This window comes from Shinella sp. 1A1, from assembly GCF_055379515.1.
In genome coordinates this window covers 220165-277835 of the sequence record NZ_AP039671.1, presented here as the reverse complement: position 1 = coordinate 277835, position 57671 = coordinate 220165, and the positions used below count along the sequence as shown (strand labels likewise).

Here is a 57671-nt window from a genome sequence, read left to right as displayed (position 1 = left end):
TATCCGCCGTCATCTCGGTATTGTTCCAGTCGGAGGACGCGAGGGTGCGCGAGGCGACGAGCTTCGGCAGGGCGTTCATGAAGGTCTTCACCTCGCCCTCGTCCTCCGTCGTCGTCCAATAGGCCTTCATGCCCTCATAGGTGACGCGGCCGAAGACGAGGAGGCCCGCAGATGCGCCGAATTCCATGCTGAGCGCTTCCAGTTCCGGCCCCCAGGCCTTGCCGTGGAAACCGAGGTCCCATTTCGTCTCGCCCTCGAAGAAGCCGTCGAGCGTCACGAGATTCCAGATGATCAGCCTTGCCATGGTCCTGTCCTCCGTTGCGGCCGTGCCGCTGCGCTAAACCGATTGCGAATTGCAACTGGTTGATGGATAGAGAAACCGATTTTACTATGCAAGCAGTTTTTGGAGAGACTGCATGAAGGATACCCGCCGCTCCGGCTGCCCGATCAATCTTACACTGGAAATCCTCGGGGATCGCTGGAGCCTGATCGTGCTGCGGGACATGATGTTCGGCAACCGCCGGCATTTCCGCGAGCTTCTGACGAAATCGGAGGAAGGCATCGCCTCGAACATCCTGGCGGACCGCCTTCGCCGGCTGGTCGAGGAGGGGCTGATCAGCAAGGCGGACGATCCGAGCCACAAGCAGAAGGCGCTCTACAGCCTCACCGAGATGGGCATCGCGCTCGTGCCGGTCTTCGCCATGATGGGCGCCTGGGGCCGGCGCTTCCTGCCGGTGACGGAGGAACTCTCCATCCGCGCCGAGCTTCTGGAAGAGGGCGGGCCGGCGATGTGGGACGCCTTCATGGAAGAGCTCCGTGCCATCCATCTCGGCAGCCCGCCGCCTGCCCGCTCGGTCTTCAACGAATTGCGCGCGGCCTATGAGGCGACCGTGGCGAGGCGGGCCACAACCGGCACTTGACGAAAGCCGCACGGTTGATTTCCATCAAGGCACGGCCCGAAGCCGGGCCTACTCTGGGTAAAAAAGGAGGCTGCGACCATGTACAGGCATATCCTCGTTCCCACCGACGGCTCGGATCTTTCCGCCGCCGCTATCGACCAGACGCTGCAACTGGCAAAGGCGCTGGGGGCGAAGGTGACGGCGCTCACCGTCGCCGAGCCGCTGCACTTCCTGCCCGTGACGCCCGGCGCCACCGTCAACCTGCGCGCGGAATACGAGGCGCACCTGAAGGCGGACGGCGCCCGCGTCCTCGGCGCGGTCGAGGCGAAGGCGGCGGCGGCCGGCATTCCGGTCGAGACGCTGCAGATCGCGGCGGGCGATGCCTGGCAGGCGATCATCGACACGGCGGAAAAGCGCGGCTGCGACCTCATCGCCATGGCCTCGCACGGCCGGCGCGGCGTCAGCGCCTTCCTGATGGGCAGCGTCACGACGAAGGTGCTGAGCCACGCGAAGGTGCCGGTGCTGGTCTACCGGTCCTGACCGCTCAGTCCTTGCGGAAGACGACGCTGGCGAGCCAGCCCGTCAGGAGGGCGAGCAGCACCGAGAAGAGGCCGTAGGCGAGCGAATTGTTGTAGGCGGCATTGGAGATCATCTGCTCGATGCCGGTCTTCATGACGCGCAGCGGCAGCGCCTTCTCCGCGATGAACACGCCATCGCGGAAGAGGTGGGCGCGCACGACATGAGTGCCGTTCGGCACGTTGGCCGGCAGCTTGACCGTCGCCTTGAAGAGGCTGGCGCTGATGAACTGCACGCCGCCCGGATCGCGCTGGTAGAAGCCGCCGCTTTCCTTGAGGCGGCGGAAGGCGTCGCGGAACTCGGTGAGCTTCGAGCCGTCGCCGACATAGCCGATGGGCGAGAGGCGGATATGCTGGATGCCGACGCCGACGCCGTTGAGCATGGCGGGCTCGGCGATGGTCTCGACGTCCCGCGTGCTCGACAGCGAATAGGATTCCGGCACCAGCTCGAAGGTCATGGAGCGGCGGTTGACCCAGATGCCGAAGACGCGCTCCTTGATGCGCACCGTATTGTTGTCCTTCGGCCCTTCCAGCGCCACGACGATGTCGTACTTGCTCTGGGCGAGCAACGCGGGATCGTAGCCCTCGATGGCGCCGAAGATCGTCAGGTCCGCGCCGCGGAAGTCCGAGGAGATGGCGATCTCGTCCGTCGAGATGCCGATCTCCAGCTTCTCGGGAAATTCCACCGGCCTGTCCTCCAGCACCTGCGCGCCGGCGGGAAGGGCAAGGCCAAGGACGAAGAGGAGCGTCGCGAGGGCTCTCATCGATAGACCCCTTCGCTGACGATGGAATAGATGTCGGCCGGCGTGACGACGAGGTCGACCGCAAGGCGGGCGCCGACGGCAAGGACGAGCAGCGCGAGCAGTGCGCGCAGCTGTTCGCCGCGCAGCTTCTGGCCGACGCGCACGCCATATTGCGCGCCGATGACGCCGGCCACCATCAGGATGAAGGCGAGCACGATGTCGACGGAATAGTTGGTCGTCGCCTGCACGACGGTCGTATAGGCCGTGACGAAGATGATCTGGAACAGCGAGGTCCCGACGACGACATTGGTCGGGATGCGCAGGAGATAGATCATCGCCGGAACCATGATGAAGCCGCCGCCGACGCCCATGACCGAGGTGAGGATGCCGATGCAGAAGCCGAGCCCGATCACCGGGATGACGGACAGATAGATCTTCGACTTCTTGAAGCGCATCTTCAGCGGCAGGCGGTGCACCCAGCTATGCTGGCCGGGCCGGCGCAGCGAGACGGGCTGGTTGTTGGCCGAACGGCGCATGGCGCGGATGCTCTCGAGCAGCATCAGCGTGCCGACCGTGCCGAGCAGCACGACATAGAGCAGCGAGATGACGAGGTCGAGCTGGCCGACGCTGCGCAGCAGCGCGAAGATCCAGATGCCGACCGTCGCCCCCGTGAGGCCGCCGACGAGAAGGACCGCGCCGAGCTTGACGTCCAGCGTGCCGCGCCGGAAATGCGACAATGCGCCGGAGATCGACGAGGCGACGACCTGGTTGGCGCCCGTCGCCACCGCGACGACCGGGGGGATGTTGTAGAAGATGAGGAGCGGCGTGATGAGGAAGCCGCCGCCGACGCCGAACATGCCGGAAAGGAAGCCGACGGCCGCGCCCATGCCGAGAATGATGAAGATATTCACCGAAAGCTCTGCGATGGGCAGATAGACAGTCACAACAATACCCCGATCGGCAATTCCCGCTTGCGCGGAAGCCCAGGCAATTCCGGCGGACGCGCGAAGCGGCTCGCCTCCGGACTTGCGTCAAACGATACTCGGCAGCCGCCTTCACCCCTTCCCGCCCCTGCCGCGGCTCCTCTTCGGCAGGCAGCGAATACGACGACGCGCCCCGCCGCAAAGGGAGTGCCCCTCGGCGGCCGGCCGCGCCTTGCATCCGGCAAGGACCGGTTCTGGAACGCAGCCATGGCGGCGCGTGCCTCAGCCCTTTCGGATGATGACGTTTCTTCCTGGCGTTATCATCTTGGAGCGACATGAATTTTCTATTGCATAATCCGCAAATCGGGGCCGATTTAAGGATGAAAATATGCAGCGGATCAAATTGCTCCGGCGCCCGTCGCACATCGTGAGCGACGTGCGGGCGCCATGGGCGGGCGTCATGCCCTTTGGATCGAGAGAGACGTGACCGGAGGCGCCGCCTGGCGGGCCTCCGGCGATGCGCCGGTCAGCCCGGCTGCTTGTTGCGCTTCAAGAGCTCGGTGACGAGCGCGTCGTCGATCTCGCCGGTTTCCTTCTGGCCGACGGACTTCTGGAAGGCCTTGATGGCGGAGACGGTCTTCTTGCCCATCTCGCCGTCCGGCGTGCCGGCGTTGAAGCCGTTGTTGTTGAGGATGGCCTGGATGTTGCGGATGGCCTTCTTCATGTCGACGCTGGCGGTCTTCACCGGCTTGCCGACCCATTCGTCCGGCAGGTCGGCCGAATTGGCCTTATCGTCGAGCGCCTGCGGCTTCCAGAGGTCGACCTTGGCCTTGGCGCTGGAGAGCTGATCCGGCTTCATGGCATTGGCCACCTCGTCGCGCTTTTCGGCGGCGTCGTGGTCACCGTCGCGGGCGGCGATGGCGAACCACTTGTAGGATTCTTCCAGGTCCTGCTTCACGCCGTTGCCGCGCGCATAGAGGATGGCGAGGTTGAACTGGCTGTCGCGCACGCCGAGCTCGGATGCCTTCTGGAACCATTTGGCGGCGCCGTTGAAGTCCGGCGCGGCATCGCCCGAGCCCGTCGCCAGCAGAACGGCGAGATTGTGCATGGCGCTCGCATTGCCCTTGCCGGCCGCGTCCTCGTAAAGCTTGCGTGCCCGGGCAAGGTCGAGTTCGACGCCCTGGCCCTTCTCGTAGAGGTTGGCGAGGCGGTATTCGGCCGGCGCGAAGCCGCGTTCGGCCGCAAGCGCGTACCAGCGGGCAGCCTCCTTGAGATCGGTGGCGACGCCGCGGCCTTCCGTGTAGCGCGCGCCGATCTCGAACAGCGCCAGCGGATCGCCTTCCGTCGCGGCCTTGGAGAGCGAGGCGGGCGTGATCGCTTCCGGCACGGCAATGGCCGCCGTCTGCGCGGTACCGAGCGGCGCGGCCTCTTCCACACCGGCCTTGGCATCCTTGCCGGCAAGCGGCACGGTTTCCGGCGTCGTCAGCGGCTCGAAGCCGGCGGTGGCATCGTCATCCGTCGCGACGGGTGCCGCGAGGGCATCGGTGCCCTTCGTCTGGAGCGGCGTCACCTGAAGGGATGCCCCGTCATCCGTCGCCTTTTCGGGCGCGGCGAGGCTGCGCTCGCCCTCCGTGCCGGCCGGCGCGGGATCGGTCATGGCCTTTTCCCCGGCGACGGGCGCTGCGGCAGCGTTCGCGGTCACGGCCTTGTCGGCACCGTCCGTCGTCCCGGCGGGCTTTACCTCTTCCTTGACGGCGGCCTGCTCCACGACGGCCGGAGCCTCGTCGCCGCGGACCAGCGTGTTGACCAGCGGATAGGACATGATGGCGAGCAGCACGGCGCCGACGGCAAGCAGGATCGGGCGGCGATGGCGCGCGAAGGCGGAGGTGGCGGCCGGCGTGTCGCCCTTGGCCGCCTTTTCCGGCTTTTTGGCCGGTGCGACGCGGGAGATCGTGTCGGTTTCCTCGGCGGCGAGTTTGGCGGCGCGGCGGGCGGCGGCGATGAAGTCCGCCTTCTCGCCTTCGCTGCCGGCAGCGGCACGGCTGCCCGCGGCCTGACCGGCGCGGACGCGCTCGAGGATGCGGCGCACGTCCGGCACGCCGGAGCCCGGCTCCAGAAGCTGGTTCGCCTCTTCCGGCGCCAGCTCGTCGACGGGATCGATGGAGGGCGCCGGGTCGATCTGCTGGCGCTCGGCCTGCGGGGCCACATCCTTACGGCCGGGTGCAAAGCGGCGCTTCAGGCCGGCAAGCAGGCCCGCCCTGGGCTGGGCTTCGGCGATATCGCCGGCAAGCGCCATGGCCTCCTCGGCAACGGCGTCCCCTGCCTCGGCACGCACGGGCGCGGGAATATGCTCGACCTCGATCTCGGCGAAGCGGCTTTCCTCCTCGGGCGCGACGATCTCCGCCTTCAGCTCGGCGGCGCCGAAGGCGTCGTCGTCAAAAGGGTAGTCGTTACGGTGAAGGCCGGCATCGGCGCCGAAGCCCATGGCCGGCATCTCGGCGCGGGGCATTTCGGCGCGCGGCTGGGCGGCCTCGCGGCGGCCGAAGGTTTCGCGCGGGGCGTCGAGCTGTTCGAGGCGGCCGGCGATCTGCACCAGCGTATCGTGCAGGGCGTCGAAGGTGCGGGCGGTGCGTTCCTCGCCGGCGCGGGTCAGTTCCTCCAGCGCGCGAAGGTCGTTCGCAAGGCCGGCGATCGCCTCCATGTCGGTATTGGCGGCGGAGGCGGGGCCGGCATGGCGATAGGCCTCCATGACGGCTTCCGCCGCCTGGCGGGCGGCCTCGACGATATATTCGTCATTGGTCGCCATATAGTCTTCGATGGTGGCGATCCGGTTCTCGAATTCCGCGGGCATGGCGGCGACGGCAGCGGCGGAGGGCGTGCTGATCAGCGTGGAGAGATGCGCGATCTGCGCTTCCAGGCTGCGCAGCGCCTCGTGGTCGCCGGCAGGCGCCGCGCGGGTCGCGTCGAGCCGGTCGGCGATATCCGAGAGGCGGCCTTCGAGGCGCGAGAAACGGTCTTCCTGGAAGGGGCTGCCGACGGGCGTATCCAGCGTGTCGATGCGGCGGGCGAGCGCATCCAGACGGCCGGCAAGCTCGTTGTTGACGCTGCCTTGGTCGAGCGCGTCGATCTTGCGGGAAATGTCGGAGAGGTAATAGGCAAGCTCGTCGCCGCCGACGAGGGCGGGCGCGGCCTGCTGGCCCTGCTCCAGCATCTGCGACAGGTGCTCGATGCGCTCTTCGAGGCGCAGCGCCGTGCGCTCGTTCGACAGGTCCTCGATGCGCCCTGCCAGCGCCTCGATGCGGGCGGAGAGGTTCTGGTCGGCGGGCACGGGGCGGTGGGCGATGAGGTCGATCTGGCCGGCGAGATCGGCGATGCGGCCTTCGAGGCGCTGCATCATGCCCTGGTCGGCGAGGGACGACTGCTGCATGCGGCCGGCGGCGGCGATGGCGCGGCTGATCTCGTCGAGGCGGGCATCCAGCCCCTCGAACTGCGAGGCGACGGCGGAAACGAAACGGCCGTCGTCCGGCGCGCCCTGGCGGGCGATCATGTCGACGGCATGCACCATCGATTCGATCTTGTCTTCCAGCGCGCGGATGGCGGGCGTCGCGCTCATGCCGTTGATCTGGTTCTTCAATTCGTCGAGCCGGTAGGCGAGCGCCACCAGCTCGTCGTCGCGGCTCTGGTCGAAGACGGAAAGCTTCTCTTCGACACCGTTCCAGCGGTCTTCCATGCGGCGCACGGAATCCTCGCGGGCAAGCCCGTCGAGCACGGAGCGCAGCGCATCGAACTCGACGCGCAGGCCTTCCGTATGCCCCGACTGGCGGCCGAGCTGGCTGATGCCGGCGGAAAGGCGGTGCAGCTCCTCGCGCAGGTCGTCGCCATTGCCGCGGCCTTCGGCCATCTGGCGGATGCCGCGGATTTCCGAGCGCAGCGACTGCATCTCGCGTTCGAGGCCCTCGGCGATATCCTTCTTGAGATCCTGGCGGAGCGAGACGAGCGAGCGGGCGATATCCTGCACGGAACTGTCGGCGCGGGCGGGCGCTGCGGCCGGCTGGCCGCCGAAGGCGGTGTAGGCGTGCTGGGCGGCGGCGTGGTGATCGGCCGAGAGCGGGCGGCGCTCGATGCGCTGGGCGACGCGCTCGCGGCTGCCCTCGATGGCGCGCTGGCGCTGCACGATTTCGGAAACGGGGTCTTCGCGCAGCGGCATGGCGCGCGCCGGCTCGTAGCGCGACGGCTCGGGGCGGGTCTGTTCGGAGCGAGCCTGCTCGGCGCGGGGCGCGAAACGCTCCTCGCCGCGCCCGCGCGCATCCCGGCTGTTCGCCATCAACCCCTCGATGCGGGCTTCCAGCCCCTCGATGGTGCGATTGAGCGCGTCGAGCGAAGAGCGTTCGCCTTGACGTTGCGGGTTTCGCGATCCGTTCATCTTTCGCCTCGCTTTGACGGCCGTCGGCCCGTCGGGAGATACCCTTGAAAGCGCTGCCCGCCCGGCTGCGCTCTTCCTGCGTTGTGGCGGAAAACCGTATCGTCCCTGTTGTCGCCCGGACCGTCCGCCCGGGGCTCACAGAGGGGAGCCGAAATGATTCCCGATCCCACGCCCTCAAGCGCCACAATTCATGAAACGTGGTAAACAAGGGGTTAACTCGACCGGAAATTTTTTAACGATTTGCTCATAGACTGGTCCCGGAGAGGGGAAGATGAGCGGTTGCGGGACGTGGGGAGGTTGCAGCCGTCACGATTTGCTTAGGGACGAAGGCGCGCACCCCCCTCTTCTCCCCGCCTGCGGGGAGAAGGTCGCGGCAGCGGGATGAGGGGCAGGCGGCACATTCTCCCGTGGAGGGCGTGGAAAGCAGGGGCGGCCCCTCATCCGCCTGCCGGCACCTTCTCCCCGCAGGCGGGGAGAAGGAGGGTGTGGCCTACGTGACGCCATGCGTTACGGGTCTCCTTGGGGAAACGTCGGCCGGCAGGGAGCCTCGCTTCATCGCCCCGCCCGCGCCCTGCGACGAAAAATTCAACGCGCCGCCATCTTTTGACGTTTACGCAAACGTCAAAGTTTTATACACTCCTTCCCCAAGGACCGGACGCCTGTCCGTGGCATAGGTGAGGAACGCGAGAAATGCCGATCTACAAGGCCCCCGTGAATGACACGCTTTTCATCCTGAACGACGTCCTGTCGCTGGAGCGCTACAACAACCTGCCCGGTTTTGCCGATGCGACCGGCGACATGCTGGAGGCGATTGCCGGCGAAGCCGCCCGGCTTGCCGAGGAGGTGCTGTTCCCGGTCAACCTTTCCGGCGACCAGGAGGGCTGCAGGCGCAACGACGATGCCACGGTGGTGACACCGAAGGGCTTCAGGGAGGCCTATGACCTCTATCGCCAGGGCGGCTGGATCGGCCTTGCCGTGCCGGAGGAATTCGGCGGCCAGGGCCTCCCCTATGTGCTGCACACCGCCGTCGGCGAATACATGTCCTCGGCCAACATGGCGCTGACCATGTATCCGGGCCTGACGCAGGGCGCGATCGCCGCGATCCTCGTGCATGGTTCCGACGAGCAGAAGGCCGCCTACCTGCCGAAGATGGTCGAGGGAAGCTGGACCGGCACGATGAACCTGACGGAGCCGCATTGCGGCACCGATCTCGGGCTCCTGCGCACCAAAGCCGTGCCGCAGGCGGACGGCTCCTACAAGATCTCCGGCCAGAAGATCTTCATCTCCGCCGGCGAGCACGACATGTCAGAGAACATCGTGCACCTCGTCCTCGCCCGCATCGAGGGCGCGCCGGAGGGCACCAAGGGCATCTCGCTCTTCATCGTGCCGAAATACGTCCTCAAGGACGACGGCACGCCGGGCGAGCGTAACACGGTCTCCTGCGGCGCCATCGAGCACAAGATGGGCATCCACGGCAACTCGACCTGCGTCATGAACTATGACGAGGCGAAGGGCTTCCTCATCGGCACGGAGAACAAGGGCCTCAACGCCATGTTCGTGATGATGAACGAAGCGCGCCTCGGCGTCGGCCTGCAGGGCCTGTCGATCGCCGAAGTCGCCTACCAGAACGCCGCCAACTATGCCCGCGAGCGCCTGCAGGGCCGCTCGCTGTCAGGCGTCAAGAATCCCGACGGCAAGGCCGATCCGCTGATCGTGCACCCCGACATCCGCCGCGCTCTGATGACCATCAAGGCCTGGACGGAGGGCGGCCGCGCCTTCACGCTCTGGACGGCGCTGAAATCCGACATCGCCCACCGCTCCGCCGACGAAAAGGAACGCCAGTCCGCCGACGACATTCTCGGCCTGATGACGCCGATCCTCAAGGGCGTGCTGACCGACAAGGGCTTCGACCATGCGGTCATGGCCCAGCAGGTCTTCGGCGGCCACGGCTATATCGAAGAGCACGGCATGAGCCAGTATGTGCGCGACGCGCGCATCGCCATGATCTACGAGGGCGCCAACGGCATCCAGGCGCTCGACCTCGTCGGCCGCAAGCTCGGCATGAACGGCGGGCGCGCCGTCATGGCGCTCTTCAAGGAGATCGGCGATTTCTGCGAGGAGAACCGCGGTGACGAGAAGCTCGCCCCCTTCACCAAGGCCCTCAAGAAGGGCTTGAACGACCTGCAGGCCGGAACCATGTGGTTCATGCAGAACGCCATGGCCAAGCCCGACAATGCCGGCGCCGGCTCGACCGACTACATGCACCTCTTCGGCCTCGTCGTCATCGGCTACATGTGGGCGAAGATCGCCAAGGCCGCGGAAGAGGGCCTTGCGAACGGCGCTGGCGAGCGCGAAGACTTCCTGAAGAACAAGCTGATCACGGCAAAGTTCTTCATGGAACGCCTGATGCCGGAAACGGGCCTGCGCAAGACCCGCATCGAGGCCGGCGCGGACACGACGATGGAACTTGCCGCCGAGGCGTTCTGACGCTTTCCACCCCTCTCCCCGAATGCGGGGCGAGGGGCTACAGTCGCAAGCCAGGCCCATGAATTCTAAGGCGCGACGCGCCGCCAGGGAGAAGAGACCAATGACCGACGTCTTCATCTACGATCACGTGCGCACCCCGCGCGGGCGCGGCAAGAAGGACGGTTCGCTGCACGAAGTGCCGTCCGTCCGCCTCGCCGCCAAGGTGCTGGAAGCGGTGCGCGACCGCAACGGGCTGGACACCGACAAGGTCGACGACATCGTCATGGGCTGCGTCGATCCCGTCATGGATGCCGGCGCCGTCATCCCCAAGGCCGCCGCCTTCGAGGCCGGCTATTCGAACCGCGCGCCGGGCATGCAGATCTCGCGCTTCTGCGCCTCCGGCCTCGATGCCGTGAACTTCGGCGCGGCCAAGATCGCGCAGGGCGCTGACGACATCGTCATCGCCGGCGGTGTGGAGAGCATGTCCCGCGTCGGCCTCGGCATGTCGGGCGGCGCCTGGTTCATGGACCCTTCGGTCAACTTCCCGGCCTATTTCATGCCGCAGGGCGTTTCGGCCGACCTGATCGCCACCAAATACGGTTTCTCCCGCGACGACGTCGACGCCTATGCCGTCGAGAGCCAGAAGCGTGCCGCCCATGCCTGGCAGAACGGCTACTTCAAGAACTCCGTCGTGCCGGTGAAGGACATCAACGGCCTGACCATCCTCGCCCATGACGAGCACATGCGCCCAGGTACCGACATGCAAGCGCTCGCCCAGCTGCAGCCCTCCTTCCAGATGCCCGGCGAGATGGGCGGCTTCGAAGCCGTCGCCATCCAGGCCCATCCGGAAATCGAAGGCATCAACTACGTGCACCATGCCGGCAATTCCTCGGGCATCGTCGACGGCGCGGCCGCCGTGCTGCTCGGCTCGAAGGAAGGCGGCAACATCCTCGGCAAGAAGCCGCGCGGCCGCATCAAGGCCTTCGCCAATATCGGCTCGGACCCGGCGCTGATGCTGACCGGCCCGGTCGACGTCACGGAAAAGCTGCTCGCCCGCACCGGCATGAAGCTCTCCGACATCGACCTCTTCGAGCTGAACGAAGCCTTCGCCGCCGTGGTCCTGCGCTACTGCCAAGCCTTCGACATCCCGCACGACAAGATGAACGTCAACGGCGGCGCCATCGCCATGGGCCACCCGCTCGGCGCGACCGGCGCGATGATCCTCGGCACCGTGCTCGACGAACTGGAACGCCGCGATCTCAACGTCGCCCTCGTCACGCTCTGCATCGGCGCGGGCATGGGCACGGCGACGATCGTCGAACGGGTCTGAGATGGGGGATGGCCGGCCGGACCGGGACTTGTATGAACGGGTGCGAAACGAGGTGCAGCAGGAATTCGCCCACCTCCATCGCGAGAAGGATATGAAAGACGACTACGCGGCCTTCACCAAGGTCAAGACCAAGGAGGAGGCCCGCACAGTGCGCGCCGGTCTCCGCGGCGAGTTGCTCTTCTGCTTCCTGTTCATCGGTCTCGCCGGCCTCGCCATCGCTTACCTCTGGTAAGAAATTTCTGGAAAGAGGAATCCATCGTGACAGACAATTTCATCACCGAAAGGATCCGCCCATGACGAGCCCGACGCGGCGCAGCTTTCTGACCCTCATCGGGGCCGGTCTCATCGCCTCCTCGGCCGAAGCGAGCGACAGCTTCGTGCTGTCGGGCACTGTCGCCTATGCAGCCAAGGGCGCCATTCCGCCCGGCCGCCTGACGATCCGGCTGGAGGAGCAGGGCATCATGGACGCGCCGGCGCGGGGTATCGCCGCGATCACCGTCATCAGCAAGGGCGACCGGCATTCCATCCGCTTTTCGATGCGGGTGAAGCGTTCGGCGCTGCGCAGGGCGGTTGATCCGGGCTTCACCGTCCGTCTCGAACGGCACGGCCGCCTCATCGCCACCAACACGACGAAACAGGGATATGGCGGCCGGGGCAAGGCCTCGCTGCAGATCGAACCCATTCTCTACTGAGGGGGAGAAAACCATGAGCGCATACAAGAACTTCACCATCGAGACCGACGCCGACGGCATTGCGCTGGTCACCTGGGACATGCCCGAAAAGTCGATGAACGTCTTCACCGTCGAGGTGATGGACGAACTCGACAGGATCATCGACCAGGTCGTGGCCGATGCCGCCATCAAGGGCGCGGTCATCACGTCGGGCAAGTCCTCCTTCTCGGGCGGCGCCGATCTTTCGATGATCAAGGCGAGCTTCGATCTGCTGAAGGACGCCGAGGCGACCGATCCGGCAACTGCCGTGCAGAAGCTGTTCGACGCCACCGGCCGCATGACCTGGCTGTTCCGCAAGCTGGAGACCTCGGGCAAGCCGTGGGTCTCGGCCATCAACGGCACCTGCATGGGCGGCGCCTTCGAAATGTCGCTCGCCTGCCACGGCCGCGTCGCCTCCAATGCCAAGTCGGTCAAGATCGCGCTGCCTGAAGTCAAGGTCGGCATCTTCCCCGGCGCCGGCGGCACCCAGCGCGTGCCGCGCCTTGCCAATGCACAGGACGCCCTGCAGATGATGACGACCGGCTCCTCGCTGACGGGCGCGCGCGCCAAGGCGATGAACCTCGTGCATCAGGTCGTCGAGTCCGACCAGCTCATCCCTGCCGCAAAGCAGATGATCAAGGACGGCCTCAAGCCCGTGCAGCCCTGGGACGAGAAGGGCTTCAAGGCTCCCGGCGGCGGCATCTGGACGCCGGCTTCCGCCCAGCTCTGGCCGGCCGCCCCGGCGATCCTGCGCCGCGAGACCGCGGGCAATTATCCGGGCGCGCTCGCCATCCTGAAGTGCGTCTATGAAGGCCTGCAGGTTCCCTTCGAGACGGGCCTGAAGATCGAGCAGCGCTACTTCACCTATATCCTCCAGACGACCGAAGCCTTCTCGATGATCCGGTCGCTGTTCATCTCCATGCAGGAACTCGGCAAGGGCGCGCGCCGCCCGGCCGGCGTGCCGAAGGCCGAGTTCAAGAAGGTCGCTGTCGTCGGCGCCGGCTTCATGGGCGCTTCCATCGCCTATGTCACCGCCGCCGCCGGCATCCCGGTCGTGCTGATCGACCGCGACCAGGAAGCTGCCGACAAGGGCAAGGCGCATTCCGAAGGCCTCGTCACCGGCGCCATCGGCAAGGGCCGCATGTCGAAGGAAGACGGCGAGAAGCTGCTTTCCCTCATCACCCCGACGCCTGATTATGCGAGCCTTGCGGACGCCGACCTCGTCATCGAGGCCGTCTTCGAGGACCGCAACGTCAAGAAGGACGTGACGGAAAAGATCGAGGCCGTGCTGCGCGAGGACGCGATCTTCGCCTCCAACACATCGACCCTGCCGATCACCGGCCTTGCCAAGAACTCCAGGCGCCCGAACCAGTTCATCGGCATCCACTTCTTCTCGCCGGTCGACAAGATGATGCTGGTGGAAGTGATCCTCGGCAAGGAGACGGGCGACAAGGCGCTCGCCACCGCGCTCGACTATGTCGCGGCCATCAAGAAGACGCCGATCGTCGTCAACGACACGCGCGGCTTCTACGTCAACCGCTGCGTCTTCCGCTATATCGGCGAGGCCTATGACATGCTGATCGAAGGCGTGCCGGCGGCGATGATCGAGAATGCCGCCAAGATGGCCGGCATGCCGGTCGGCCCGCTGTCGCTCAACGACGAGGTCGCCGTCGATCTGTCCTACAAGATCTTCAAGGCCTCCATCGCCGACCTCGGCGCCGAATCCGTCGATCCGCGCCATATGGAGCTGGTCACGAAGCTGGTGGAAGGCGAAGGCCGCCTCGGCCGCAAGGCCGGCAAGGGCTTCTACGACTACCCGCCGAAGCCGGCGAAGAAGAAGCTGTGGCCGGGCCTGAAGGATCTCTATCCGCAGCAGAAGCCCGACGATGTCGATATCAAGGTGATCAAGGAGCGCCTGCTCGTCACCATCGCGCTGGAAGCAGCCCGTACCATGGAAGAGGGCATCGTCACCGATCCGCGCGAAGCTGATGTCGGCTCCATCCTCGGCTTCGGCTTCGCCCCCTATACCGGCGGCACGCTCTCCTACATCGACGGCATGGGCGTTAAGACCTTCGTCGCGCTCTGCGAGAAGCTCGCCGCAAAATACGGCGATCACTTCCAGCCGACGCCGCTCCTCAAGGACATGGCCGCCAAGGGCGAGACCTTTTACAGCCGCTTTACCGCCGGGACGAAGCAGGCGGCCTGACCACGCGACAGCTTGCAACGCGAAAGGGCGGCCTGGCGCCGCCCTTTTTGCTTGCATCATCTTCAAGTTGTGAAAATAATACTGCGACAGAGCCTTTGAAATCGGCCGTATTTTCGGGCGGGTTTCCGGGTCCTTTCAGAAAAATCCCGGCCCGCCATTGCGCTTTTCGAAATAAACCCTATATAGAACATATCGAAAACTGCTTGCGACCTTTGTCTTCGAGCTGAAAAGCTCTGTCAGATTTCCTTTCAAGATCGATCAATAACGGACAAAATATCGTCCGATTACACTAGCGATGGAAAGGATATCGTTATGAATTCAGGCACCGTAAAGTGGTTCAACAGCACCAAGGGTTTCGGCTTCATCCAGCCCGATGACGGCACGACCGACGTCTTCGTGCACATCTCGGCTGTCGAGCGTGCGGGCCTCGGCTCGCTCGCCGAAGGCCAGAAGATCAGCTACGAGATCGTCCGCGACCGCAAGTCCGGCAAGAACTCGGCCGACAACCTTCGCGCCGCTTGAAGAAGATTGTCGTTCCTCTTCGCTGACCACGGATGTACTGGCAGCAGAGAGTCGAATGACGGGAGAGGTCGGGGTCACGCCCCGGCCTTTTTATTTCCGCTACCCGCCCGGGAATTCGCGCAGGCATGCGCATTGGAGCAATTCCAGCAAAAGTGCGCAGCGGTTTTGCAATTCGAAGAATAGCGGAAGCGCCCCAGCGGGCATCCGCGAAGGAGAAGCGTCATGAGCCGGAAAACCTATGCCATCGGCGACCGGATCGTCCTGAGGGCCGGCCTGTCCCGCAGTCCGGCGGGCGAGCGGACATGCCGCATCGTCAGCCTGCTGCCCGCAGACCATGGCGAAGTCCAGTATCGCGTGCGGCGCGAAGGCGAGACCTTCGAGCGGCGCATCGTGCACAGTGACATCGATACGGCCGAGAGCGCCGTGCCGGTGTCCTGCGACAGCCCGGCGTCCCCCGGCAAGGCGGGCTCCTGGCTGAAACCGTCGAGCATCCGTGTCGGCAGATAGCCGGACAGCGCGGCTGCAAGGCCCGTTTCAACCCAGCGCGGCTCCGGCCGCAAGAGAAAGGACATCCATTGCAGGTTCTCGTTCGAGATAACAATGTCGACCAGGCGCTTCGCGTCCTGAAGAAGAAGATGCAGCGCGAAGGCCTTTTCCGCGAGATGAAGGCCCGCAGCGCCTATGAGAAGCCGTCGGAAAAGCGTGCCCGCGAAAAGGCCGAGGCCATTCGCCGCCAGCGCAAGCTCGCCCGCAAGAAGATGCAGCGCGAGGGGCTCCTGCCTGCGCCCCGCAAGGCGGCCCGCACCCGCTAGCACCATTCCGGCCAATGCCGGGTTCCGGAGCGTTGCTCGCTTTTTCGAAAAGCGGAGCGCTCCGGCCTCGCGCCTGCCACGCCGGGCATCCGGCGCCGCATGAATTGCCGCCGGACGGACGGCCTCGCAGAGCCCGTCCGTCCCCGGCCATCGCCCCGGGAGGGCAGAGAGCATGACCGCAACCAAGGAAGAATTCTTCAAGCCCGCCAAGCTGTCCGCGCAGGACAAGGCGGCAAGGACCGACGACACCGCGCGGGGCATCATCGCGCAGGAGACCAACGCCCGCGAGGCGAAGACGGCCCGCCTGCGCGCCATGCGCCTCGACCAGCAGACGAAAGAGCCCGCCCCCGCCCCCCGCAAGGGCCGGAAGACCGCCGCCGCCGACAAGGTATAGGGCTGCCGCGTGTCCGGATGGACTACCATCATGGGGAGACAGGTGGCTATTGCCCCTGAGGCTCACCCCGAGCGTCTGCACGACATGCCTTCAAATGTCATCATGGAAAGCGCCTGCGGCCGTGGACCCTCGGCTCAAGGCCGAGGGTGACGGAGTGGAGGAGGCGGTTCCCGTCCACTGAACGGCGCGGCATAGGCGACGTTGCATCTCGCCCTCGCCCCTTTCTTCTTGCGTCATTCTCGGGCTCGACCCGTGGATCCACGCGGCACGGCCCCCCCTCACTTCCAGGGAAAACACCCCCGCCCTTTCCCCGCCCCCCAAACCTGTGCCTACAATCCCCCCATCCCGCCACGGATACACTGCAAGGCGTTGCAACGAGGCGGGATCGGCGCGGGACGGGAGGGGAAGACGCAGAACCTCTCGCACCGGGCCTGCGGAAAATGGTCCCCCTCCGGCGACACGGGGGAAGCGGCAGGGCATCGGACCGACCCTTTCGCTTCACGCCCCGAACGGCGCGCCGGGCGTGCCTGTGCGGCACACAAGGGGGCAGGAGACGGCGGATGCGTCGGCATCGTCCGCCGGGATGGGTACCGTCCGGAAGGAGCCCCCTTCCGTCCGTTTCGCCATGGAGCGCGGGGCGGATGCAAAAACGGAAAGGCCCATGCCGGAAACCGGCGAGCAACATCCCCGTCTTCTGCCTTTGCAGAGGGACCCAAGTCGCGGGCACAAACCGCTGAACGGGGCGCTGAAAGGTGCCACGCTAAACTACTTCAGATGAGGCAGCTTCCAGCGCCCCGTCCGATGCTCTTTGACAAGCCACGGGCGAAGCCGCCGCGTGGATAGAAGTATTGCAGGGGAGAAGCCGTCCACCGCGCGAGGGAAACCACGCGCCCATGCGGATGGACGCGCGGCCCGCTAGGCCGCTCCCGGTACTTCCGCCACGCGCACCCGCATTTCGGCGCGCGTGCCGATGGCGCGGGCGGCATAGTCGAGTTTGGTGTCGAGGCTTCCGGCCATGGCGCTGATGATCTTCGAACCAAGGCCGGTGCCGCGCACCGGGCCCTCGCCGCGCCAGCCGATGCCGTCATCCTCCACGAAGAGGACGGCGTTCTCGCCGTCGAGGCGGGTGAAGCCGACGCGCACCTCGCCGCCAGTCTCGCCATAGGCATATTTGAAGGCGTTGGTGACGAGTTCCGTCACGATGACGCCGAGCGAGACGGCCCGGTCGGTCGGCACATGCAGCGGCTCCAGCGTGCGGTTGAGGCGGATATTGCGGCCATCCCCCTTTATCGAAGCGTCGAGTTCGGAGAGCAGCGTCGAGAGATAGGCGCCCATGTCGACATGGCGCACGTCCTCGGAGGTGTAGAGGCGGCGATGGATGCCGGCGATGGCGGTGATGCGCGCCTGCGTTTCCGACAGCGCCTCCTTGACCGCCCCGTCGGGGGCGCTCGACATCTGCAGGCGGATGAGGGCGGCGGCGAGCGCCAGCGAATTGCCGACGCGGTGGTTCACCTCGGCCAGCAGGATCTCGGCGCGCTCCTTGGCGGCGCGGATCTCCTTCTCGGCCTTCAGCTTGGCGCGCCGCAGCTCGGCGTTTTCCAGCGCCTGGCCGAGCGCATTGGCCAGGAGCGGCATGAAATCGTCGCCGACCGACTTGATGACATAGTCGGCCGCCCCCGCCTTCAGCGCCTCGACGGCGACCTGCGCGTCGTTGGAGCCGGTGACATAGACCACCGGCACCGGGTCCGGCGCATCGGCGAGCTCCTTGAGGAAGGAAAGGCCCGTGCCGGCCTTCAGGAAATGGTCGAGCACGATGGCGTCGAAACGCTCCTCGGCCAGCATTTCGCGGCCGCGCTCGACCTCTTCGGCATGCAGCACCTCATAGCCGAGACGGCCCAGCGCCCGCTGGGCGAGCCGGGCGAGGATGGGATCGTCGTCGATATAGAGGATGCGGACGGGGCCTTCCCTCATTTATTGCGTCTCGGGAATCTGGATCACGGAGAAGAACAGACCGAGCTGGCGGATCGCATGGGCGAAGCTTTCATATTCGACCGGCTTGGTGATGTAGACATTGGCGCCGAGATCGTAGCAGCGCTGGATTTCCCGCTCGTCGTCGGTCGTCGTGAGGATGACGACCGGCAGGCGCTTGGTGTGGATGTTGGACTTGATCTTCTGCAGAATGTCGATGCCCGACATGTCCGGCAGGTTGAGATCGAGCAGGATCAGCAGGAACTTGCCGGCGCTGGAAAGGCCACTGCGGTCCTTGCCGAGCACGAAGTCGAGCGCTTCGGTGCCGTTGGTGAAGGGCACGATCTCGTTGTGCACGCCGGCGCGGCGGATGTTCTTCTCGATGAGGCGCGCATGGCCCTCGTCGTCCTCGACCATCACGATGGTGACTTCCTTGCCCAAACCGTTCATGCCTGCATACTCCTGACAACCTTGCTGAGGTCGGGCGGCAGACGAAGCACGAAGGTCGTCCCCTGCCCGAGTTCGGATCTGACCACGATATCACCGCCAAGATTGCGCATCAGTGAACGCACATGGGCAAGGCCGATGCCCTCGCCCGGCTTGTCCTGCGTTCCCGAGCGGCGGAAAAGCTCGAAGACGCGCTCATGGTCGTCCGGCGCGATGCCGCGGCCGTTATCGGTGAAATCGATGAAGAAGCCGGCCCGGCCCGCATTGCGCGCCGCGACGGAAATGCGCAGCGGCCGGTCCGGCGACTGGTACTTGATGGCATTGTCGAAGAGGTTGCCGAAGACCTGCTCCAGCGACAGCCGGTCGGAAACGACCGTCGGCAGGTTGCGGTCGATGGTGACGACGCCGTCGGATTCGCCGACCTGGTGCCCCACCGCCGCCGCGCCCGTCTCGGCCAGCGCCCGGAGGTCCACCCGCTCGATCTTGAGTTCCCGCCGCCCGTCGCGCGAGATCTTCAGGATGGCGTTGATGAGCCCGTCCATCTTCTTGGTGGAGGAACGGATGAAGCCGATCGCCTCCGGCAGGTCCTCAGCGGCGGCGCGGCGCGCCTCGATGATGTCGGCCTCGCTCGGCGCCTTGCCGTCCGCCAGCACATAGGCCTGGATGGCGGAGAGCGAGGCCTGCAGCTCACTGGTGAAGCCCATGATGTTGACCAGCGGCGCGCGCAGGTCGTGGGTCACGATATAGGCGAAGCGCTGGACCTCCTGGTTGGCGCGGATCAGCTCCTCGGTGCGCTCGTCCACCCGCTTTTCGAGGGTCGCGTTCAGGGTCTCGACCTCGCGGCGGGCGACGATGATGTCGCGGGTATATTGCGCGATGACCACGATCGCCCCGCCTAGCACGCCGATGATGGCGATGGCGCCGATCACCGTCGTCCATTTCAACGCACCGGCCGACCAGAGTGTATCGGCGACGCTCTCCTGCAGCCGGCCGTCGGCGTCCTCCATGATGGCACCGAGCTGCTCGCGCAGCTGGTCCATCAGCAGGCGGCCGCGGTCGGTTCTGACCTCGTTGATCGCATCGTCGGCCCGGCCCTGCTCGACAGCCTCCACGACGCCGGCCAGCTCGGCCAGCTTCTCGGAGACGAGACGTTTTATGTCGGGAACGCGCTCCTCGTAATGCGGAAAGCGGGCGGCCTTCTCGGCAAGCGCCTGCTGACGTTCGGCGACGGCCTTCAGCGCCTCGTCATAGGGCTCGCGGAAATTCGGATCGCGGGTGATGACGAAGCCGCGCTGGCCGGTTTCGGCGTCCTGCAGCGTCGACAGCAGGTCGGCCGCCGCGCTGCGCACCTCGCGCAGCTCGATGAAGCCGGTGAAATAGGTTTCCACCTTGGCCGCGAGCCAGAGCGACGTGCCGACGATGCCGAGCAGCGCGATCATGCCGGCGAGCAGCAGAACGATGGTCGAGCGCACGAAGGCGGCGTTCGATATCGGCATTCCTTCCCCCGGTTCACCTCGCCGTTTACGAGGCGACAATATCGTTATGCCCGCGGCATGCAACGGGGCGTGACGACGCAAAGTGGATTCTTTTGGTAGGGTCCGGACCTAGCCGTCATGCGCGAAGCCGGAAACGCCCGCCGAGACGCTCGCGGGCGATGATGATCATGCCGGCGGAAACGATCAGCGCGGCGCCGGCAAAGACGTTCGAGCCGGGCACGTCGCTCCAGATGAGATAGCCGAGCGCGAAGGCCCAGACGAGCGAGGTATATTCGAAGGGCGCCAGCACCGAGACGGGCGCGCGGCGCATGCCCTCGAACATGGCGAACTGGCCAAGACCGGCGATGAGCCCCGTTCCGGACATCAGGACGAGGTCCATGGCCGTGACCGGCTGCCAGACGAAGGGCATGGCGAGCGCGGTGAACAGGATGAAGAAGCCGCTGGAAATGGTCATCTGCACCTGCGTGCGCTCGTGCAGCGCTGTCTTGCGCAGGAGCACGGTTGCAACGGCCCAGAAGATCGCCGCCTGCAGCGCGAGATAGACCGGCAGCGACAGCGTGATGCCCCTCGCCGCGATGCCGCAGGCAATGACCACGCCGACGAAGCCAACGACGACGGCGAGCCATCGGTAGCCCGGCACCTTCTCGCCGAGGATCGGCACCGAAAGGATCGTCATGACGACGGGCGAGGCATAGTAGAGCGTCGTCAGCTCGGCCAGGCCGAGATCGCGCGCGGCGGTGTAGTAGCAGAGCCAGGCGGCCAGAAGCAGCAGGTTGCGCAGGAAGAGCGGCCTGAGCACCGGCGAGCGGCGCGCATCCCGCAGCAGCGGGCGCCCGCCGACGGCAAGACACAGCGAGAAGATCGTCACGCTGCGCACGAAGAGAATCTGCCAGACCGGCAGGGCCACGACGAGCCATTTGACCGACGCATCCTGCAGGGAAAACAGGAAATAGGCGAAGGACGTCAGCAGAATGCCGGAAGAGACGGTCTTGTGCACGGAAGGAACCTCGAAGGCGCAAACAGCCTCGCGCGCCCTCTTGATAGCGCGCCGCGCCGTTTTGCGAAAGTGGCTGGAAATCGCAGGGAGAGGAAACTTTTCCTGCGTCCCGCGGCCGAGCCCGGAAATGTCCCCAGGCGTTGAAATTCCGGCGTGCAAGCGCGGCGGGAGAGGTATATGCGCGGACCATGGACACCAAACGACTCGGCTATGCCTTCACCCTGCTCGCGATCATGATCTTCAGCGTGCAGGACGCCATTTCGAAGCATCTCGGCAGCGCCTATCCGCCTGTCTTCATCGCCATGCTGCGCTTCTGGGCCTTCGGCGCCTTCGCGCTGGTGCTCGGCGCGCGCAGCCCCGGCGGCCTGCGGGCCGCGGCGGCGACGAAGCGGCCGTTGCTGCAAATCCTGCGCGGCGTGCTGCTCGCCTTCCAGATCGTCGTCGTCATCACCGCCTTCAGCACGGTCGGCCTTGCCCATTCGCAGGCGATCCTCTCCTCCGGGCCGATCTTCGTGGCGCTGCTGTCCATGCCGCTTCTCGGCGAGCGGGTCGGCTGGCGGCGCTGGACGGCCATCGCCGTCGGCCTCTGCGGCGTGCTGATCGTCATCGACCCCACCGGCAGCGCCTTCGACGCGAGCGTCCTGCTGCCGCTGGCCGGCGCGCTGATGTTCGCCCTCTATGTGATCGCGACCCGGCTTGCCAGCCGCGACGATCCCGCCTCGACGAGCTTCTTCTATATCGGCGTCGCCGGGGCCGCCGCGATCTCGCTCGTCGGCCCGTTCTTCTGGACCAGCCTCACGCCGACGGACTGGCTCTGGATGGGGCTGCTGTGCATCACCGGCATGTCGAGCCACTATTTCCTGATCCGCGCCTACGACCTTCTCGATGCCGCGGCGGTGCAGCCGCTCACCTACCTGCAGGTGGTGCTGGCGGCGATCATCGGCGTTTCCGTCTTCGGCGAGACGCTGAACCTCAACACGGTCATCGGCTCGGCCATCGTCGTCGGCGCGGGCATCTTCACCATCTGGCGGGAAAGCGTGGTGGCGCGCCGACGCGCGCAGCAGGCTGCGGCCGGCGCAGAGACAGGAAAATAATCCTTTTTTCTTTACTCGGACGGCGTCCTTGGCTATGCTTCCGACCATTCGGACCGGCACCAGCCGGTCCGCCGCCTTGGCAGGGTTTCGCAAGCATGTTCTCCCACGACCGGATCTGGGCGGCAATCGACGCCCTCGCCGAGCGCCATCGGCTCTCCCCGTCCGGGCTTGCCCGCCGTGCGGGACTGGACCCGACATCCTTCAACAAATCCAAGCGGCAGGGCGTCGACGGCCGGCAGCGCTGGCCCTCGACGGAATCGATCGCCAAGGTGCTTGACGCGACGGGCGCATCCATCGACGAGTTCTTCACCCTTTCCGACCCCGTCCGCGACGCGGCCCTGCCGCAGGGCGCCTTTCCGCCGCAGCCCGGCAGCATTCCCCTGCTCGGCTTCGCCCAGGCCGGCGCGGGCGGTTTCTTCGACGACGGCGGCTTTCCCGCCGGACAGGGCTGGGACGTGGTGGAGTTTCCTGCCTCGCCCGACCGCAAGGCCGGCGTCTATGCTCTGGAGGTACAGGGCGACAGCATGCTGCCGCTCTACCGCGACGGCGACGTGCTGATCGTCGAGCCGGGCGCGCAGGTGCGCCGCGGCGACCGCGTCGTGGTGAAGACCCGCGAGGGCGAGGTGATGGCCAAGGTGCTGCACCGCCAGAGCCCGCGCAGCATCGAGCTCGTCTCGCTCAATCCCGAGCATCCCAACCGCAATTTCGACATGGACGAGGTCGACTGGATCGCCCGCATCATCTGGGCGAGCCAGTAGAGGCTTCCATCAGCCGCCGTAGAGATTGACCGGGAAGTAGCGCAGGTAGATTTCCTGCAGGCGGCCGCTCCGCGAAAGCGCAAGCAGCGCGTGGTCGATGGCGCCCGTCAGCGCGGTGTCCTCCTTGCGCAGCATGATCGTCATGCCTTCGCCGAGGAATTTCTCCGACAGATACGGACCGTCGAACAGGCGGCAGCAGCCGGCGGCATCCGCCCCGCTCGTCCAGAAGGCGAGCTGCATGCCGTCGCCGAAGACGGCGTCCACCTTGCCGTCTTTCAGCGCCGCAAGCAGCGCCGCCCGGTCGGGAAACGGCTGCGCCTCGATCTTCGGGAAGAAGGCCTTCAGCATCGCTTCGTGGGCGCTTGCCGCGACGACCCCGACCTTGCGGCCTGCAAGGCTTGCCGCGGTCTCGCCGGGGGGCAGCGTCTTCTTGCCGACGGCGAAGCGCGCCGGCAGGCGCATGAAGGGCCGGGAGAAGGCGAAGCGTTCGCGCAACGGCGTGCTGACGGCGATGCCCGCGGCCACCGCCTCGCCATTGCCGTCGGTGAGCGCCTTTTCCAGCTCCGGGAAGGTCACCGCCTGGATCTGGCACTTCTCCGTCAGCGCCAGCTCGCGGCAGATCTCGCGCACGAGATCGACATGGAAGCCGGCGAGCTTGCCGGTCTGGTCGATGAAATTGAACGGCGGGAAATCCACCGTCGTCAGGAAGCGCAACCGGACGAGGCCGGAAAGGTCCGGCCGGGCAATGCGCTCGCGGGTGTCGAAGAGGATCGGCAGATCGACGGGCGACCGCTCCTCCGCGGCAAGGGACAGCGGTTTCATCGCCGCCGCCAGCAGGCAGAGCGCAAAAAGCCCATGCATTTTAAGGGATGAAATTCTGTTTTGCCACATTACAATCAACTTGGGGTTTAGGAGGGCGCCGGCGCGAAAGCGACGGTGGGACGGCATGACGCTGGCAGAGTATCCCGACGACATGGCTTTCGCCACCGCAATCGGTGTCCGGCAGGAGACGGTCCTGCCGGACACCGAGGAGGGACAGGTGCCCGACCGCCTCATGGACGAGGCGCGGCTCTTCCGCCGGCTCGGCCTTTCCAAACCGCTGATTTCCGCCATGCTGGTGCAGGCCGGCCGGCACGGCACGACGCTGGAAGCCGAGGTGCTGGCGAGCGGCGTCGTCTCGCACGATATCTATTACGAAGCGCTTGCCGACATCCTCGGCCTGCCCTTCCATCCCGTGCTGGACCCGAAGGAGATCGAGGACCTGCCCGGGGTGGACAGCCAGTTGGTCGAGCCGGTGATGGTGCGGCTGCGCCAGCCGGCCCGCGCGCCGATAACGGCGATCGTGCCGAGCGCGGCGCGGCTCGACGATCTTCGCGAGAGGCTGCAGGCTTCCGGGGAAATGCGCTCCCGGATGATCGCCACCACGCCCACCGCGCTGCGCGCCGCCCTCTGGCAGGCGGGCCGCGGCCGCCGGCTGCGCGAGACGGTCGAGCAGCTTTTCGGCACGGCACCGGAGGCGAGCGCCCGCATCACCCTCTGGGGGCAGCAGGGGTTCTATATCGGCACCGCGCTCACGCTCATCGCCATGCTGCTCCTCACGCAGCCGGGCACGGTGCTGTTGCTGCTGCATATCGTGCTCGGCCTCTTCTTCTCCGCCACCGTCGTCATCCGCGCCGTGGCGCTCTTCGCCAAATGGTGGGAGAGGTACCGCCCGCGCCCGACATTGCCCCTTGGCCGGCGGCCGGTCTATTCCGTCTTCGTCGCGCTCTACCGGGAGGCCGCGGTGGTGCCGCAGCTCGTCGCCACGCTCGACCGGCTGCGGTGGCCGGCCTCCTGCCTCGACATCAAGCTGATCTGCGAGGCGGACGACCGGGAAACGCTGGACGCGCTCGCCGCCATGCCGCTCGGCCCGCAATACGAGGTGGTGGAGGTGCCGCCCGGCCGGCCGCGCACCAAACCGAAGGCACTGACCTATGCGCTGGGCGCGGCGCGGGGCGACTATCTCGTCATCTACGACGCCGAGGACCGGGTCGACCCGATGCAGCTGGAGGAAGCCTGGCGCACCTTCACGGCGGGGCCGGCGCATATCGCCTGCCTCCAGGCGCCGCTGATCATCACCAATGCGCGGGAGAACTGGATCAGCGCGCTCTTCGCGGTCGAATATGCCGGCCTCTTCCGCGTGCTGCTGCCGCGGCTCGCCGCCGCCCGCATGCCGATGCCGCTCGGCGGCACGTCGAACCATTTTCGCACGGCGGTGCTGCAGGAGGTCGGCGGGTGGGATCCCTATAACGTCACCGAGGATGCCGACCTCGGCCTGCGCCTCTACCGGCGCGGCTACCGCTGCGGGGTGATCAGCCGGCCGACCTACGAGGAAGCGCCGACGCAGGTCCGCGCCTGGCTCGGCCAGCGCACGCGCTGGTTCAAGGGCTGGCTGCAGACATGGCTGGTGCTGATGCGCAAGCCGGCGCAGCTGGTGCGGGAGATGGGGCTCGGGCCCAGCCTCGTCTTCCAGGTGCTGGTGGGCGGGCTCATTCTCTCCTCGCTCGCCCATCCGCTGATCCTCGGCTATATCGGCGTCATCGTCTGGCGCCTCGCGGTGCTGGAGGCGACCACCGTCGGCCCGCTCGACCTGACGCTCTTCGCCCTCGACTTCGCCAATATCGCCGGCAGCTATGCGGTCTTCATCGCGCTCGGCCGCATCGGCATGACGCAGGCCGAGCGGCTGGCGGTCGGCCCGCGCTGGCTGCTGACGCCGCTTTACTGGCTGCTCATCTCGCAGGCCGCCTGGCGCGCCGTGCGCGAACTGCACAGCAACCCGTTCTTCTGGAACAAGACGGCCCACCGGCCGGCACAGACGAAGGTGCAGCCCGAAGCGATGCCGGCCGCCGCCGAGTGAGCGGCCGGGGTTGGTATCAGCGCCCGTCTTCCGTCCAGATCGCCACGCCCACGGAGACAAGCTCTCGGGCACCGACGAGGAAGTCGGCATCGGGAGCGGCCGGCACGGTGGCCGGGGCGCTGCCATAGTTGAAGGCGAAGCGCAGGCGGCCGCGGCGGGCAAGCCGGAGGTCGCCGAGATCGGGCAGGCTCGCGACGCCGGCCCAGCCGAGCGTGTCGCCCACCAGCCGCATCAGGAAGTCGCCCTGCGGCAGGGTGGCGGCATAGCGCGCCCGCTCGTTGCCGATCACCGCCGGGGCACCCGTATGGTGCGGGCCCTCGAAGGTTGCGAGTACCGTCTCGCTGGTGTGGATCGTCTCGCGCCAGCCGGTGACCGGATGGCTGGCATTGCCGTAGCGCACGGGCTCGCTGTGGTAGTCCGGCAGGGACTCCACGCGCGTCACGCGGAAATCGATAAGGTCGGCGAGCGGACCGGGCGGCAGGTCGGCGGGGATGTGCATGTCGCGCGTCTTGCTGCCGCTGCGCGGGCCGAACAGCGCCTTGGCGCCGGAAGCCTTTAGCCGGGCAATGAAATCCGCATCGGGGATGACGAGGTCGGGTGCGAGCACCAGTTTGTAACCGGAAAGATCGGAATGCTGGCCGATGAAATCGACATCGACGCCGAGCCGGGAGACCGCGGAATACCAGTCGAGCGCGATGGAGGAGGCGGCATATCCCCTGCCCTGCGGCAGCGCACGGGTGGCATAGCGCGATTCGTAATCGAGCATGATGGCGACCGCTGCCTTTTTGCGGACCTCGCCTTGCGGCAGGCGCGCCATTTCCGCGGCGACCTCGGCGACCTCCAGATAGCCCTGGTCGGCCTCGCTGTTCGGTAGCAGCAGGCCGGCATGGAACTGCTCCTGCGCGAAGGGCGCCTGGCGCCAGCGGAAATAGGAGACCATGTCGACGCCATGGGCATAGGCGAGCCAGGTCCACAGGCGCACCATGCCGTCGGCGGGCGACTGGTTGTAGGCCGCCCAGTTCACCGGCCCCGGCTGCTGCTCCATCACCCAGACGCGGCCCTTGCCGACGGCGCGGTAGAGATCGTGGTTGAACGCCGTCTGGTCGGGATCGGCGACACGCAAGTAGCGCGCCTTCTCCTCGTCGCTCAGCCGGCCGTTGATGAGGCCGCCCATCGGGTAGACGTCCCAGGAGGCGACATCGAGGTCGTCGCCGACCTTGTAGTGATCGAAGTCGGTGTTCTGGTTCATGAAATTATGCGTGACGAGGCGGCCCGGCGAATGGCGGCGGATGATCTCCGCCTGCGCCTTGTTGAAGCTCTTCACCTGATCCGACGAGAAGCGGAAGTAATCGACCAGATGGCTCGGCGTCGGCTCCTCGACGAGGTTGTTCGGCAGGTCCACCTCCTCGAAGCCGTTGTAGTGCATGCTCCAGAACTGGGTGCCCCAAGCCTCGTTCAGCGCCTCGACGGTGCCGTAGCGGGCCGCCAGCCATTCGCGAAAGGCGCGCTTCGCCTCGTCGGAATAGCTGTGGATCGTGTCGTGGTCGCCGTATTCGTTGTCCGTCTGCCAGGCGTGCACGAAGGGATTGTCGCCGTAGCGGCGCGCCATGGCCTCGGTGATGCGAGCAGCCTCCACCCGGTAGCGGCGGCTGGAGAAGCAGTAGTGCCGGCGCGCGCCGAACTTGCGCACGACGCCGCGCGCATCGACCGGAAGGATATCCGGGTAAAGATCGACCAGCCATTTCGGCGGGGCGGCCGTGGGCGTGCCGAGGATGACCTTGAGGCCGGCGCGTCCGAGCACCTCGATCGCCTCGTCCATCCACTCCCAGTGGAAGGTGCCGGAACGCGGCTCGATATGCGACCAGGAGAATTCACCGATGCGCACCCAGGCAAGGCCGAGCTTGGCCATGCGGCGGGCGTCCTCGTCCCATTTCTCGCGCGGCCACTGTTCCGGATAGTAGCAGACGCCAAGCTCCAGCATGCCGGCCTCCTTGCGGGCGGCGTCGAAGCGGTTCTGGTGGTCTAGCGGCTTATGCACTTTCTTGTCCTTGTCATTCCCGGCACCGGTTCCATGGCGCCGTCATCGTTACGATCGGAGGGGCTTTACCAGGCGACCGTCCGGCCGTCGTAAGCCCGGAAACTTCCGGTTTCGGAGAGTGTCGTGGTGTCGATCAGGGCCTTCACGCCCGCCGCGCTCTCGGCCACGTCGATGGCGGCTTCCGCGCCGCCCATATCCGTACGCACCCAGCCGGGATGCAGTGAAATCACGGCGATGCCGTCGCGGCGGAAATCCTGCGCGAGCTTGACCGTCGCCATGTTGAGCGCCGCCTTGGAACAGCGGTAAGCGTAGTCGCCATCATCGTCGTCGATCGTGCCTTCGGCCAGCGAGCCGGCGCGGCTGCTGATATTGACGAGGACCTTGCGACGGCCGGCCAGGAGATTGGGCCGGAGCGCGCGGGCAAGCAGCAGGGGCGCGAGCGCATTGATGCGCATGACCTCGAGGAAATCGCCCGTCGCCAGCGAGCCGAGGCCACCGGTATCGCCGCGGACCGCCGCATTGTTGATGACGATATCGACCGGCTGGCCTTGCAGCCTCTCGCCGAGCGCGGCGATGGAGCCCTCATCCGCAACGTCGAGCGCTTCGGCACCGGGCGACGCCTGCCGCATGCAGGCGATGACACGCAGGCCAGCCGCCGCATAGAGATCGGCAAGCGTCCGGCCGAGCCCGCGCGAGGCGCCGGTGATGAGGACCGTTCCCCTGTCAGCGGTGCTTGACGTCATATTTCTTCTCGATGAGGCTGATGAGGCTTGCGGCCGCGAGCGTCAGCAGGATGTAGAGGATCGCCGCCGAATTGTAGGGCGCGAACGGCAGGAAGCTTGCCGACTGGAATTCGCGCATGCGCTGCGTGATGTCGCGGATCGACAGGATGGAGAGCAGCGAGGTGTCCTTCAGGATCGCGATCAGCTCGTTGCCGAGCGGCGGGATGACGATGCGGAAGGCCTGCGGCAGGATGACGAGCCGCGCCGTCTGCCAGCGGTTCAGCCCGAGGCTGCCCGCCGCCTCGATCTGGCCCGCCGGAATGGCGTTGATGCCCGAGCGGAAGATTTCCGCGAGATAGGCCGAATAGGCGAGCGCCATGGCGACGATGCCGCGCATCAGGTTCGGCGGATCGAAGACGCCGGCCGTCGCATCCTTCAGCGCGCCCGACAGCGGCAGGCCGACATAGAGCACGATGACGAGCATGGGGATGCCGCGGATCGTATCGACGACGAATTCCGAGCCGATGGACAGCGGATGGCGGCGATGCAGGAAGCCGCCGAAGGTGAGCAGGCCAAGAATGATGGCGATGACGGCGAAGGTGATGCCGGTGGCGCGGTCGCGGTCGTTCAGCGCCTCGACCTGCCAGAGGCGCGGCCAGTCGGCGGGAACGGAGGCCGACGGCAGCAAGGCGCCGCTGACATCTTCCTTCTTGCCGATGGCCTCGATGGCCTGCTGCGGCGTCACGAAGGTGCGCACCGGCGTCTCGGTCGTCGGGCCGCCCTCGTACTGGCCGAAGCGCACGGCGCTGATGAGGCCGGAGGGCGTATTGGTGACGATGCCGACCTTGCCTTCCAGCGTGCCGGCCAGCACGTAGTCATCCTTCGGCTGCAGCAGGAACCAGGCTGAGAGGGCGGCGAAGATGGCCGCCAGCACGGCGAAGGTGACGAGGTTGCGGCGCGTATAACGCAGCTTCAAAAGCCCCACCCAGACGAGGCCGAGAATGGCGGCGAGAATATAGGCCGCGATGGCGGCGCGGATGGTCGTGGCAAGGCCCGAGGCGAAGGCGAGATGGGCGAAGAGCAGCACGAAGACGAGGCCTGCGCCGTTGAGAAGGCCGGTGAGCCAGGAGCCGGCGCGGCGCGCGAGGCTTTCCGGCGGCACGGCCGCCCGGCTGCCGAGGAAGAGCAGGCCGAGGCCGGCGAGCAGAAGCACGGCATAGGCCGGCCAGAGCCAGCCTTCCACGCCGCGCACCATGAGGTCGGCCGCTTCCGTCAGCTGGCGGGGCGTCACGCCCTTGACCACGAGGTCGGATTTGAACGCATCGACGCCGTTCGCCACCACGGAGGCGATGAAGGGATGGACGAGATCGCCGGCCAGAATGGCGGCCGTCGCGATGAGGGCGACGAGGCCGGTGGCGATCGTCAGGCGCGGCCGCGCGGCTTTCGCCCGGGACAGGATCAGGACGCCGAGGCCCGCGGAAAAGGCGACCGTCAGCAGCAGGAAGCCCGACACATAGACGCCCGAGCCCGGCTCGATGCCGAGGATGGCGCGCAGCGCGCGCTGATAATCGCCCGAGGAGGCAAAGAGATAGACGATGAAGGGCAGCGCTGCGAGGATCACCAGATTGCTGGGCCTCACGCTTCTGACGAACGACATTCCGGCCTCCGCGGCGCAATCGGGAAGGAAGCGGGAGCGCCAGACGGCGCCCCCGCGCGAGCCTTACTTGAGGCCCCAGTACTTGGCGATCAGCTTGTCGAGCGTGCCGTCGTCCTTGATGGCCTTCAGGCCCTCGTTGAAGGCCGCGACATTCTCGTCGCCCTTGCGGAAGACGAGGCCGAGCGGGTCGGATTCCAGGTCCTTGATGGAGGCGACGAGTTCGCCGGCGAATTCGCGCTCATAGGCGGCGGCGTTCGCGCCGTTGATCACGACGCCGTCGACGTCCTTGTTCTTGAGCGCGATGATGGCGGCGCTGAAGCTGTCATAGGCGGCGACGTTTTCCTTGCCGACCACGCCTTCGGCAACCTGCGCATCCGTCGTGTTGGCCTGGGCGGAGAGCTTGCGGCCCTCGGCCTTGAACTTGTCGAGCGTGATGCCCTGGTCCTCGGCGCGCGTCAGCACGGCCTGGCTGTTGATGATGTAGGGATCGGAGAAGTCCATCGCCTTCTTGCGCTCGTCGGTGATCGAGACACCAGAGGCGACCAGATCGAAGCTGCCCTGATCGAGCGCGGCGAAGATGCCGTCCCAGCCCGTCGTCACGAATTCGGCCTGGCAATTGATCTTGGCGCAGACGGCATTGACCACGTCGACGTCGAAGCCGACGATCTGACCGGTCGCCGTGTCGACGCTCTCCATCGGCGGCGAGGTCGTGTCGGACCCGACCTTCAGCAGCTTGCCACCGAGATCGGCCGCATGGGCACCGCCCGCCACGAGAGCGGCAAGCGCAAGCGTTGCAACGAATTTCCTCATCTCTTCCTCCTCAACGTCGGCTCCGCCACAGCGGCAGACACTCGACAAATCCCACGGACAGGCACCCTCCTCCCATCCTGGAAAAACGGTAACAAGGAATATAAACGTTTTCAAGAAGAAATATAAACGTTTTTATTTTGAGCGGCACGAAGGGATGCACGCGCTATAGGCGTGGGAAAATCAACGGCTTCAGGTGAGAAAGGAAGAAAGACAGGCGGCTGGAGCGGGTAGCGAGACTCAAATCCGAGCCTTAACCAGTTGATTTAATAGCGTCACCCCAAATTCGAGACGTTTCGGATGTACCATTTGATGTACCGAAAATCTTTGGTTAGTGAGCTGCTATCTTACTCAGAAGATCACATTCTTCCACCAAGGTCCACCATCATCCACGGACGTGTCCACTACACTTCACCAGCGGACGATAGTCGATGCAAAACGCCAGCATTCTGCCCCATGCTAGTTCGGCCGCTCGTTGGTAGATGAAACCTCGCCCCTGCCCTTTCAGCCGCCACACGCAGTCTCTTATCGCGCGTCCAAAGCCATGCCCGGCTATCGATGAGAGTGGACGCCAACAGATGGGCGTCGGTATATCCAATGCCCATCTGTTGGCGATCGATCATGCTCATGACCTCATCATGCGAAGCCACAGTCACTTCGCGTTGCGCGGCGAAGAAGGACAGGACAGTCTGCCGGTCACGAAGACTTCCGAGCGCAAGTTCCCCGATGACGGCCGGGTGGCACAGCAAGGCATCGGTTTCAATGACCGTTCGCAGTTCCTCATCTGAATTCCGGAAATGATCGACCCAGATCGACGTATCCGCCAGTATCATTTTCCGGGTGCGCTTCTGCGACGCGGCGCAGCCTCGGCGTCGAGCATGGTGCCGCCAAGCGCGATGAGACGCTTGCCCGTTTCAACGCGCAACAACGTCTCCAACGCCTGCCGCGCAATTGCCGCGGTTTCCCTCGTGCCAGTCAGGTTACGGGCCTTCTCAATAAGCGAGTCGTCGATGTGGATGGTTAACCGCATGATGATGCCTGAGATGGCTAGTCGAGCGCAAAGACCGGCAGCCATATAACAGCGAAAACCACGTCGCACAGTACCCTTCGCTTTCCACACTGGCAAAGGTCAGGTGACGGCTAGGTTTCCCGTCATCTCTCGCAGCGCAGATACATCTTTTGTTAAATGACAGCCCCTATTCCCGCTCGCCCTCGGCACTGGTGCCGACTGTAATGGAATGCGAGCATGCCAAAACAAGATCTTTCATCACGTCATTTTCAGCAAAAAATCTCAAAGTTCTGCGAGGTGCGTATTGCTCCGGTCGCGTCGAAACGGTTGCTGGAGAATATAAGGCCCTATCTCATCAGCCTCATAATCTACCGCAAGTCGCCACCGCTACAGAATCGTCGCATCGATTGGATGGCGATTTCTCACGCCTGCGGAGTTGAAGACGAACTAACGGCCGATTTAAAGAAGCAGTTCCGTATTGCTCTGGATGCAATCATCCGCTGGCTGGGCGCACCACCCGCGTCCGAAGACATTCGGCCAATGAAGCGAGCCCCGCAATCACATAAAGCCGATCAGCGTAAGGCTACAATTCCCACGGTCTCTACCCGAAAGCCACGGCGGATCGGCGACGACAATATTCATGCACAATCCGCTTCAGCGCCAAGAGGGCCGCAACCGAAAGTGATCCAGCCATTTCCGGATCCGTTGTTCGAAGCGAGCCAGGACCCCGCCGGATTTCAGGATGCCCTCGTCTATCACATGCGCCGGTTCGGCGAGAGCTACTGGCAGCTCTATCGCGCCGTCGTTCGCCTCGGCGAAACGTTCGACGACAGGACTCTGCTGTCCTGGATCCAGGGAGAGCGCGTGCCACGATCCGTCGCGAGCATGGACATCCTCTCCCGTATCGAGCGACGATACCGGCTGTCGGAAGGATACTTCAAGGCGAAATTGCCCCATCAGTCACGCTCTCTCCAGGGGCACGATCTTGGCGATGTCAGCCCTGCCGAGCGGCGGAGAATTGCATCGCACCTTCCGGACGATTTCAGCAGCCTGCCGTTCAGCAAGCGGGAGGAAATCCTCGACTGGGTGCGCCGGGTCATTATCTCGGGTTCGACCGACTATCGGCGCTACCAGGCTGCCGCAACCAAACAGCGTTACGCCATCCGCTTTCCAGGCGTCACCTATGGCGGAGGCTCGCTGTCCCCACGCGCGAACTCCCTGCCCGCCAGCGCCAACCACAATGCTGCGGAAACCTTCGAGGACCCTGATCTCCTGTCTGGCGTCGTCGACGCGCCGCCGCGGCTTGCAATGGAAATGGCTGATCTGATCCGGTTTAAGACCTCGACGCTGACGGCGGTCGGCTTTCAGCGGAACGGTGTATGGGGTCAAGAAACCGCGTCACAGAAGATCGAGCATCTCGGCCTGATGTTCGGAGCGCTGGCCGCCTCACCCAACGGCATCATCAAAGGCCGCGGCGTCCCGCTCAGCCAGTTGACCTTTGGCCTGCTGATCTTCCCCGGCATCTGGGACTGGTATCTGCAATGGCGCGAGCAACGTCGCGGTTTCTACACCAAATGGGAAGAAGACATGTTGATGGTCGCGCAAGCTCTCACCCGCTCGGAGGTTGGCTGGATCCACCAACATCCCGAACTCCTGAAAAACGTCCGGCCGATCGACGGACTGATCGCGCCGGAGGAGATCGAGTTCGCCTCCCGTGACTGGCATGGCGCCTGCGATGCGTTTCATCGGCACGCCGCTAACCGCTCAAAGGAAATACAGCGCGTGATGCGTGTGCACCGTGATCCGTTTGAGCCCATCATGTGCGTTCTGGAGGCGGACAGCCCACTGGCGGAATATCGCAAGATCACGGACGAGATCCTGAAACGCATGCCGGACGAGGCTCGCTACCCGCGTGCAGCCGCCGAGGCTGTGCGATCCTTCCTTTTGCTTCGCCTGGGCCTGCATCTCGGACTTCGGCAAAAGAACCTTCGCCAGCTTCGCGTCTGCCCACGCGGCCATTTTCCCACGTCCGAACGCCGCCTCGAAGACATGAAATGTGGCGAGTTGCGCTGGAGCGACCGAGAGGGTGGATGGGAAGTGCTCATCCCGTCGGTCGCCTTCAAGAACTCGGGCTCGTCCTTCTTTGGGCAGAAGCCGTTCCGCCTCATCCTGCCGGACTTGCTCGATCTCTACAAATACCTCGAAGCCTATATCGACCGCCATCGCGGCGTATTGCTCGGCGCGGCAAAGGATCCCGGTACGTTGTTCGTCAAGACGGTGAAGACGACCAGCCTGGATGCGGCATACGACTCCACAACCTTCTATGAAGCGTGGCGAACCGTGATCCAGCGCTACGGGATCTATAATCCCTATACCGGTCGCGGCGCCATCAAGGGCTTGTTGCCGCACGGTCCACACAATCTTCGAGACATCCTGGCGACCCATATTCTCAAACAGACGGGATCGTACGAGCAGGCAAGCTATGCCATCCAGGATACGCCGGATGTGGTACAGCAGCATTATGGTCGCTTCCTGCCACAAGACAAGGCAGCATTGGCAGCCAAGATTCTGAATCAGGTTTGGGATGCGGCATAGTCACCCTTTGACTTGAACAGCAGACGCCAAACGACCCGGAATCAGATGCGGAAGTCACTTGGCGTCTGCCCTGTATCAATTCGAACGGCTTTCTCAAGAAGCCGAACCAGTAATTCCTTGCCACCATTAAGAGATCCACGCCGAAAAATAGTAGAATTAAAATACTTACCGAGCAACACCTGTAAAAAAACGTCAATCCTTTACCTGACCCGCAGAATTTTCATTCGCGTCAGGGACTTTCTTCTCAAACATATCCCTCACATTCTGCTGCTGCATATTTTCATTTGCATATTTTTTCCTTTCAATTTCCTCCAATCGCTCACGCAGATTTTTCAACTCAAGACTCAACTCCTCAGCACTGGTTGGTGACAACAAGGTATCTACCCATTTGGCTGCGGGAACGGCGAACACCTGAATCAAAGTGAAGACAATGACTATAGCACCAAGCCAAGCAAGACCCTCATTCCGTATCCGGGTCAGAACCGCTTGCCCCGCATCGGTGGCGATCTGATCGCTGTTCAGAAAGGTACTGGGAAAACGAGCGGCAGCAAATGTCTGAATTTCTTTCAGATACTCATGAGGGGGCTTCGCTTTGCGGAGCTTCTTCTCCTCTACCGGATGGTGTTTAAAGAGACTGACGCGGAGAAAGCTGTCACCGGCATGGATCGTATGATCTATACGACTGAAATTCAGAAGAGTTGTCGCTACCGGGCCATCCCAACCGGGATCCACAATGCCAACGGTGAGCGCCCAGATACCTTCTCTGGTAAGGCTTGTTTTATAGGTAACATGTCCGGTGATATTGTCTGGCAGCTTGAACACTTCGGCCGATACCACCTGAACCATCTCACCTGGTTTCAGGATGAAAGGCCCTTGCGCCTCGGTCCCATCCTTCTTAAATATTTTCCCGATCGTCAGATCGAAGCTCGATCCCTGAACACAGGGAGTGCCGCTTGCGAAATACAATGCAGGATCGAGTTCGGCGCCCGATAGTAATGTCATTTTGCCCCCAGATTTGGCGTAGTTCTGTCGCTAATGTGTTATAATTTCAATATAAACGTGCTGCAACTCTATCTTGCGCGCGAATGGACCAACAGTTGCAACACATGACAATCACAAAACAAGACATCGAGATCATCCATAAATTAAAGGGCATTCAGCAACTGAGCCATGACCCTGACCGGCCTGTAGGCGTGATCATAACGGATGCCAACGGCAATGTGCTGGAGTCGGGGACGAACAGACCTCCAGAAAAGCTAGGCTACGGTATATCGGAGACTCATGCCGAGATCCGGAATGAGTCGTCGTGGAAATACCATATGCTCGAACATGCTGAGCGTGACGCAATAATAAAGGCGCTTCGGCATGGACAGACGCTCGAGGGCGCGACGATGTATGGAACATTATTTCCGTGCGCTGACTGTGCGAGAGCTATTGTGAACGCGGGGATTGCGCGGCTAGTCATTCCTGCGCCCGGTCTGCATCCGGCGCGTGATCACAAATGGCAGGAGCACTATCGTTACGCCCATCGCATTTTTGAACTAGCTGGGGTTCATATTGACTCGTACAAGCCCGATGAACTGGATCAAGAGAGCACCAGGTGACCGCAAGTCCAGTTAGCTATGCGGGTTTGTCCGTTATGTCGACGACGAAATTCTAAGACAATAGAAGACAGCAATCGATTGGGTCGCCCCCCGGCGAGCGTGACATCGATTCACTACACCTCCTTCGCTCCATTGGCGTCGCTTACGCCCAAGGAAGTGGAGTCAGTGTCTGGGCTTGGTTGGTGGGCATCCAACTCTATATTGAGCTCGCCAAGACGCGTTCTCAGAACGGTCTTATCGGCAGTCGTTACCGGCATCGATCCACCGGGTGCTCCCGACAGGATGGCGACGATTTGATCACGTTCGTCCTCGAGTTCTCGAACTCGTGCCCGTCTCGCGATCGCCTCTGTAACCTCATTCTGCTTTCTGCGCGCACGCACGTCGTCCTCGAGACTTTTCTCGACTTGGTCGACCCCTGCCTTGATTTCAGGGAAGCGCTCCGCCGCAAATCGTAGGAATTGGCCGAACTCGTACATATGGAAGTCCTGCCCCGAATCCACATGAAACTCCTCGATTAACTCGGGGCGAGGCCCCAGCTTCCGACCTCTGTGGATCCACCACCAATCCTCCTTCGCATCATCCGAAACAAAAATAATCGGGCGCTTATCAGCCTTCGCCTTACCAATCATATCCTTCCAGATAATCAGATCGCCATACTTATCGAAGTCACTCCCATCCTTCTTGGCATCCTTGTACCCTGGAGGGACCTTCTTGGTGTAGCGATCATCGCCCTCTTTTTTCAGGGCTGCGAACTGTTCTGGTTTCCATTTAGTACCAACTCGTCCATTCAAAAGCTGCATTAGTCGCGAGACTGCTGCCGTGATGTCGTCTGTTGGATGCAAAGCCCGCGAGGACTCCATCCGTGCCCGAAAATCGGCCGCGAAAATGTCCAAGGCAGCCAATTCCTTGGGAACGCTAATCGTTGGATGAGCGCGAAGTTGTCTAAGTCTTTCTCGCGCCTTCTCGATCGTTGCCTCCAAATCCTTGATCAACACATCGTAGGCATCTTGGGCACCAAGCTCCACGTCCAGGCGGTTGCGATGAAACTCGAGTCCCACTTGATATGGGATCCACAAAGAGTCCTTAAGCGCGTCGAACAACCGTAAAAGCTCCTCGCGAACAGGCGCGGGATGACGGAGGCAGTGTAGTAAAACATTAGCATCGGGCACAAAAACCGCACTGTCCCATAAAGCCGACGCCTCACTCGCCGACTTTGGATACCAACCCGGATATTTTTCTCTCATAGTCACTCCAACCAGGCTAGTTTCTCGATACCAAGCCTCTGGGCCGCCTCTCTGACTAAGTTACGGGACCGATCCGCCTCGGTTTTCCCGCTCTCAAGCAGGACAACGCCGAACGACGTAAAGGATCTTTGCGCACGGCCGCGCTCGAAAACCGCCATTAGGATAGACTTCCAGTCGCGGCTTCGGCCCCAACCGATCACGCGACCGTCCTCTGTTCGTCGCCCATGAGGCTTAATATAGGCATGAACAGTACGATCCTCGTCGGTGAGTCCAAGTAATCTCCAAACTTCGGCTTCATTCAAGGACAATCGCGCCCTGACATAAGGCTTCACCAAAGAGTCCTTAATATAGACCCGCACCCTTCTGGCATCCATTACATGAGCTAACTGTCCGCCAATCGAAGTGTCTCGCGTCCAGAGCTCATAATACCGTGCACGCTCGACATCTTGGAGTGACATCCAGCCGAGATCATCACATTGCTGCCAAAGCTGATCCCTCAAGGCGTCTCGAAGGGTTGTGGGAATCCGCGTCATTGAATTCCGCCCCCACTATGAGGCGATGGAAAATCAAAGGCTGGCAGTTCAAGCGTGGGATCACCTTCACGGGTGAAGAGATCGGCCTGATCCTTCATCCAATCGAGCATGAACGTGCCAGCGCCTTCATCTCGAAACTGGATGACACCGGGCAGACGCAAACGCTCAACATCTCCCCTGACGGCCTTCTCAAGCTCGACGATCTCGGCGAGGCGACGCAGGTCACTGACGAAATCGAGAATGACAACCTTACTCTTCCTGGGACTAATACGCAGACCCCGACCGAGCTGCTGTACAAATATTCGACGGCTGTGCGTGACGCGCATGAATACGATCATGTCCACGTCAGGCACATCAACGCCCTCGTTGAACAGATCGCGGGTCGTGACAATATCAAGCGATCCCTTCCGAAACGCCGCCATGATCCGATCACGGTCCCGTGATGTCATATCGCCGGTAATTGGCTCGGCGCGGAAACCAAAGAGCCTCAGCATCGCGGCAAACCCTTTGGCATGGGTCACGGAAGAACAGAATATTATAGCCGAACGTCGGGTCTCTTTGTCGAAGGTATCACGGATAGCTCGAGCCGCTTCCTCATCACGCGTCGGCAATAATAACAGTTTGTTGAGCTGCGTGATCGAGTAATTATTGCGCGAGTGCGATCGAACAAACGACCAGTCGATGTTATCCGCGAGCAGACGATAATCCGCTTCGCAAAGAAACCCCCGTTTCAGCCCCTCAGCAATTCCGATCCGAACTACCGGTGGACCAAGTAGATGATCAATATCATATCCGTCTCCCCGCCACGGCGTGGCGGTAACACCACCGATCATCGCATCTTCCATTCTATCTGTGACTCTTCGAAAAGTATCGGAGCCAACATGATGCGCTTCGTCGATCAGCACCAGCCCAAAATCGGGCAGGTCATCGAGCTTGGATACAGCGCTTTGGACAGTAGCGAACGTAATTCCGTCCCATTCACTGGGAAATTCACCTCCAATTAGACGGTGCGTGGGAACCCATTTGGGAAGTTGATCCCAAAATGCCCTCTGTAGCTGATCGACCAACTCCCTCGTGCCAGCAAGCACCAATACCCGTCCTCCAGGGATTGCCTCATCACGAAAGAGTTGGGCGACGCCCTCTGCCAGAACGACCGTTTTACCAAGCCCAGTCGCAAGAACGACCTGCCCGCGACCAGTTTCTCTTAGGGCTCCCACAAATCGATCGACGGCTTCGAGCTGATAGTCGCGAAGATCTCGTCTGCTGGGCGGATACTCCGGGCTGCGCCTTGCCATCTCAAGCAAGGTAGCGGGCTCCAAAATACCAATGTTAATGCCGAGCGCGGCCCAACGGCGAACCGAGGCCTGCATCGCGGGGCCAGCACGCCGGCTTGTGGCAACATAAAGTCGATCGGCCTGATAATAGCGCGCCGCTTCTCCGACCTGATCCACTGCCGCCGGCGACGGATAACCGCCAGTCGTGAACTTGCATTGTATTACCCATAGCTCGGAATTCTTGACGCCCAGCACGTCGGCGCCAGCATCACCAGCACCACCAATGAGCCTTACGTCCTCGAACCCGTTGCACACTAGCAACCGAGCAACGTCGCGCTCGAAAGCCTGCCATGGCCCCTTGAGAAGCCGCTGGGTGTGGAGGAAGGGTTCTACGCTCACATCGCAACATCCGGCCTGAGAAGGCGGAGCGAGCAAGTCGCTCTGATCACAGTATCGCGCGAGGCTCGCGCTAAATCAGCCGGCGTTTGATCCGAGAGCCAAATGGCATCTCCGAGGTAGGCGTCGTAGCGCGCGACAGTCATTGCCTTGGCTTCGTTCGTCACCTCCGGCGCACCATAATCGAGGGCGGCGTAGGCATCCTCCCAATATCTCCCATCCAGAAACAACTCGGGGTGTCTTATAAAGAAACGCCGTAGCGTGCCGCCATCCGCGTAGTCCCAATATCGACCATCCTCGATGAGGGCTCGTGGATCAGTAACGCCGCGACCGGCCATCCGGCGAGCGATGCCTTCCTTTTCACGGTCAGACAGCTCATTATATGTGACCGTAGCGGATTGGCTGTCCATAAGACCAGCCACAGCGCGACAAATATCGTTTAAAATGTTGCCGGCTAGGGCAATGATTTCCTGCTCATCCAAACGAGTGTCGCCACAATACTCGGCACGAAAATCCGCGAGGACACTCGCTGGCGTGGCATCCTGGCTATGCCCGCGGAGAAACTCAATGGTGCGATAGGTCAAATCGACAAGCAAAGCATCAAGCGGGGTCATCGTTGAGGATCGAAATACGTCATGAGCCGTATCGACCAAATATGAATAGGTGCGGGTCGCGACGTTGTCCAAACGTACCGCCCATGGCTGACCGATCGGTAATTGCGGGTCAGTTGGATCAACGGCGAAAGCTTCCACCTCAAACTCCGCACGATAGGTTGGGTGAATGTACTTGCGCGTCAGTTCAAATATCGGCCGCCGCAACGGAGCTGGGGTAGGCTCGGATACTACTGCGGCAGTGTCGACAGTTTCCACCTCTCCATGTGGCTTGCCGCCGGCGACGACATTACCCGACCCTGTGGTACCGGCGTCACCTCCTAGAAAACCTTCAGGAATCCCGGCACTATCTCCAGCACCCGGAGTATCACCAAGAATCTTCGCATCCTGCTCCTCGATGAGCTGCCACCAACGTTCGTCCGTGAGATAGTCGGCGTCGGCATTAGCGAAGAAGCCAGCCATTTGTTGAGCGCGATCGTTGTCTTGGACAACCATGATCCGAGACCAAAGACCATTCTTGCCTTGAGGGCTGGTTCGGCGGAAAGCCTGAAATAGTTTGTACAGCGGGCTCTGATTTCCACTGAAACCCTTTCGTTGTGCCGTGTTTGGCCGCAAAGGTCCCTCGCCACGAACAACGCGGACCATTTCGTCCCAGGCAGGATCATCCCGCTCAAAACGATTCTTCGTGTAACTCACCTGGCAATGGTCAAGGTGGATTTCGCCGATGAAGCGCCCCCGACTTCTCGGATCGTCGATTGGATACTCGACATCCTGATTTTCCCCGTCGCTCCAAATGAAGAGATCCTTGTTCCCAATTTCAATTTTGCGGCCGTTTCGGATAAAGTCGATACCAAAGTCAGTCTTGTCCAAGTACCTTTGGATGCCGACCCAGCCTTTCACTCTTCGCGGTGTCTCCACGATGGAGCATTGAGGACTTCCTGTTGGGCATTGCGCCTGATCGCGAGCCAGCGTTCGCATGCAATGCTCGCAATAACGTCGAGGAGCGAGAGCAACGTCGAATTGCTCCACCGCGCGAACAACGGTGCCGTCAGGCAGTTCGACGGACCTACTTGCATCCCATACACAGGGCCGAAGCGGCATCACTCTCGCGCCACCCAACGTGAGCCGGATCGCACCAGCTTCCGAATTAGACAAAAGCGACGAGTATGTTTTGGCGAGATGCTTTTTGATGGTCGTGCGATTGTTCGACCGCGCTAGATAGGCGCGCTGCTCGGGCTTGAGCCGTGTGACCACAATTTCTGTTCCATGATCCTCATGGTTCGACTTGGGGCGCGTCTGACGGGGCACCTTGTAGTTTCCTGATGAACGAAGCTCCTCCAAGTCAATCCTAACGCCGACCTGCTCTGGATCGCCCCGACGGCTTGTCCAAACCTCCGTTACGATTCCGAGACGCGCGGTGGCGATGTTGAAACCCATGCCGAACAGGCCCAGCTTTGAAAGCGGATCATTGCCGGACCAACCGGCTCGAAGCGCGTTCTCTAAAGTCTCCAGGGACATGCCGGGCCCATTATCCTTGACGGACACACGCGCGTTCTCCGCGTCAGTGGTCGGTATGCTGACCGCGATTTCCGGCTGACTAATCGGAGTTCCAACTCTCACGGCATCAATGAAACCATCGATCGAGTTGTCGATGAGTTCCGCTAGGCATCGCCACTGTTCGAGATTAATCTCGCCAAGCATCTGCAACACGCGCGGCGCCGGCGTAAGATCGAGTTCCTGAGTCATTTTCCTACCTTTGCCCTGCCGCGAGGTCGGGTCTGGTATCCGCCCCACGCAATACTTTTGATGCCTGGAGTCTAGCGACTAGCTGATCTAGCTGCTCGGTTTTGGTCTCACACTCCCAAACTTCGATAACGGTCCAGCCTAGCTCCTCCAGCGCGGACCGCGTCTTTTGGTCTCGCAATCTGTTGCCCTCAAGCTTTGGCCGCCAAAAATCGAGCTTCGACTTCGGCATTCTTGCTAGCTTACAGTTGGGGTCTGGATGCTGGTGCCAGAAACACCCGTGCACGAAAACGACTATCCGCCGACTCCTAAACACAATATCTGGCTTTCCAGGTAGATCCTTAGCATGCAGACGATAGCGTAATCCTGCCGCATGCAGCGCATGCCGCACACGCAGCTCAGGCTTTGTATCACGCCCCCGTATAAGGGACATTTGCGCGCTTCTGGCTATATCCCTCTCATTCGTCGTCGGCACCGCCAGCCTCATCCGGTTCAGGACCCACGACGTTCTCGCCCACTGGCGGGACAACAGGATCGGTGGAAGTTGGATCATCCTGACGAAAGCCCGCTAACATCTCCTCCAGAAGCGCGGCGTGATCCAGTCGAGCCGGAACTTTCTCTAGTGTCGCGGCAACCCGCTGGGCAATCTCGTCTGGCGTCAGAGAGTTTGCCAGACGCTCATCCAATGCCCAAAGCCGCCCTGGATGCACCACATCCCAAGGAGAGCGTTTGTTGGCACGCGTGCTTGCGGCGTCGCCGTGCTTGCTCATACCCCAGCAAGCCTTGGTCTCCGAGTTCCAAATCGGCCAAAATGTTCGAATAAGATGCTTTTCAGCGACGAGTTGAGCATTTGTAGCGCACACAAGGCGGCGGCATACAAAGTCCGCCAATTTTATCGGCGAGAGGTGCGGTGGAAGCTTGTCAGCATAGGCTTCCGCAGTGCCGATCGTCCCAGCGTGCTCCAAGAGACGCGCGGTGAGCTTCGCGCCTTGCTCCCGGGTGGTACTGGCATCATCTTTCGCTGGATCGGCCTTGCCAACATAGATCGGCGTCTCAGTTCCGGAAATACCGGTATAGAGTGGATGATCGCCACGATAATAGATTGCGTAGACGCCTGAACCATACGCGGGCCGGATGTCTGTCAGCGGGAGCAGTGGCTGTGCGATGAGCGCGATAGAGACCATTCGTCCGACTGCCTTTGGGTCGGCGGGATCAAATGTTGCACGAGGCATACGGATTGGATCAGTGGACGAGCGCGCCGCCTCCACCGCCTCGGCGTGCGTTGCTAAGCCCTCCCGAATTCGTCGAACGACTCCCTGGGGAGGATTGTCACCGGCTGCGGCGAGGACCGCCGCGAGCGCGTCCTCAAGTGCCTTAATCGCGGCGCGATCTGGTGCCAAAGCCATCCACTAAACCCCTTCGAACGCCGAAACGAGGTCTAATAGTCACGACTCGCACGCCGGCTTAAATACTATACAAAGACTACGCGGCGCGACGCGCGGAGGCTAGGCTTACCCCCGTTTCTTTTCCACCAAGTTGTGCCGCGAGCCAAGCGCCTGCCGCAGCTCCCAGGGGAGCCGGAACCGCGTTGCCTAACTGACGCATACTCTCGGTCCACGACCGCGGGAACTCGTAGTCATCCGGAAGCCCTACCAGGCGAGCGGCTTCTCGTGTCGTGAAATAGCGAACCGATCCATCATCGCGAACCATCATATTCTCCCCCCCTGGAACACCATGGTCGCCAGCCTTCAGAGCCTTCGCGGGAAGATCGAGGGGGCTTCCCGTATGTCCGGGATATACTCGCGCGCCACTTTGAAGGACGTGGTTCAGCTTCCCGTTCGGCTCACCCAAGCCTTTTAATACATCACGAACCGTGATCCACGGAGCCTCGACCGGCTCAACATAATCGCTCTTCAATCTTTCAACGCGGGTACGATCCTGCTGGAGATGTGGCACCCGGCCTCTCTCCTTCAAACCATGCCGCTCCCAATATTCGCCCGTAACGTATTGTTCCCAGAGGAGCCGATCGCGACTATGGGTGGGCGTCATCAGCGTCGGCTGAATGTCTAGATCGCTCCTAATACCAAAAATCAGAACGCGATGCCTGATCTGCGCGGCCCCATAATCAGCCGCGTTCACCATCTGCCAAACCACGTTGTATTCCGCGCGCACCTTTGATGTCGTCAACCGCGAACGATGCACCTCGTGAGACTCGCCTGAGTTGCGAAGCAATCCAGGCCTTTCAAGATGGGCAACGATCCAGTCCAGATAGGGGCGAAAACGAGGGCCAGCGAGATTTCTAACGTTCTCGAACAGAAATGAACGAGGCCTCGCCTCGCGCACAGCGCGAATGGCCTCTGGCCACATGTCTCGATGGTCATTTTGACCTTGCTTCTTGCCACCTATTCCAAATGGCTGGCATGGCGGCCCGCCCGACACCAAATCAAGCGAAGTAAGCTTTTTCCAATCGATTTCCCGCACATCCTGAAGGCCCATGGGCCATTCACGAACGTGCTCAACACCCTTTTCCTTGTTGTGCAGGACCGTAGCGACAGCATCACGGTCGAATTCCGCCATATGCTGATGACGGAATCCGGCTCGCGACATTCCGAGCGCCAGCCCACCACAGCCAGCGAAGAGTTCAGCGCTTTGCATCTTCGCCCCTCGTTAGATCCAGCGGCAACATCGGGCCACCGGCGGATTCTTCCAAAAATCTCTCAACCGCCCGCCGGACCAACCAAGCAACCTTCACGCCGTGCACTTTCGCGAGACGATCAAGCTCTGCCTTCTGCGCCCGAGTCAGCGTCGTCGTCACACGCTCAGCGTCCTGACCATCCTTGCCCACATCCGGCCTCCGCAGCATTCCGCGGCAATCCGCAGCAAAATCACTCTGAGGGAGAATCGTTAATTTTTCAATCATGAAGTTGTGCATCCCCAACATCATCGCGCCTTCAAGCTGCAATCGCTCGAGATATCATCGGATATAATGCAGATTTAGGAACAAATAAAGAACAAATACGCTGAGACTGGGCGATTCCCACAGATGCCATCAATCGAATCGCAGATGGCCACATCTCAAAAATAGGAAGGCACGACTGACTTCCCTAGCAAAAATTGCGAAAGTCCGCTGCAGATGAACCAATACCTAAGTCCGTTGTTGTATTCGATTCTTTCTGTCGCGCAAAACCCGGAAGCCAAGCCCATGGATCGAGCGGTCGCACGCCGAGCGACGGTGTGATAGCTAATGCGCCAAGAGTGAGCGCAACATACTTCAGCCGGACGATCGACAGGAGCCGAATCCAGAGACGGGGGCTCTCCGGCTCCGTGCTGGATGCCTTGATGTGGCCGTTCCTGAGGTATGGCACCCAGAAATCCGTGCAGAACCCCGGCTTCAGAAAGTAACCATGCCCTGCCCCGTTGTGCCACCGATCCTTCACAAGCGGGCGAAGGAAACCATAAGTCCCAGCCGATCCATAACCCCAGGTCACGCTTTCCGCCATAGCGGGCCAGATATGGCGCGTGCCGACTTCGTTCACGATCGGCGGCTCGAAGCGCTGATAGAATTGCTCGAAAGGAAAACCGAATACCTGGTCGAGAGTTCAAACCGAACTGGACGATACTCCAGGAAAGTCGACTTCTTTATCTACTCGCAGGTCGGTCCGAATGCACCGCAATTCGCCTTGGAAGCTAAGCCCCTGAGATCGATTACGGATATCGAGGGGCGATATCTTGCAGAAGAGGGGATCGGTTGCTTTTTTACCACTGACTCGGTCTATACAACCCAACCTGTCGCGGGCATGATCGCCTACACGACAAATGAAGGTTCCGTATCCCACCGCCTCGACATCAAATCTGCGATCGAAGAGCTGAAGCCGAAGCCACAGGTCGATAGTTTTGAGATCCGGCCCAAGCCAATCCACCTATTGCTATCACACCACGACCGCGTCGCGTTGAGCCTTTCATCTATTGCAATCGTGCATTTCGAGATGATGTTTCCCATTGAAATAACTGACCAGCCGACGGGAGCATGATCTTGGGGTTGGGATCGTGATCACCACCGATTGGCTCGATGTCGCTTAGCGACCCTATCGCAGAAGCGGTGTGTTGAAATCACCCGCTCTGAGGTTGGCTGGATCCGTCAGCATCCGGAGCTCTTGAAGAATGTTCGGCCGATCGAAGGGCTAATCACACCGGAGGAGATCGAGTTTGCTGCACGCGACTGGCATGGCGTCTGCGATGCGTTTCGGCAGTTCATCAGGGATAGCCGATCTGTCCGGTGAAACGGGGAGCAAACCTGTCACGCAGTTCTCCGGTCGCAGAGGCGATCGACTACATGCTCAAGCGTTGGGATGGCTTCACGTCATTCCTGGAGGATGGCAGAATTTGCCTGACGAACAATGCCGCCGAGCGAGCGCTCAGGGGCTTCGCACTAGGCAGAAAATCGTGGCTCTTCGCCGGATCAGACCGCGGTGCAGATCGTGCAGCCTTGCTGGCAGCGTACTGGACACGGCACTGAAGAACAGTGCAGCGGGTAGTGCGGTCCGAAAGGATTTTCAGTTCTTGCGATTTCGATCGGGCAAAAAGGCCTTGATGTCGATCTGAAAGAACCGAAGCCAATTCGTCAGTGCTTTTCGGATCTCATATTCATCCCGCTGAACTATAATCGCTTCGTAAAGGTCTCCGTCACGCGCCAGCTGTCGAACGGACGCTGCCACAATGGATGAAACATTCGAGCCTCCCGTAACTTTCCGGTTCAAAAATTCTCTTACGATTTCGTGCTCCGAGACATTGGTCCTTGCCGAGGTCCTTTCAATGCTTGCTATCAACAGACCAAGAAGAATATCGCTGGCATTGATAAGCATGGCCTGCCGCAACGAACCCACATCCCTGGCATCAGTCTTTTCCTTCGATTTCAAATATGCATTGAGCGCACGTTCCCAGCTTTTCCGCTCGCCAGGTGAGGACTGCGCTGTCGGGTTCGTGGGCAAAGTCGGTGCCGCACTCGGGATGAGGTGACGCTGCTCCTTGTATAAGTACCTATAGACGTGGCGAAGCGAGGAAGGCGCAAGCTTCTTAGGGGTGATCGACTGAAGCCAGTAGATCGCAAAGTCGGGATCTTCAGCTGACCCGAGCAGGCAAAGGTCATTGAACTGCATAACGGAAAGCTTCGACCTTTTGGCCAGATGACGAGGCTCGATCCCTTCGAGCATTTCCTTAAACTGGATAACTTCGCGGCGTAATTCGCCGGGCTCCGGCAACAAACGGGCAATCCAGAACGAGTAATAGCTCGCAAGCCAGCGATTGTCGCCGCCGCTTTCCGCCAACTCGAAGTAGACGCGCCGTGCATGATCGATGAGCTCGCCGGCATCCACATCAGAAATAGCAGCGACCCTCAAGCCTTGCTGCAATATCTGGTGAGACGCGCTTGGCGGCGCATGCATCGCCGAGTACGCAATCTTGCTGATTGCCGATTGGTAGTTGAGCCTTGCCAAATCGACCATCGCCTCAGCGAAAATTGCTGAATAGCTATTCGACTTGAAGAACGACTTTGCCTTCATCAAGCGTTCGATCGAATCCACGCGCCCACTATAGAACGCATTGAAGACAAAATTCACACTCTCTGGTTCAGCATCATCAACAAACGCGTCGGTAAAGTCACTCAATCGCCAACGGCGCTGAAGCTTATGCTTCAACCAGGAACGCGACCGCGGCGTGAAATCATCTTGATATTTGAGCAGTTCATTCCCGTCATCAGCAGACCATATCTCCTCCAAGACCGGGCGATCCGAGTTCAATGAGAGGGCATAATAAAGTGCCTCCTTCCGAGCTGCCTGGTCTCCGCCTCTAAATTTTCCAAGGTAAAAATCGAGGGCACGACGCCGGATTCTGTTGAGCTGCTCCTTTTCCCCACTTGCAAAGCCGAGCCTAAGCAAAAGGCTTCTGATATCTTGTCGGATATACAGACCATCTTCACCTGACTCGAAGAAAATAATCTGCTTTTCGAGTTCGTTGAATATGTCGGAGACCTGCCGGTCACCGTGTCGCGAGAACTCAGGGAATATGCCGCTTTCGGCCAAGAGTTCCTGGGTGATACGGCGAAGTGGAAGCGCGGCCTGGGCGATGTCGCGATGGCGGAACTTTGGAAGCTTGTCGATGATACGCTCAATGACATACCGCTGAAACAGTACATTATTGAATGGCCCCCGCTTGAGATCACTGAAGGAGAGGCTCCTCTCGCGCTTCACCGCTTCGACGAGCAAAGTCAGCAGAAGGGGGTTTCGCTCTGGCAAAGTGCGCAAGACAAACAGTTCCGCTGCAGGCGGAAGATTGCTTTCCTCGCAATACTGGCGGACCTCGTCATCTGTTAAAGGATGTAGATGAATGGTCTCGAGCGGCACATTGAATGCGAATGTGGATAGCCGCGTTGCGAGTACCACCGAACAAGGTTCAAATTCCTGAACGAGAGCTTCGATCAGGTCCATCAAAGGCAAGGGGTCATTGAAAGCGTTTACGAAGATTTCGACAGAATCGAAGAAGAAATGTACCCGCTTCCCCATGTTTGCAGCGCCCGCCATGGGCCGCTGAAGAAGCCTGATGAGCGCATCACGGTCAACAATCTGGCTTACATCTCTTTCAAGATTGTGAAGCTGTCGATCCAGCAGAAAGCCCCCATCATAGAGCGCATACAGCAGCTCACGACCGACGAATGAAAGGAGGTTCTGGTCGTTGACCGGCCTCTCGAAGTCCACCTCTACAACGATACTGGCGTCGTCATGATAGAGGCGCTGCAGCGCCTTCTTAACCAGAGTCGTCTTACCGGCACCGGCAGCTCCATGGATTTGAAGCACGCGTGGATACTCATCGCGGACAAGAAACTGGCGAGCGGCAGCAAGCTCACCTTCCCGCCCCACAAAAATCCGCTCTTTGGTGGCCTCATAAGATCTTGCCCGGCGTTGCGTACGGGCGATCGATTTCAGCTTGCTCGCTGACGGGAAGTTTTCCGAGCCAAGGATATGCGCTACCCTGATTGAAAACTCGGCTCCAAACTCGGCGACATCTTCGGCTTGAATGCTGCCGACTTGGCTAACCCTGTTAAACAGGCGCTCGAAATCGTCCCATCCGTCCGCCTCAATTCCCCCCTCCAGGATGCCCAGCCCTTTGCGCCGGATCTGGTCGCTTCGGACGTCGTCCTTGAGGCGGTAGAGAGCCCCATTCGCACGCTCTACGACTTGCGAGTCAGCCTGGATGTGTTTCTCAACGGCGGCAGAGATCGACTGATCACCAAAATCGAGTATCGCGCGGAGACGACTGAACGAAAACAAGCCCGGACGGGCAAGTTGCGACAATATCTCGTCGCGTTTTTCAGCGATCGTCCCGTCCCTCCTCCCAAGTCCTCCCAATCGAGCGAGAATCTCCTTCTGGGCGGCAGTCAGGTCTACAGGTTCAGACGGCATGTGTTAAACCCCGGAAAGCTCGCGAAGAGAGTTGCAAAGATCATGCGCTCTATCTGCATGCGTGACCAGCGTGGTGGTCGAGAAGTCGATGGTAGACACGAGCGTATTTACCGCGCTTTCAAAGACAGGTGCGGCGACATCCAGCTCATGATAGCAGCAAAAGTGCTCGGCCAGTCTGAGGAAATCATCAGGCTTGATCGCGCCGAGGTCCAAACGGTGTGCTTTCACGCCAGCTGGTATCTCTATGGAGCCGGAGAGGGCGATACGGATATGGGTGAATTGCGGCGCTAGTCCGCAAATATGAGAGAAGAGATCCACCGTAAATTCGTCAGATACGTCGAAGCCGTCGAAGAAGATGAATGCGACTTCATGTTGGAGCGAGCATACTTGGTCGACATCGTCGAGGACCTTGCCGATTTCACGCTTGAAATAGGCATGGAAGGACTCGCTGTCCTCATAGTGCCTAACGCGCTCCTCAGAATTGAAAACACGCCGATTGATCTCCCGAATGACCTTCTTGTTCTTTTCGAGCGTACTAATCTCGATGTGTTCATGCAGTCGGCTCGGACGAAACGTTTTGACGATATGCTTCACAAAGGTTCGACCGGAACGAGAGTTCCCATAAACATAGAGCGGATCCTTGTCGGCCTCCTGGATCATCCCCATGGTCTTGGCGATAATGCCGTCACGATTGAGGATCGGCTTTCCATCCCAGCTTGTTCGCGGACACATCGTTTCCGGCCTGGTGGTCATGATTTCAGTGTCGATTTCCGGAAACCTCAGCTCGACATGTTCCAAAATAGCAGCCATCTCCACCGCGATGTTATCGTCGCCTTGAGTCTGTACATGAAGCGCGAGCGGCGTCATCGAATGACTGACGAAACACAGACCGCCGGACGAGCCTTCCTCAGTAGCAGCAGAATGATAAAAACGGTCCCCGACCTTCTTGGTGACGGACCCACCGCTTACCACGAAGCGTGATTTGTTCGGCTTCGCATCTCTCAAAACAACGTTATCACGCTTCACCTGCGGGAAATGCAACAGTGCAAACGGGCGCTCGTAGTCCATGAGCCTCCGTTTTGAGCGAATGCCAGCCCCGCATTCGGCTGGCCGATTCATCGTACCGATGGTAACCATACTTCTTCGGCAAGCGTATGATTGCGTAGTCGAGCGTAGGATCGAACGCGACGATCTTCTCGTGTCCGAGGCTGATTTTGTCCTGCCGTCCCGGACCACCAGTCGCAACGTAAAATTCGATAAAGACTTGATCGTCGTCTTCGTCCAATACCTCGAGCAGCCTCGCGACCACGTGGTGCGCGGTCATAATGAGGTCTGGACCAATCAGGAATGCGGAACCTGTCACACCTGACTTGCACAATCGGCAAGATCGGCCGGTCACCTCGACGATCTGGCTGAGCGAGCTGACGTCCAGCATCGTTCCGAATTTCTGGGGTACGCTGGCTTCATTCACGGGAGGCGTGTCTTTGGGCATGAACGTTGAAGGACCATCAATAAAATGCGGGGTTTATTCGGCGCAACGGGAAGTCGGCCGCCACAACATCAGCTCGACGGCATTTTAGACATTAAAGGTTGCATTCCCCAACTCCCCACTGCACCGAGTTTGGTACGTTCTGATTTGTTTCGCAACGATTAATTGTGCGGAGATGCCCTGTGTGAAACACATTAACCCCTGAACAATTATCACATCGCTGAGTAAATATACGCCGTTCGCGCCTTTCGACAGCGCAAAATCTCCCTTAAATTCGGAGAATCCCGCTGGAAATACGCCGCCTGAGGTCCAATAGTTGGTGATTTTGTTCACGGACCTCGCACGATTGAAGATGAGCGGTTTTTGGCGACTGTCATGCGGACGCGACGCCATGCAGCGAATTTCATCCTTTGACTGCATGCAGAAATTGCGCAAGATATACTCGGCGAGGTTGGGGGAACCGTACGAGTGGAAAAGCCACTTTTCATATCGATTGCCGTGCACAAGGCGAAAGGCCTCCAAACACTGCCAGGTGTTCTTGAGTCGAGCGAGCAAATTTGCGCCTGGGCGGCCAAGGACTATGACGTCATCAAGATCAACGACGCGGAAAAACCCGTCACGGTCAAACGCATTCGTGAAGCTCTCACCCCGGAAGACGACGACGGGAACACCGATCCGGCAAAACTCCTCGATCGGCCAAGGATCATCGTCTATTTCGCCGGCCACGGCTTCGCGGTCTGGCCCGATCAATACTGGATTTTGTCACGTGGGCCGGATCAACCGAACGAGCGTATTAGCGCGAACCTGTTCCGCGACATGTTGGCGAGTTACGGGCCTGCGCAAATTGCCTTCATCAGCGACGCATGCCGCTCCTCCAAAGCCCTGACCGGGCTTGGCGCTCCAGTGCTTGATTACTACCCGGGCACACCCGTCAATCCGCAGAAGGACATCTTTTATTCGTGCCAGCCCGGCGAAAGCTCCTTCGCTGTCCCAGCCGAGGATGGTCGGCCAGCCTATCTAGTGTTTTCGTCAGTGCTGCTCAAAGGCCTTTCGGAGCCCGACGGCACCAACCTCGACAAGGTCTTGCTCCTTTTGAACAAACAGGCGGTGACGAGCCAAAGTCTTTCGACATATCTTGAAGAAAATGTTCCAGAGGTCGCCCTCGAGGTCGAACGCGTTCAGATCACCCAATGCGACCCTGGTTTTCGGCCACTTGACCACATCTACGTGGATTTTTCTCCCGCCGAGGCGGAGGTAACGGCTGGCAAGGACGGAACCGGTCTGTGGAAAATACAGCCCGACGCAGTGCGTCCAATGCAAGAGGCTGGCGGGCATGCTAGCGAAGCGAATATCGACGCCATGGTGTCCTACATCAAGGCTCAGTATCGTCGACAGAACGAGCAGAAGAATGCCGTCAAGCAACCTGAACGCTTCAACCTGTCCCGATCAGAATGGCGGGCACCTTTTGTCCGCGAAATCGGCGAGGAACTTAGCCAGGCGAGACGAGGCCCGTCGGTGGCCATTAAGGGCGCGCCCGATCTAGCGGTCCTTGTCGCCGGGCGAAAGCGTGGAACCTTCGAACGTCCCTCCCTGACCGACCTACCGGGCGGCGAGACCAAGACCTACTCGTACGAACGCCGTTTGCACGGTCTGGGCGAGACGCTGTGCGCAACTTACGGTGGGAATGCACTCAGCCTCATTCCGATGTTCGATCGTATGCACACGATCGGCGCCGTGAACGACAACGCGAGCGAGAAGGGTCTCGAGTTCCTTAGTTGGTACCCACTTTATGGCGATAGATCCGATGGAAACGAACTCCATTCTGCAGAAGCCCTCAAGGGGCTCTCGCGAGGCTTCCTGCGCCCGAGCGATGCCCAGAAGATTGCCAACCAGCTGCGATACCGCAAGCACCTCGATCCCATGCTGGGTATCGTAGCTGCCTATCTTTACAGCGCCTCGGGCGACCTCGCCAACATCCGTAGAATGGCCTACTACTACTGTGACCACTACCAACCAATTCCGTTTGACATCGCTCTTCTCGGTGAGCTTCCGATCCTTGAAGGCAAAAGCGGTTACGAGACTGTCGTGCCTGCGGTCGCTGGTTCCGAGCGCTACGATACAGGCGAGCCGATTTTCAGCTACGAGGCAACGGATGAGATCCACGGCGAAATCGCTGGGCTAGCGCCCATTTTGCGTGTCGGCTGGCCTTATCTTCGCAAGAGCGCCCTGCCCTTCCATGAGGTTTGTTGGAGATTCATCGACGACCTCGCGCCATCTCCAATTACGACATTTATCGGTATCGATGCAATTGACGCGATCAGCACAGCTTTTCGGGAGGAAGCACGATGAGATTGGTATTCATCCACGGCATCAACAATGAAACCAACACGGTCAAGGAGATTGAAGACCGGTGGACGGGTGCACTTGAAAAGGGATGGGCGGCTCTTGGAGAGAAGCCGACCAAGCCGTTTACGGTAGATACGGCTTACTATGCCGACATTCTCGCCGAAGCGAGCGGAGACACGAAAAAGGCCGTTGAGATGGGAGGCCCTGGCGATCCAGGTACGGGTCTTGCGATCGAGTTCCTGAGGGCATACGCGGATGAGGCCGGGGTCACCGAGGCCGAACTCACCAGTGCAGCTGTTGCCGAAGGGGTCCCGATGGGAGCGATCGAGCAAGGCGTGCCGCACGAAGGGTGGGTCATTGCCTTTGCCAAGGTCCTGGAACGCGTTTTGCCGACGAAGGGAAAGTATGTCGCCAAGCTGTTTCTCCGGCAGGCCTCAGTCTATATCGGCGACCCCGTGCTTGCGGCTCGCATTGCCGCAAAAGTCATCAAACAGATCTTCGAGACAAAGCCCGATCCGACAATCGTCATCGGTCATTCCCTCGGATCCGTTGTCGGATATCGCATCCTCGCGGATACGAAATTTGCAGACCGATCCGCACCTCTTTTCGTAACCGTCGGCTCGCCACTGAGCGTAGACATGTTCAAGCCGATTTTGCCAGCACGTGGTTCGATGCCTACGCCGCCAATCAAGCGTTGGATCAACGGCCGGAACAAAGAAGATTTCGTCACCTTAGGAAAGGCGATCACAAAGAAGTCCATCGGGTTCGACGGTGTCGTCGACATCACAGACGTGATCGACAATCCTGACAACCGACACGATATCGGTGCCTATCTGGAAAGCGAAAAGATCGCCAAGGCCGTACTGGATACGATCAACAGCAAAGGCTGAAGGGAGGGCGTAGTAGCGGAGAGCGCAAAATTGGAATGAGCTCGCCTGCCAAAGCCACGCATCCCACGGAAACTGTGGAGATCGCAGCATGATTGGTGCCTCAACAGAGCAACGGAAAAAGGCTCATGCGTCGGAGCCCTTCGCGATACTCAATCAAACTGAGCCAGGAGCATACCGAGCCTTTGTGGGCCAAAAGCACCCGGCCGGCCGGACCGGGATCGTCGCCGGCGGCACATTTCAGGGCCTGGCGGGAGCGCCAGCAGCCGGCCCAGGCGGGCGCGGTACGGACAAGATCGTCCAGCGATTTCAAGGCGATGCCGGCGGTGAAGGCGGCGGCGAGTTCGTCCGGCTCGCGACCACGCGGCAAGGCCCAGCCAAGCATCCCGGTGGAGTGCACGACGGAGGAGGCAGGTGGGATGACGGGCGATTCCATGGCAGCCAACATACAGCACGCGAGCGGTTTATGCCATCATTATGACAATAACAGCACAGCCTGTCTCTCCTATATAATGATGGATAAGCTTGCCTTATCAAATATATATAAGGCTATGCTCCAACCCGTTTATGATTCAAAATGCGAAAAACAACGGCAAAGCGAACTCTCTTCTTGACTAGACTCTAAATATTGCGTTCGGCGACTTCTATAGGCTCGACATATGCGTTGAACACTGGACCTGTTACTTTGATTTCTCCCAACCTAACACGCCCAGTTCGAGTCCTGCCCTCAGATTCCCTATGTCTTTGTTTTATAATAATAAAATTTATTTTAGAATGACATAAAGTTCCTTTAAATTCAGAACTCCATGGCCCTCAGTGGATCACTATGGAAATAGTTGGAGCGGGTAGCGGGAATCGAACCCGCGCGTTCAGCTTGGGAAGCTGACAGGCTACCATTACATCATACCCGCAGGGCAGCGCCGATGGCGCATCCATCCAACAGTTCGCGAAGCGTGTCAAGCGAAGGATGGGAGTGTTTCGGAAGCGCCCTTTTGGCGGCAGGATTTGCTGACAGGTTTCTCGGCGTCTCGATCAGATTCCCGGGCTACGGGCAGCTTTTTCTAGCGAAACGCGCAATACCAAGCACAGTCTCGCTTCACAGTTGATTCCGGGAGCGCTCATGACTGAACATTCTAAGCAGTATCTTGCATAGCGAAAATCGACCACGATCCGTTTCAGTTCCTTGTGCCCCTCCCTCCGGCTGGCGCAATCTCCACAACTCGAATGGCGTTAATCCTCTGCGCATTTTGCATCAACTGCAAACGTCGCGCCAGAATCCTTGCTCTGCGGAAAGCGCCGCTGACCGATCTACTGTTCTTTACCGACCTTAGCGCGAATTAGATCTGCGTTAGAGCGCTGCGGGCACTACACCGCCACCTATCATGGAGCCGTTTTCCAAGTTCTCAGAAAAATAGCGCGTGAAGCCAGCATCTGCCATCGCCTGATGCACACTCTTGATGTCGTAGGCAATGCGACGTGTGGAGAACCGCTCACCGTCCCAAATCGCAAAGGCAGCGGCCGGATTGCCGTCTCGCGGTTGCCCTACCGAACCCGGGTTGCAATACTTCTTCCCCTCCCCTTCCCAAGTTAGTTGCACATGGGTATGGCCCGAAGCGAAAACAGATCCGTCCAACGGCAAAAAATACTGACTGCTAGGCACGAGATATTCATCCAACGGATCATTCCAACCTCCATGTACCACGCTGATCTCATGCCACCGCGCTTGTGATTGCTGAGCTGCTAACCAATTAAAATTATCCTCGCGGATAACTTGCCGCTGATGATCAAGGCAGCGATTAGCGCTGTTCGACCGGGGGCACGGCACGTTCCGCGTGAGGTAGAAGTCATGGTTGCCAAGTAGTACTGGGATATTGCGTACGCGCAAAGCGTCACAGCATTCGTTAATCTGGCAGTAATATCCAGCGACATCGCCAAGACACATGATATCGCTGACATCCAACATATCGAGCGTTCGCAGCACGGACGATAGCGCTGAATAATTTCCGTGGATGTCAGATATCAGTCCGATCATAACTGATCCAGTCCTCGATATAACGATTTGCTGATCCTTGCCGAAGCGTTGGCTGTTCTATCAACGCATCATTTAAATAGTAGTCGACGCACATGGCCGCCTCGTTATAGCCAAAGGCGGTCCTGATCGACGTTGATGACGATATTCTGGGATTAATTTCAAGTAGCTTCCAGCCTTCCCGCGCCTTGCGGAATTGCAAATTTGTCGGTCCAACCGGCCTGAATATCGCAAATAGCCGTTCCACGACATCATCCAGCGTGGGATCGTTGACGACCCACGCCTTGTCCGTCGCGCCTTGTGCTGACAATCGCCGCCGCATGGAAATCCGTGCCAGCAGCGCACCGGTGCCATCACCAAATGCACCTACCGTATACTCCTCCATATCGTCGCCGACGAAGGGCTGAGCTATCAGTACAGTGCCAAGGCGTTCTGCGTGGGGGGCAAAATCCGCAGGGTCCGCCACCTTAACGATGCCTTTGGAAGCGTAACCTTTGCGCGGCTTGAGAATGAAGGGCAGGCCGAATTCACTCACCAGAGCGCCATAACTGCCCATCGTCAGACATTCGATGCGAGACATCTCACCATGTGCCGCCAGCGCGTCGTGCAGAACCAACTTGTCCTTGCAGACATCCACGAGAGCACGATTGTTCAGCGCGAGTTTGGTGCTTGTAAAATCGTCGCGGTGATCGGAGAGGAAATGGGCATCCTGCTCGATTCCTGGAATGACAAGGTCGACCGAGTGTTCATCGATCGTGTCCTTTAGCCAAGACGAATAATCGGCCGATGCGGTTAGGGGCGCTGGCTCGAAATGGTCCGCCCAAACTTGCCCCACGGCATCGGGGTAGATATCCGCTGCCACCAGTTTCAGGCCAGGCCGCCCCGCACGTAGTGCACGCAGAATGCCATAACCTATAATGGCACCAACGCCTGTCACCATGACGGTGGTCATGACTCGCTCTCCTGTTTGAGGCGAAATAGCCGCATGCCATTGATCAAGGACGTTTCAGGTACATAGGTAATAGCTTCGATAAGACGCCGATCCATTTCCACTTCGACATCACCGAGATCAGGCTTGCTACAATCGAAACCAATTGTGCCGGTGGTGCCGAAGACATCATAGGCAAGGGCAGCGACTTTTGACAGCCTATGAGCATCAGGATGAGCTACATTGAACAGACCGGTCACGCCGCGCAGAATCACGCGCCGACATATCTCAGCGAAATCAGGAATGAATATATAGTTCCGCCAGGGGTCGCTCCGGCCGAAGATGACTATATCCTGACCGGCCGCAGCCCGGTCCAGGATATGATAGAACATACGCTGGTGTACACGCGCAGCTCCCACCGCATCGTAAAGCTGCGTGGGACGCAAAATCGTGAGCGCCAAATCGTGCTCGGCACAAAAAAGCGTGCAAAGCTCCTCACCCTGCCGCTTGGTCAGAGAATAAGCATTATAGAAACTGCTTCCTACGCAATAGCCCGCAAAAGCAGAAGAAATCTGGACAATGTGCTTGGCTTCGACCTGCTTGGCTAGAACACAAGCCTGCAACGCACCCAAAGCGTTCACACGCG

The 57671-nt window shown here is 61.1% G+C and carries 49 protein-coding genes, 1 tRNA gene and 1 pseudogene (2 of these 51 only partly in view); 20 read left to right on the top strand and 31 right to left on the bottom strand.

Features of this window, described 5'->3' with window-relative positions; all coding sequences use genetic code 11:
- On the bottom strand, nucleotides 1–304 hold the 5' portion of the coding sequence (locus tag ACZ48C_RS01365; protein ID WP_464781955.1) for a dihydrofolate reductase family protein. 257 nt of this gene lie to the left of the window's left edge; only the first 304 of its 561 coding nucleotides appear in the window; its start codon is at nucleotides 302–304; the stop codon falls past the left edge of the window.
- 112 nt (nucleotides 305–416) lie between these two features.
- Here ACZ48C_RS01365 and ACZ48C_RS01360 point away from each other — a divergent pair, with 112 nt between their 5' ends.
- Nucleotides 417–920, top strand: a complete 504-nt coding sequence (locus ACZ48C_RS01360; protein WP_424547592.1) for a winged helix-turn-helix transcriptional regulator — start codon at nucleotides 417–419, stop codon at nucleotides 918–920.
- Between the two features lie 78 nt (nucleotides 921–998).
- Nucleotides 999–1439, top strand: a complete 441-nt coding sequence (locus tag ACZ48C_RS01355) for a universal stress protein (protein WP_464781954.1) — start codon at nucleotides 999–1001, stop codon at nucleotides 1437–1439.
- A 4-nt stretch (nucleotides 1440–1443) separates the two neighbouring features.
- Here ACZ48C_RS01355 and ACZ48C_RS01350 read toward each other — a convergent pair whose 3' ends face one another.
- From ACZ48C_RS01350 to ACZ48C_RS01340, 3 genes are all read right to left on the bottom strand, one after another.
- Nucleotides 1444–2238 (bottom strand): TIGR02186 family protein, encoded by a 795-nt coding sequence (locus ACZ48C_RS01350; RefSeq protein ID WP_119257542.1) that lies wholly within the window; start codon nucleotides 2236–2238, stop codon nucleotides 1444–1446.
- Nucleotides 2235–3161, bottom strand: a complete 927-nt coding sequence (locus ACZ48C_RS01345) for a sulfite exporter TauE/SafE family protein (protein ID WP_119257541.1) — start codon at nucleotides 3159–3161, stop codon at nucleotides 2235–2237. The genes ACZ48C_RS01350 and ACZ48C_RS01345 overlap by 4 nt, the downstream gene beginning before the upstream one ends.
- A 505-nt stretch (nucleotides 3162–3666) precedes the next feature.
- Complete coding sequence (locus ACZ48C_RS01340) at nucleotides 3667–7563, bottom strand: peptidoglycan-binding protein (protein WP_464781953.1); 3897 nt, start codon at nucleotides 7561–7563, stop codon at nucleotides 3667–3669.
- A 690-nt stretch (nucleotides 7564–8253) separates the two neighbouring features.
- Between ACZ48C_RS01340 and ACZ48C_RS01335 the strand changes: the two genes are divergently transcribed.
- The 9 genes from ACZ48C_RS01335 (at nucleotide 8254) to ACZ48C_RS01295 (ending at nucleotide 16003) form a co-directional block, all read left to right on the top strand.
- Nucleotides 8254–10050: an acyl-CoA dehydrogenase C-terminal domain-containing protein gene (locus tag ACZ48C_RS01335; RefSeq protein WP_464781952.1), complete on the top strand. Its 1797-nt coding sequence runs from the start codon at nucleotides 8254–8256 to the stop codon at nucleotides 10048–10050.
- A gap of 100 nt (nucleotides 10051–10150) precedes the next feature.
- Complete coding sequence (locus ACZ48C_RS01330; RefSeq protein WP_464781951.1) at nucleotides 10151–11359, top strand: acetyl-CoA C-acetyltransferase; 1209 nt, start codon at nucleotides 10151–10153, stop codon at nucleotides 11357–11359.
- A 91-nt stretch (nucleotides 11360–11450) separates the two neighbouring features.
- Complete coding sequence (locus ACZ48C_RS01325; protein ID WP_162911432.1) at nucleotides 11451–11591, top strand: hypothetical protein; 141 nt, start codon at nucleotides 11451–11453, stop codon at nucleotides 11589–11591.
- Between the two features lie 61 nt (nucleotides 11592–11652).
- Complete coding sequence (locus ACZ48C_RS01320; protein ID WP_464781950.1) at nucleotides 11653–12051, top strand: YbaY family lipoprotein; 399 nt, start codon at nucleotides 11653–11655, stop codon at nucleotides 12049–12051.
- Between the two features lie 13 nt (nucleotides 12052–12064).
- A complete protein-coding gene (locus ACZ48C_RS01315; protein WP_464781949.1) occupies nucleotides 12065–14275 on the top strand; it encodes an FAD-dependent oxidoreductase in 2211 nt (736 codons plus the stop codon).
- 312 nt (nucleotides 14276–14587) lie between these two features.
- On the top strand, nucleotides 14588–14797 hold the full coding sequence (locus ACZ48C_RS01310; RefSeq protein WP_119257532.1) for a cold-shock protein: 210 nt from the start codon (nucleotides 14588–14590) through the stop codon (nucleotides 14795–14797).
- A 222-nt stretch (nucleotides 14798–15019) separates the two neighbouring features.
- Complete coding sequence (locus ACZ48C_RS01305; protein ID WP_119257531.1) at nucleotides 15020–15304, top strand: cold-shock protein; 285 nt, start codon at nucleotides 15020–15022, stop codon at nucleotides 15302–15304.
- A 68-nt stretch (nucleotides 15305–15372) separates the two neighbouring features.
- Nucleotides 15373–15609, top strand: a complete 237-nt coding sequence (gene rpsU, locus ACZ48C_RS01300; RefSeq protein ID WP_119257530.1) for a 30S ribosomal protein S21 — start codon at nucleotides 15373–15375, stop codon at nucleotides 15607–15609.
- A gap of 172 nt (nucleotides 15610–15781) precedes the next feature.
- A complete protein-coding gene (locus ACZ48C_RS01295; RefSeq protein WP_424548691.1) occupies nucleotides 15782–16003 on the top strand; it encodes a hypothetical protein in 222 nt (73 codons plus the stop codon).
- Nucleotides 16004–16918: 915 nt separating this feature from the next.
- Here ACZ48C_RS01295 and ACZ48C_RS01290 read toward each other — a convergent pair.
- The 4 genes from ACZ48C_RS01290 to ACZ48C_RS01275 form a co-directional block, all read right to left on the bottom strand.
- On the bottom strand, nucleotides 16919–17974 hold the full coding sequence (locus ACZ48C_RS01290) for a sensor histidine kinase (protein WP_318910801.1): 1056 nt from the start codon (nucleotides 17972–17974) through the stop codon (nucleotides 16919–16921).
- Nucleotides 17975–18421 (bottom strand): response regulator, encoded by a 447-nt coding sequence (locus tag ACZ48C_RS01285; protein ID WP_119257527.1) that lies wholly within the window; start codon nucleotides 18419–18421, stop codon nucleotides 17975–17977. It abuts the gene before it with no gap.
- Nucleotides 18418–19914, bottom strand: a complete 1497-nt coding sequence (locus ACZ48C_RS01280) for a sensor histidine kinase (RefSeq protein ID WP_119257526.1) — start codon at nucleotides 19912–19914, stop codon at nucleotides 18418–18420. Before ACZ48C_RS01280 ends, ACZ48C_RS01285 begins: the two co-directional genes overlap by 4 nt.
- Nucleotides 19915–20029: 115 nt before the next feature.
- Nucleotides 20030–20911: a DMT family transporter gene (locus tag ACZ48C_RS01275; RefSeq protein ID WP_464781948.1), complete on the bottom strand. Its 882-nt coding sequence runs from the start codon at nucleotides 20909–20911 to the stop codon at nucleotides 20030–20032.
- A 188-nt stretch (nucleotides 20912–21099) separates the two neighbouring features.
- Between ACZ48C_RS01275 and ACZ48C_RS01270 the strand changes: the two genes are divergently transcribed.
- Complete coding sequence (locus ACZ48C_RS01270; RefSeq protein WP_464781947.1) at nucleotides 21100–22005, top strand: DMT family transporter; 906 nt, start codon at nucleotides 21100–21102, stop codon at nucleotides 22003–22005.
- Nucleotides 22006–22100: 95 nt separating this feature from the next.
- Nucleotides 22101–22763: a S24 family peptidase gene (locus tag ACZ48C_RS01265; protein WP_119257523.1), complete on the top strand. Its 663-nt coding sequence runs from the start codon at nucleotides 22101–22103 to the stop codon at nucleotides 22761–22763.
- 9 nt (nucleotides 22764–22772) lie between these two features.
- On the opposite strand, the gene ACZ48C_RS01260 is transcribed toward ACZ48C_RS01265, so the two are convergent.
- Nucleotides 22773–23654: a transporter substrate-binding domain-containing protein gene (locus ACZ48C_RS01260; protein WP_464781946.1), complete on the bottom strand. Its 882-nt coding sequence runs from the start codon at nucleotides 23652–23654 to the stop codon at nucleotides 22773–22775.
- Between the two features lie 55 nt (nucleotides 23655–23709).
- On the opposite strand from ACZ48C_RS01260, the gene ACZ48C_RS01255 reads away from it, so the two are divergent.
- Nucleotides 23710–25659, top strand: a complete 1950-nt coding sequence (locus ACZ48C_RS01255) for a glycosyltransferase family 2 protein (RefSeq protein WP_464781945.1) — start codon at nucleotides 23710–23712, stop codon at nucleotides 25657–25659.
- 16 nt (nucleotides 25660–25675) lie between these two features.
- Here the strand turns inward: ACZ48C_RS01255 and ACZ48C_RS01250 are convergent, their stop codons facing one another.
- The 6 genes from ACZ48C_RS01250 to ACZ48C_RS01225 all read right to left on the bottom strand — a co-directional run bounded on the left by ACZ48C_RS01250 (nucleotide 25676) and on the right by ACZ48C_RS01225 (nucleotide 31913).
- Nucleotides 25676–27697 (bottom strand): beta-galactosidase, encoded by a 2022-nt coding sequence (locus ACZ48C_RS01250; RefSeq protein ID WP_464781944.1) that lies wholly within the window; start codon nucleotides 27695–27697, stop codon nucleotides 25676–25678.
- Nucleotides 27698–27762: 65 nt separating this feature from the next.
- A complete protein-coding gene (locus tag ACZ48C_RS01245; RefSeq protein ID WP_464781943.1) occupies nucleotides 27763–28440 on the bottom strand; it encodes an SDR family oxidoreductase in 678 nt (225 codons plus the stop codon).
- Nucleotides 28421–30076, bottom strand: a complete 1656-nt coding sequence (locus ACZ48C_RS01240) for an amino acid ABC transporter permease (RefSeq protein ID WP_464781942.1) — start codon at nucleotides 30074–30076, stop codon at nucleotides 28421–28423. Before ACZ48C_RS01240 ends, ACZ48C_RS01245 begins: the two co-directional genes overlap by 20 nt.
- Nucleotides 30077–30139: 63 nt before the next feature.
- Nucleotides 30140–30886 (bottom strand): transporter substrate-binding domain-containing protein, encoded by a 747-nt coding sequence (locus tag ACZ48C_RS01235; protein ID WP_119257518.1) that lies wholly within the window; start codon nucleotides 30884–30886, stop codon nucleotides 30140–30142.
- 401 nt (nucleotides 30887–31287) lie between these two features.
- Nucleotides 31288–31716, bottom strand: a complete 429-nt coding sequence (locus tag ACZ48C_RS01230) for a type II toxin-antitoxin system VapC family toxin (protein WP_464781941.1) — start codon at nucleotides 31714–31716, stop codon at nucleotides 31288–31290.
- Nucleotides 31713–31913, bottom strand: coding sequence for a type II toxin-antitoxin system VapB family antitoxin (locus ACZ48C_RS01225; protein WP_464781940.1), 201 nt, complete (start codon nucleotides 31911–31913; stop codon nucleotides 31713–31715). The genes ACZ48C_RS01230 and ACZ48C_RS01225 overlap by 4 nt, the downstream gene beginning before the upstream one ends.
- Before the next feature lie 216 nt (nucleotides 31914–32129).
- Here ACZ48C_RS01225 and ACZ48C_RS01220 point away from each other — a divergent pair, with 216 nt between their 5' ends.
- Complete coding sequence (locus tag ACZ48C_RS01220) at nucleotides 32130–34487, top strand: hypothetical protein (protein WP_464781939.1); 2358 nt, start codon at nucleotides 32130–32132, stop codon at nucleotides 34485–34487.
- A gap of 192 nt (nucleotides 34488–34679) precedes the next feature.
- Here ACZ48C_RS01220 and ACZ48C_RS01215 read toward each other — a convergent pair whose 3' ends face one another.
- The gene (locus tag ACZ48C_RS01215) at nucleotides 34680–35489 is read right to left on the bottom strand and encodes a dCTP deaminase domain-containing protein (protein ID WP_464781938.1); all 810 of its coding nucleotides are present in this window, start codon (nucleotides 35487–35489) and stop codon (nucleotides 34680–34682) included.
- Nucleotides 35490–35593: 104 nt separating this feature from the next.
- Here ACZ48C_RS01215 and ACZ48C_RS01210 point away from each other — a divergent pair, with 104 nt between their 5' ends.
- The gene (locus tag ACZ48C_RS01210) at nucleotides 35594–36091 is read left to right on the top strand and encodes a deoxycytidylate deaminase (protein ID WP_464781937.1); all 498 of its coding nucleotides are present in this window, start codon (nucleotides 35594–35596) and stop codon (nucleotides 36089–36091) included.
- Between the two features lie 113 nt (nucleotides 36092–36204).
- On the opposite strand, the gene ACZ48C_RS01205 is transcribed toward ACZ48C_RS01210, so the two are convergent.
- The 7 genes from ACZ48C_RS01205 to ACZ48C_RS01175 form a co-directional block, all read right to left on the bottom strand.
- Nucleotides 36205–37335, bottom strand: coding sequence for a PIN-like domain-containing protein (locus ACZ48C_RS01205; protein ID WP_464781936.1), 1131 nt, complete (start codon nucleotides 37333–37335; stop codon nucleotides 36205–36207).
- A gap of 529 nt (nucleotides 37336–37864) precedes the next feature.
- Entirely contained in the window at nucleotides 37865–39541 is a 1677-nt protein-coding gene (locus ACZ48C_RS01200) for a DEAD/DEAH box helicase family protein (protein ID WP_464781935.1), read from the bottom strand.
- On the bottom strand, nucleotides 39538–41895 hold the full coding sequence (locus ACZ48C_RS01195) for an ATP-binding protein (protein WP_464781934.1): 2358 nt from the start codon (nucleotides 41893–41895) through the stop codon (nucleotides 39538–39540). The genes ACZ48C_RS01200 and ACZ48C_RS01195 overlap by 4 nt, the downstream gene beginning before the upstream one ends.
- Before the next feature lie 4 nt (nucleotides 41896–41899).
- Nucleotides 41900–42379, bottom strand: a complete 480-nt coding sequence (locus ACZ48C_RS01190) for a very short patch repair endonuclease (protein ID WP_464781933.1) — start codon at nucleotides 42377–42379, stop codon at nucleotides 41900–41902.
- On the bottom strand, nucleotides 42351–43298 hold the full coding sequence (locus tag ACZ48C_RS01185) for an Eco29kI family restriction endonuclease (protein ID WP_464781932.1): 948 nt from the start codon (nucleotides 43296–43298) through the stop codon (nucleotides 42351–42353). Before ACZ48C_RS01185 ends, ACZ48C_RS01190 begins: the two co-directional genes overlap by 29 nt.
- 76 nt (nucleotides 43299–43374) lie before the next feature.
- A complete protein-coding gene (locus ACZ48C_RS01180) occupies nucleotides 43375–44499 on the bottom strand; it encodes a DNA cytosine methyltransferase (protein ID WP_464782755.1) in 1125 nt (374 codons plus the stop codon).
- 34 nt (nucleotides 44500–44533) lie between these two features.
- Nucleotides 44534–44854 (bottom strand): ribbon-helix-helix domain-containing protein, encoded by a 321-nt coding sequence (locus ACZ48C_RS01175; protein WP_464781931.1) that lies wholly within the window; start codon nucleotides 44852–44854, stop codon nucleotides 44534–44536.
- Between the two features lie 550 nt (nucleotides 44855–45404).
- Here ACZ48C_RS01175 and ACZ48C_RS01170 point away from each other — a divergent pair.
- The gene (locus ACZ48C_RS01170) at nucleotides 45405–45923 is read left to right on the top strand and encodes a hypothetical protein (RefSeq protein ID WP_464781930.1); all 519 of its coding nucleotides are present in this window, start codon (nucleotides 45405–45407) and stop codon (nucleotides 45921–45923) included.
- A 257-nt stretch (nucleotides 45924–46180) separates the two neighbouring features.
- Nucleotides 46181–46384 (top strand): annotated as a pseudogene (locus ACZ48C_RS01165) (IS66 family transposase); the annotation flags it as partial.
- Nucleotides 46385–46445: 61 nt separating this feature from the next.
- Here ACZ48C_RS01165 and ACZ48C_RS01160 read toward each other — a convergent pair.
- The 3 genes from ACZ48C_RS01160 to ACZ48C_RS01150 are packed head-to-tail and all read right to left on the bottom strand — an operon-like array spanning nucleotide 46446 to nucleotide 50781.
- On the bottom strand, nucleotides 46446–49346 hold the full coding sequence (locus ACZ48C_RS01160) for an ATP-binding protein (RefSeq protein WP_464781929.1): 2901 nt from the start codon (nucleotides 49344–49346) through the stop codon (nucleotides 46446–46448).
- Between the two features lie 3 nt (nucleotides 49347–49349).
- Nucleotides 49350–50414 (bottom strand): hypothetical protein, encoded by a 1065-nt coding sequence (locus ACZ48C_RS01155; protein ID WP_464781928.1) that lies wholly within the window; start codon nucleotides 50412–50414, stop codon nucleotides 49350–49352.
- Nucleotides 50362–50781, bottom strand: coding sequence for a S1 family peptidase (locus ACZ48C_RS01150; RefSeq protein ID WP_464781927.1), 420 nt, complete (start codon nucleotides 50779–50781; stop codon nucleotides 50362–50364). The genes ACZ48C_RS01155 and ACZ48C_RS01150 overlap by 53 nt, the downstream gene beginning before the upstream one ends.
- A gap of 522 nt (nucleotides 50782–51303) precedes the next feature.
- Here ACZ48C_RS01150 and ACZ48C_RS01145 point away from each other — a divergent pair.
- Nucleotides 51304–53184 carry a hypothetical protein gene (locus tag ACZ48C_RS01145; protein WP_464781926.1) on the top strand — a complete coding sequence of 627 codons (1881 nt, stop codon included), beginning with the start codon at nucleotides 51304–51306 and terminating at the stop codon, nucleotides 53182–53184.
- On the top strand, nucleotides 53181–54071 hold the full coding sequence (locus ACZ48C_RS01140) for a hypothetical protein (RefSeq protein WP_464781925.1): 891 nt from the start codon (nucleotides 53181–53183) through the stop codon (nucleotides 54069–54071). Before ACZ48C_RS01145 ends, ACZ48C_RS01140 begins: the two co-directional genes overlap by 4 nt.
- Before the next feature lie 100 nt (nucleotides 54072–54171).
- Here the strand turns inward: ACZ48C_RS01140 and ACZ48C_RS01135 are convergent, their stop codons facing one another.
- The 5 genes from ACZ48C_RS01135 to ACZ48C_RS01115 form a co-directional block, all read right to left on the bottom strand.
- On the bottom strand, nucleotides 54172–54504 hold the full coding sequence (locus tag ACZ48C_RS01135) for a DUF1403 family protein (protein ID WP_464781924.1): 333 nt from the start codon (nucleotides 54502–54504) through the stop codon (nucleotides 54172–54174).
- A gap of 401 nt (nucleotides 54505–54905) precedes the next feature.
- Nucleotides 54906–54979 (bottom strand) — tRNA-Gly (locus tag ACZ48C_RS01130).
- A 437-nt stretch (nucleotides 54980–55416) separates the two neighbouring features.
- Nucleotides 55417–56100, bottom strand: coding sequence for a metallophosphoesterase family protein (locus ACZ48C_RS01125; protein ID WP_464781923.1), 684 nt, complete (start codon nucleotides 56098–56100; stop codon nucleotides 55417–55419).
- Nucleotides 56081–57049 carry an ATP-grasp domain-containing protein gene (locus ACZ48C_RS01120; RefSeq protein WP_464781922.1) on the bottom strand — a complete coding sequence of 323 codons (969 nt, stop codon included), beginning with the start codon at nucleotides 57047–57049 and terminating at the stop codon, nucleotides 56081–56083. The genes ACZ48C_RS01125 and ACZ48C_RS01120 overlap by 20 nt, the downstream gene beginning before the upstream one ends.
- Nucleotides 57046–57671 carry the 3' portion of an NAD-dependent epimerase/dehydratase family protein gene (locus ACZ48C_RS01115; protein WP_464781921.1) on the bottom strand. The gene runs 226 nt beyond the window's last position, so the window shows 626 of its 852 coding nt (coding positions 227–852); the start codon falls outside the window, past its right edge; it ends in the stop codon at nucleotides 57046–57048. Before ACZ48C_RS01115 ends, ACZ48C_RS01120 begins: the two co-directional genes overlap by 4 nt.

Bases quoted from the DNA above. Each gene is read 5' to 3' on its own strand.
- ACZ48C_RS01355 (WP_464781954.1), top strand. From the start codon at position 999: ATGTACAGGCATATCCTCGTTCCCACCGACGGCTCGGATCTTTCCGCC.
- ACZ48C_RS01265 (WP_119257523.1), top strand. From the start codon at position 22,101: ATGTTCTCCCACGACCGGATCTGGGCGGCAATCGACGCCCTCGCCGAG.
- ACZ48C_RS01240 (WP_464781942.1), bottom strand. From the start codon at position 30,076: ATGTCGTTCGTCAGAAGCGTGAGGCCCAGCAATCTGGTGATCCTCGCA.
- ACZ48C_RS01215 (WP_464781938.1), bottom strand. From the start codon at position 35,489: ATGACATTACTATCGGGCGCCGAACTCGATCCTGCATTGTATTTCGCA.
- ACZ48C_RS01330 (WP_464781951.1), top strand. From the start codon at position 10,151: ATGACCGACGTCTTCATCTACGATCACGTGCGCACCCCGCGCGGGCGC.
- ACZ48C_RS01235 (WP_119257518.1), bottom strand. From the start codon at position 30,886: ATGAGGAAATTCGTTGCAACGCTTGCGCTTGCCGCTCTCGTGGCGGGC.
- ACZ48C_RS01150 (WP_464781927.1), bottom strand. From the start codon at position 50,781: ATGCTGGACGTCAGCTCGCTCAGCCAGATCGTCGAGGTGACCGGCCGA.
- ACZ48C_RS01305 (WP_119257531.1), top strand. From the start codon at position 15,020: ATGAGCCGGAAAACCTATGCCATCGGCGACCGGATCGTCCTGAGGGCC.
- ACZ48C_RS01270 (WP_464781947.1), top strand. From the start codon at position 21,100: ATGGACACCAAACGACTCGGCTATGCCTTCACCCTGCTCGCGATCATG.
- ACZ48C_RS01190 (WP_464781933.1), bottom strand. From the start codon at position 42,379: ATGAGGCTGGCGGTGCCGACGACGAATGAGAGGGATATAGCCAGAAGC.
- ACZ48C_RS01255 (WP_464781945.1), top strand. From the start codon at position 23,710: ATGACGCTGGCAGAGTATCCCGACGACATGGCTTTCGCCACCGCAATC.
- ACZ48C_RS01260 (WP_464781946.1), bottom strand. From the start codon at position 23,654: ATGTGGCAAAACAGAATTTCATCCCTTAAAATGCATGGGCTTTTTGCG.
- ACZ48C_RS01360 (WP_424547592.1), top strand. From the start codon at position 417: ATGAAGGATACCCGCCGCTCCGGCTGCCCGATCAATCTTACACTGGAA.
- ACZ48C_RS01205 (WP_464781936.1), bottom strand. From the start codon at position 37,335: ATGAGAGAAAAATATCCGGGTTGGTATCCAAAGTCGGCGAGTGAGGCG.
- ACZ48C_RS01320 (WP_464781950.1), top strand. From the start codon at position 11,653: ATGACGAGCCCGACGCGGCGCAGCTTTCTGACCCTCATCGGGGCCGGT.
- ACZ48C_RS01210 (WP_464781937.1), top strand. From the start codon at position 35,594: ATGACAATCACAAAACAAGACATCGAGATCATCCATAAATTAAAGGGC.
- ACZ48C_RS01125 (WP_464781923.1), bottom strand. From the start codon at position 56,100: ATGATCGGACTGATATCTGACATCCACGGAAATTATTCAGCGCTATCG.
- ACZ48C_RS01230 (WP_464781941.1), bottom strand. From the start codon at position 31,716: ATGATACTGGCGGATACGTCGATCTGGGTCGATCATTTCCGGAATTCA.
- ACZ48C_RS01315 (WP_464781949.1), top strand. From the start codon at position 12,065: ATGAGCGCATACAAGAACTTCACCATCGAGACCGACGCCGACGGCATT.
- ACZ48C_RS01290 (WP_318910801.1), bottom strand. From the start codon at position 17,974: ATGAGGGAAGGCCCCGTCCGCATCCTCTATATCGACGACGATCCCATC.
- ACZ48C_RS01245 (WP_464781943.1), bottom strand. From the start codon at position 28,440: ATGACGTCAAGCACCGCTGACAGGGGAACGGTCCTCATCACCGGCGCC.
- ACZ48C_RS01185 (WP_464781932.1), bottom strand. From the start codon at position 43,298: ATGGCTTTGGCACCAGATCGCGCCGCGATTAAGGCACTTGAGGACGCG.
- ACZ48C_RS01140 (WP_464781925.1), top strand. From the start codon at position 53,181: ATGAGATTGGTATTCATCCACGGCATCAACAATGAAACCAACACGGTC.
- ACZ48C_RS01180 (WP_464782755.1), bottom strand. From the start codon at position 44,499: ATGTCGCGAGCCGGATTCCGTCATCAGCATATGGCGGAATTCGACCGT.
- ACZ48C_RS01170 (WP_464781930.1), top strand. From the start codon at position 45,405: ATGGCGCGTGCCGACTTCGTTCACGATCGGCGGCTCGAAGCGCTGATA.
- ACZ48C_RS01195 (WP_464781934.1), bottom strand. From the start codon at position 41,895: ATGACTCAGGAACTCGATCTTACGCCGGCGCCGCGCGTGTTGCAGATG.
- ACZ48C_RS01220 (WP_464781939.1), top strand. From the start codon at position 32,130: ATGCCAAAACAAGATCTTTCATCACGTCATTTTCAGCAAAAAATCTCA.
- ACZ48C_RS01325 (WP_162911432.1), top strand. From the start codon at position 11,451: ATGAAAGACGACTACGCGGCCTTCACCAAGGTCAAGACCAAGGAGGAG.
- ACZ48C_RS01335 (WP_464781952.1), top strand. From the start codon at position 8,254: ATGCCGATCTACAAGGCCCCCGTGAATGACACGCTTTTCATCCTGAAC.
- ACZ48C_RS01225 (WP_464781940.1), bottom strand. From the start codon at position 31,913: ATGCGGTTAACCATCCACATCGACGACTCGCTTATTGAGAAGGCCCGT.
- ACZ48C_RS01160 (WP_464781929.1), bottom strand. From the start codon at position 49,346: ATGCCGTCTGAACCTGTAGACCTGACTGCCGCCCAGAAGGAGATTCTC.
- ACZ48C_RS01340 (WP_464781953.1), bottom strand. From the start codon at position 7,563: ATGAACGGATCGCGAAACCCGCAACGTCAAGGCGAACGCTCTTCGCTC.
- ACZ48C_RS01285 (WP_119257527.1), bottom strand. From the start codon at position 18,421: ATGAACGGTTTGGGCAAGGAAGTCACCATCGTGATGGTCGAGGACGAC.
- ACZ48C_RS01310 (WP_119257532.1), top strand. From the start codon at position 14,588: ATGAATTCAGGCACCGTAAAGTGGTTCAACAGCACCAAGGGTTTCGGC.
- ACZ48C_RS01120 (WP_464781922.1), bottom strand. From the start codon at position 57,049: ATGACCACCGTCATGGTGACAGGCGTTGGTGCCATTATAGGTTATGGC.
- ACZ48C_RS01350 (WP_119257542.1), bottom strand. From the start codon at position 2,238: ATGAGAGCCCTCGCGACGCTCCTCTTCGTCCTTGGCCTTGCCCTTCCC.
- ACZ48C_RS01280 (WP_119257526.1), bottom strand. From the start codon at position 19,914: ATGCCGATATCGAACGCCGCCTTCGTGCGCTCGACCATCGTTCTGCTG.
- ACZ48C_RS01295 (WP_424548691.1), top strand. From the start codon at position 15,782: ATGACCGCAACCAAGGAAGAATTCTTCAAGCCCGCCAAGCTGTCCGCG.
- ACZ48C_RS01155 (WP_464781928.1), bottom strand. From the start codon at position 50,414: ATGGACTACGAGCGCCCGTTTGCACTGTTGCATTTCCCGCAGGTGAAG.
- ACZ48C_RS01135 (WP_464781924.1), bottom strand. From the start codon at position 54,504: ATGGAATCGCCCGTCATCCCACCTGCCTCCTCCGTCGTGCACTCCACC.